45 protein-coding genes and 6 pseudogenes (1 of these 51 only partly in view) are annotated in these 57,671 nt (G+C 59.3%); 14 read left to right on the forward strand and 37 right to left on the reverse strand.

The genetic code is table 11. The features are described 5' to 3' along the window. Positions 1 to 232 precede the first annotated feature (232 nt). From AAFG07_RS31210 to AAFG07_RS31240, 7 genes are all read right to left on the reverse strand, one after another. The gene (locus tag AAFG07_RS31210) at positions 233 to 2,356 is read right to left on the reverse strand and encodes a prolyl oligopeptidase family serine peptidase (protein WP_342723581.1); all 2,124 of its coding nucleotides are present in this window, start codon (positions 2,354 to 2,356) and stop codon (positions 233 to 235) included. 628 nt (positions 2,357 to 2,984) lie between these two features. Continuing rightward, positions 2,985 to 4,850: a trehalose-6-phosphate synthase gene (locus tag AAFG07_RS31215; protein WP_342723582.1), complete on the reverse strand. Its 1,866-nt coding sequence runs from the start codon at positions 4,848 to 4,850 to the stop codon at positions 2,985 to 2,987. Between the two features lie 151 nt (positions 4,851 to 5,001). Continuing rightward, entirely contained in the window at positions 5,002 to 6,360 is a 1,359-nt protein-coding gene (locus tag AAFG07_RS31220; protein WP_342723583.1) for a type II toxin-antitoxin system HipA family toxin, read from the reverse strand. Then, complete coding sequence (locus AAFG07_RS31225; RefSeq protein WP_342723584.1) at positions 6,357 to 6,647, reverse strand: helix-turn-helix transcriptional regulator; 291 nt, start codon at positions 6,645 to 6,647, stop codon at positions 6,357 to 6,359. Before AAFG07_RS31225 ends, AAFG07_RS31220 begins: the two co-directional genes overlap by 4 nt. A gap of 556 nt (positions 6,648 to 7,203) precedes the next feature. Next, positions 7,204 to 7,728: a DUF6527 family protein gene (locus AAFG07_RS31230; protein ID WP_342723585.1), complete on the reverse strand. Its 525-nt coding sequence runs from the start codon at positions 7,726 to 7,728 to the stop codon at positions 7,204 to 7,206. Next, entirely contained in the window at positions 7,725 to 9,200 is a 1,476-nt protein-coding gene (locus AAFG07_RS31235) for a hypothetical protein (RefSeq protein ID WP_342723586.1), read from the reverse strand. Before AAFG07_RS31235 ends, AAFG07_RS31230 begins: the two co-directional genes overlap by 4 nt. After that, on the reverse strand, positions 9,193 to 10,209 hold the full coding sequence (locus tag AAFG07_RS31240) for a ThiF family adenylyltransferase (protein WP_342723587.1): 1,017 nt from the start codon (positions 10,207 to 10,209) through the stop codon (positions 9,193 to 9,195). The genes AAFG07_RS31235 and AAFG07_RS31240 overlap by 8 nt, the downstream gene beginning before the upstream one ends. Before the next feature lie 644 nt (positions 10,210 to 10,853). Here AAFG07_RS31240 and AAFG07_RS31245 point away from each other — a divergent pair. The 3 genes from AAFG07_RS31245 to AAFG07_RS31255 all read left to right on the forward strand — a co-directional run bounded on the left by AAFG07_RS31245 (position 10,854) and on the right by AAFG07_RS31255 (position 14,234). Beyond that, positions 10,854 to 11,108 (forward strand): ImmA/IrrE family metallo-endopeptidase, encoded by a 255-nt coding sequence (locus AAFG07_RS31245; RefSeq protein ID WP_342723588.1) that lies wholly within the window; start codon positions 10,854 to 10,856, stop codon positions 11,106 to 11,108. 812 nt (positions 11,109 to 11,920) lie between these two features. Beyond that, the gene (gene uppS, locus AAFG07_RS31250; protein WP_342723589.1) at positions 11,921 to 12,790 is read left to right on the forward strand and encodes a polyprenyl diphosphate synthase; all 870 of its coding nucleotides are present in this window, start codon (positions 11,921 to 11,923) and stop codon (positions 12,788 to 12,790) included. Between the two features lie 343 nt (positions 12,791 to 13,133). Beyond that, a complete protein-coding gene (locus tag AAFG07_RS31255) occupies positions 13,134 to 14,234 on the forward strand; it encodes a hypothetical protein (protein ID WP_342723590.1) in 1,101 nt (366 codons plus the stop codon). Positions 14,235 to 15,849: 1,615 nt separating this feature from the next. On the opposite strand, the pseudogene AAFG07_RS31260 reads toward AAFG07_RS31255, so the two are convergent. The 6 genes and pseudogenes from AAFG07_RS31260 to AAFG07_RS31285 form a co-directional block, all read right to left on the reverse strand. Beyond that, a pseudogene (locus tag AAFG07_RS31260) lies at positions 15,850 to 16,279 on the reverse strand (type II toxin-antitoxin system VapC family toxin). Positions 16,280 to 16,381: 102 nt separating this feature from the next. Then, positions 16,382 to 16,672, reverse strand: a pseudogene (locus AAFG07_RS31265) (IS3 family transposase); the annotation flags it as partial. Further along, positions 16,653 to 16,943, reverse strand: a complete 291-nt coding sequence (locus AAFG07_RS31270; protein ID WP_342723591.1) for a transposase — start codon at positions 16,941 to 16,943, stop codon at positions 16,653 to 16,655. The pseudogene AAFG07_RS31265 and the gene AAFG07_RS31270, both read right to left, overlap by 20 nt. Before the next feature lie 188 nt (positions 16,944 to 17,131). After that, the gene (locus AAFG07_RS31275; protein ID WP_342723592.1) at positions 17,132 to 19,675 is read right to left on the reverse strand and encodes a LuxR C-terminal-related transcriptional regulator; all 2,544 of its coding nucleotides are present in this window, start codon (positions 19,673 to 19,675) and stop codon (positions 17,132 to 17,134) included. Between the two features lie 431 nt (positions 19,676 to 20,106). Continuing rightward, positions 20,107 to 21,114, reverse strand: a complete 1,008-nt coding sequence (locus AAFG07_RS31280; protein ID WP_342723593.1) for a 2OG-Fe(II) oxygenase — start codon at positions 21,112 to 21,114, stop codon at positions 20,107 to 20,109. Between the two features lie 328 nt (positions 21,115 to 21,442). Beyond that, a complete protein-coding gene (locus AAFG07_RS31285) occupies positions 21,443 to 23,140 on the reverse strand; it encodes a tannase/feruloyl esterase family alpha/beta hydrolase (protein ID WP_342723594.1) in 1,698 nt (565 codons plus the stop codon). Between the two features lie 73 nt (positions 23,141 to 23,213). Between AAFG07_RS31285 and AAFG07_RS31290 the strand changes: the two genes are divergently transcribed. Continuing rightward, positions 23,214 to 23,435 carry a hypothetical protein gene (locus tag AAFG07_RS31290; protein WP_342723595.1) on the forward strand — a complete coding sequence of 74 codons (222 nt, stop codon included), beginning with the start codon at positions 23,214 to 23,216 and terminating at the stop codon, positions 23,433 to 23,435. A 555-nt stretch (positions 23,436 to 23,990) separates the two neighbouring features. Here AAFG07_RS31290 and AAFG07_RS31295 read toward each other — a convergent pair. After that, a complete protein-coding gene (locus tag AAFG07_RS31295) occupies positions 23,991 to 24,500 on the reverse strand; it encodes a DUF6527 family protein (RefSeq protein ID WP_342723596.1) in 510 nt (169 codons plus the stop codon). A 50-nt stretch (positions 24,501 to 24,550) separates the two neighbouring features. On the opposite strand from AAFG07_RS31295, the gene AAFG07_RS31300 reads away from it, so the two are divergent. Beyond that, positions 24,551 to 24,775, forward strand: coding sequence for a hypothetical protein (locus AAFG07_RS31300; RefSeq protein ID WP_342723597.1), 225 nt, complete (start codon positions 24,551 to 24,553; stop codon positions 24,773 to 24,775). Between the two features lie 748 nt (positions 24,776 to 25,523). Then, positions 25,524 to 26,449 (forward strand): annotated as a pseudogene (locus AAFG07_RS31305) (TauD/TfdA family dioxygenase). A gap of 27 nt (positions 26,450 to 26,476) precedes the next feature. Here AAFG07_RS31305 and AAFG07_RS31310 read toward each other — a convergent pair. The 9 genes and pseudogenes from AAFG07_RS31310 to cysD form a co-directional block, all read right to left on the reverse strand. After that, positions 26,477 to 26,646, reverse strand: a pseudogene (locus tag AAFG07_RS31310) (TrbI/VirB10 family protein); the annotation flags it as partial. Positions 26,647 to 26,898: 252 nt separating this feature from the next. After that, positions 26,899 to 28,185, reverse strand: a complete 1,287-nt coding sequence (locus AAFG07_RS31315; protein WP_342723598.1) for an ATP-grasp domain-containing protein — start codon at positions 28,183 to 28,185, stop codon at positions 26,899 to 26,901. After that, positions 28,182 to 28,598, reverse strand: coding sequence for a hypothetical protein (locus AAFG07_RS31320; protein ID WP_342723599.1), 417 nt, complete (start codon positions 28,596 to 28,598; stop codon positions 28,182 to 28,184). The genes AAFG07_RS31315 and AAFG07_RS31320 overlap by 4 nt, the downstream gene beginning before the upstream one ends. After that, on the reverse strand, positions 28,586 to 29,056 hold the full coding sequence (locus AAFG07_RS31325) for a hypothetical protein (RefSeq protein WP_342723600.1): 471 nt from the start codon (positions 29,054 to 29,056) through the stop codon (positions 28,586 to 28,588). Before AAFG07_RS31325 ends, AAFG07_RS31320 begins: the two co-directional genes overlap by 13 nt. Positions 29,057 to 29,212: 156 nt before the next feature. Continuing rightward, the gene (locus AAFG07_RS31330) at positions 29,213 to 30,031 is read right to left on the reverse strand and encodes a gamma-glutamyl-gamma-aminobutyrate hydrolase family protein (protein WP_342723601.1); all 819 of its coding nucleotides are present in this window, start codon (positions 30,029 to 30,031) and stop codon (positions 29,213 to 29,215) included. After that, positions 30,028 to 30,618 (reverse strand): annotated as a pseudogene (gene rtxC / locus AAFG07_RS31335) (dhydrorhizobitoxine desaturase); the annotation flags it as partial. The pseudogene rtxC and the gene AAFG07_RS31330, both read right to left, overlap by 4 nt. Positions 30,619 to 30,756: 138 nt before the next feature. After that, positions 30,757 to 31,710 (reverse strand): annotated as a pseudogene (locus tag AAFG07_RS31340) (aminotransferase class V-fold PLP-dependent enzyme); the annotation flags it as partial. A gap of 1,854 nt (positions 31,711 to 33,564) precedes the next feature. Further along, on the reverse strand, positions 33,565 to 35,448 hold the full coding sequence (cysN, locus tag AAFG07_RS31345; protein WP_342723602.1) for a sulfate adenylyltransferase subunit CysN: 1,884 nt from the start codon (positions 35,446 to 35,448) through the stop codon (positions 33,565 to 33,567). Continuing rightward, positions 35,448 to 36,347 (reverse strand): sulfate adenylyltransferase subunit CysD, encoded by a 900-nt coding sequence (gene cysD, locus AAFG07_RS31350; protein ID WP_342723603.1) that lies wholly within the window; start codon positions 36,345 to 36,347, stop codon positions 35,448 to 35,450. The genes cysN and cysD overlap by 1 nt, the downstream gene beginning before the upstream one ends. Positions 36,348 to 36,603: 256 nt before the next feature. Between cysD and AAFG07_RS31355 the strand changes: the two genes are divergently transcribed. Together AAFG07_RS31355 and AAFG07_RS31360 are read left to right on the forward strand one after the other, a co-directional pair. Beyond that, on the forward strand, positions 36,604 to 36,972 hold the full coding sequence (locus AAFG07_RS31355; RefSeq protein ID WP_342723604.1) for a hypothetical protein: 369 nt from the start codon (positions 36,604 to 36,606) through the stop codon (positions 36,970 to 36,972). Positions 36,973 to 37,436: 464 nt separating this feature from the next. Next, positions 37,437 to 37,991 carry a MarR family transcriptional regulator gene (locus AAFG07_RS31360; RefSeq protein WP_342723605.1) on the forward strand — a complete coding sequence of 185 codons (555 nt, stop codon included), beginning with the start codon at positions 37,437 to 37,439 and terminating at the stop codon, positions 37,989 to 37,991. A gap of 583 nt (positions 37,992 to 38,574) precedes the next feature. Here the strand turns inward: AAFG07_RS31360 and AAFG07_RS31365 are convergent. The 13 genes from AAFG07_RS31365 to AAFG07_RS31425 all read right to left on the reverse strand — a co-directional run bounded on the left by AAFG07_RS31365 (position 38,575) and on the right by AAFG07_RS31425 (position 50,548). Continuing rightward, the gene (locus AAFG07_RS31365) at positions 38,575 to 38,838 is read right to left on the reverse strand and encodes a hypothetical protein (RefSeq protein ID WP_342723606.1); all 264 of its coding nucleotides are present in this window, start codon (positions 38,836 to 38,838) and stop codon (positions 38,575 to 38,577) included. 743 nt (positions 38,839 to 39,581) lie between these two features. After that, positions 39,582 to 39,776, reverse strand: a complete 195-nt coding sequence (gene ccoS / locus AAFG07_RS31370; protein WP_342723608.1) for a cbb3-type cytochrome oxidase assembly protein CcoS — start codon at positions 39,774 to 39,776, stop codon at positions 39,582 to 39,584. Beyond that, complete coding sequence (locus AAFG07_RS31375; protein ID WP_342723609.1) at positions 39,776 to 41,962, reverse strand: heavy metal translocating P-type ATPase; 2,187 nt, start codon at positions 41,960 to 41,962, stop codon at positions 39,776 to 39,778. Before AAFG07_RS31375 ends, ccoS begins: the two co-directional genes overlap by 1 nt. 12 nt (positions 41,963 to 41,974) lie before the next feature. Next, positions 41,975 to 42,475 carry a FixH family protein gene (locus AAFG07_RS31380; protein ID WP_342729292.1) on the reverse strand — a complete coding sequence of 167 codons (501 nt, stop codon included), beginning with the start codon at positions 42,473 to 42,475 and terminating at the stop codon, positions 41,975 to 41,977. 25 nt (positions 42,476 to 42,500) lie between these two features. Then, positions 42,501 to 43,958 carry a cytochrome c oxidase accessory protein CcoG gene (gene ccoG / locus AAFG07_RS31385; RefSeq protein WP_342729293.1) on the reverse strand — a complete coding sequence of 486 codons (1,458 nt, stop codon included), beginning with the start codon at positions 43,956 to 43,958 and terminating at the stop codon, positions 42,501 to 42,503. An 89-nt stretch (positions 43,959 to 44,047) separates the two neighbouring features. Then, positions 44,048 to 44,920, reverse strand: a complete 873-nt coding sequence (ccoP, locus tag AAFG07_RS31390) for a cytochrome-c oxidase, cbb3-type subunit III (protein WP_342723610.1) — start codon at positions 44,918 to 44,920, stop codon at positions 44,048 to 44,050. A 6-nt stretch (positions 44,921 to 44,926) separates the two neighbouring features. Continuing rightward, positions 44,927 to 45,091, reverse strand: coding sequence for a cbb3-type cytochrome c oxidase subunit 3 (locus AAFG07_RS31395; protein WP_342723611.1), 165 nt, complete (start codon positions 45,089 to 45,091; stop codon positions 44,927 to 44,929). Positions 45,092 to 45,102: 11 nt separating this feature from the next. Continuing rightward, positions 45,103 to 45,837, reverse strand: a complete 735-nt coding sequence (gene ccoO / locus AAFG07_RS31400) for a cytochrome-c oxidase, cbb3-type subunit II (RefSeq protein WP_342723612.1) — start codon at positions 45,835 to 45,837, stop codon at positions 45,103 to 45,105. Between the two features lie 8 nt (positions 45,838 to 45,845). Continuing rightward, positions 45,846 to 47,498 carry a cytochrome-c oxidase, cbb3-type subunit I gene (gene ccoN / locus AAFG07_RS31405; RefSeq protein ID WP_342723613.1) on the reverse strand — a complete coding sequence of 551 codons (1,653 nt, stop codon included), beginning with the start codon at positions 47,496 to 47,498 and terminating at the stop codon, positions 45,846 to 45,848. Between the two features lie 69 nt (positions 47,499 to 47,567). Further along, positions 47,568 to 47,897, reverse strand: a complete 330-nt coding sequence (locus AAFG07_RS31410) for a hypothetical protein (protein ID WP_342723614.1) — start codon at positions 47,895 to 47,897, stop codon at positions 47,568 to 47,570. A gap of 452 nt (positions 47,898 to 48,349) precedes the next feature. Beyond that, a complete protein-coding gene (locus AAFG07_RS31415) occupies positions 48,350 to 48,565 on the reverse strand; it encodes a hypothetical protein (RefSeq protein ID WP_342723615.1) in 216 nt (71 codons plus the stop codon). A 1,024-nt stretch (positions 48,566 to 49,589) separates the two neighbouring features. Next, positions 49,590 to 50,000 carry a hypothetical protein gene (locus AAFG07_RS31420; RefSeq protein WP_342723616.1) on the reverse strand — a complete coding sequence of 137 codons (411 nt, stop codon included), beginning with the start codon at positions 49,998 to 50,000 and terminating at the stop codon, positions 49,590 to 49,592. A gap of 344 nt (positions 50,001 to 50,344) precedes the next feature. Then, positions 50,345 to 50,548 (reverse strand): hypothetical protein, encoded by a 204-nt coding sequence (locus AAFG07_RS31425; RefSeq protein WP_342723617.1) that lies wholly within the window; start codon positions 50,546 to 50,548, stop codon positions 50,345 to 50,347. A 123-nt stretch (positions 50,549 to 50,671) separates the two neighbouring features. Between AAFG07_RS31425 and AAFG07_RS31430 the strand changes: the two genes are divergently transcribed. Further along, the gene (locus tag AAFG07_RS31430) at positions 50,672 to 52,102 is read left to right on the forward strand and encodes a PAS domain S-box protein (protein WP_342723618.1); all 1,431 of its coding nucleotides are present in this window, start codon (positions 50,672 to 50,674) and stop codon (positions 52,100 to 52,102) included. Further along, complete coding sequence (fixJ, locus tag AAFG07_RS31435; protein WP_342723619.1) at positions 52,099 to 52,704, forward strand: response regulator FixJ; 606 nt, start codon at positions 52,099 to 52,101, stop codon at positions 52,702 to 52,704. The genes AAFG07_RS31430 and fixJ overlap by 4 nt, the downstream gene beginning before the upstream one ends. Before the next feature lie 398 nt (positions 52,705 to 53,102). Here the strand turns inward: fixJ and AAFG07_RS31440 are convergent, their stop codons facing one another. Next, complete coding sequence (locus AAFG07_RS31440) at positions 53,103 to 53,264, reverse strand: hypothetical protein (RefSeq protein WP_342723620.1); 162 nt, start codon at positions 53,262 to 53,264, stop codon at positions 53,103 to 53,105. Positions 53,265 to 53,670: 406 nt separating this feature from the next. Between AAFG07_RS31440 and AAFG07_RS31445 the strand changes: the two genes are divergently transcribed. From AAFG07_RS31445 to hemN, 4 genes are all read left to right on the forward strand, one after another. Next, entirely contained in the window at positions 53,671 to 54,504 is an 834-nt protein-coding gene (locus AAFG07_RS31445; RefSeq protein ID WP_342723621.1) for a universal stress protein, read from the forward strand. A 538-nt stretch (positions 54,505 to 55,042) separates the two neighbouring features. After that, a complete protein-coding gene (locus tag AAFG07_RS31450) occupies positions 55,043 to 55,771 on the forward strand; it encodes a helix-turn-helix domain-containing protein (RefSeq protein WP_342723622.1) in 729 nt (242 codons plus the stop codon). 162 nt (positions 55,772 to 55,933) lie between these two features. Next, the gene (locus tag AAFG07_RS31455; RefSeq protein ID WP_342723623.1) at positions 55,934 to 56,563 is read left to right on the forward strand and encodes a hemerythrin domain-containing protein; all 630 of its coding nucleotides are present in this window, start codon (positions 55,934 to 55,936) and stop codon (positions 56,561 to 56,563) included. Positions 56,564 to 57,036: 473 nt separating this feature from the next. Further along, a protein-coding gene (hemN, locus tag AAFG07_RS31460) for an oxygen-independent coproporphyrinogen III oxidase (RefSeq protein WP_342723625.1) crosses the window boundary here: on the forward strand, positions 57,037 to 57,671 show its start. The gene runs 718 nt beyond the window's last position; the window shows 635 of its 1,353 coding nt (coding positions 1-635); the start codon lies at positions 57,037 to 57,039; its stop codon lies beyond the right edge, outside the window.

Here is a 57,671-nt window from a genome sequence, read left to right on the forward strand (position 1 = left end):
GTTAGCAAGACTGGATGGCGAGCCGCAATTGGCGGCCCCGTGTTCGAACACCTCCCGTGCGCGACGCGAGTTGTCAAGGGCCGTCAAAGTCCGGCGCACCATCTTGCCCGCCGATCGTGTCGTTGGTGGTATCGCCTTGCGGCCGGCTCGATGAGCTCCGCTGACCAACGTGGCGATGCCGAGACGACCAATGGTCTGACTTTATCGGCTTCGATCACCCCGTCCGTCGAGCTTACTCAAGACAAAGCCGCCTGAATGCGTAGGTGTATTCGAGGGCTAGCTGACGCGCATATTCGATCAGATTGGCCGCGGCGCTATGTCCCCCATCGATGTTCTCGTAGTAGAAGTAAGGCTGGCCCAGCGCAGCGAGCCTCGCGGCGGCCTTGCGGCCGTGCGCTGGATGCACGCGATCATCCTTGGTGGAGGTGAGAATTAAAGGGACGGGGTAAGGCTTGCCCGGCACCAGCTTCTGGTAGGGCGAGTAGGCTTCGATCCACGCGCGCTGCTCGGGAATGGCCGGATCACCATACTCGGCGATCCAGGAGGCGCCCGCCCCCAGTTTGGTGAATCGAAGCATGTCAAATAGCGGAACCTGGATGATCGCGGCGTTGAAGAGCTCGGGACGCTGGGTGATTGCGGCACCAACAAGCAGACCGCCCTGGCTACCGCCAACCACGCCCAGTCGGCGGGGACTTGTGACCTTGCGCCGAATCAGGTCCTCGGCAACGGCAATGAAATCATCCCATGTCCTCTGCTTGGTCGCCGCTTGGGCGGCTTCATGCCATCTTGGACCAAACTCGCCGCCCCCGCGCAGGTTCGCAATGACATAGGCATTGCCCTGTTCGAGCCAGAGCCGCCCCGCAGGTCCCAGATAGGACGGGAGCAGCGGAACCTGGAATCCGCCATAACCATTGAGCAGCGTCGGGATCGCGCCGTCAAACCTTGTGTTCTTCGGACGCACGAGAAAATACGGAATCGGAGTGCCATCACGCGAAGGCGCTTCGAGCTGCTCGACGACATGGTGGGACGCATCAAACTGCGCAGGTGTCGTCTTCAGCGCCTCGAGGCTGTTGCTTTGGGCATCGAAATACCAAAGTGACGTTGGCGTAAGATAGTTGGAGACGGTGAACATCACTTGATCCGCCTGCTCGGAAGCGGCTGACAGGCTGACGTTCGCATTGTCGGGGAGCGGGATTGCCGTCGCCGACCAAGTACCCTGGTCGTACTTGTAGACGAACGCTTTGCTCTGAACATTGTCGAGGACCGTCAGGATCAACAGGTTTTTTGTGCGATGCACCCCGCTCAGTGCCTGCCGGGGCCCAGGCTGAAAGACAAGCGACGGTCTGGCGCGCAGGGGATCGTGCTTCCAGTCGGCCAAATCGTACGAGATCATCGAGCCTGCCGAAAAGCTGGTGTTTCCGGGCAGCGCCCATTCTTCGTCAAGCTTCACAAGCAGGCGGCCACTCGCGACCCCAACGATCGCCGCCTTCTTGGGCAGATTGAGCTTGATAGGTCCGTTGCGGTCGAAGAGCACGTACTCATGCTCGAAGGAACTGATCGCGCGGATGGCGCCGACGGCATGCAGCTGGCTTTCAGTGTCGCGAAGCACGAAGGGAATCGTCTGGACATCGGTCGGTTGGCCTCGAAAGATCTCGCGTGCCTCGGTGAGCGGCTGAGCGCGTTTAAGCTCCTTCACCACGAACGGGTAGCCGGCTTGCGTCAGGGTCCCTTCGCCCCAGTCCCGTGCAACAAGGACAGTGTCGCCATCGACCCAGCTGATACTCTGCTTAGCCTCGGGAAAATCAAAGCCGCCCGCAACGAAGGCCTTGGCGTCCCGGTCGAACTCGCGGATGGACGCGGCATCCTTACCGCCGTCGGAAAGAGAAAGCAGGCAGAGCCGCTCTTCCGGCGGAAGACAGCGGCCACCCTTGAAAACCCAATTCCTGTTCTCGGCGACAGCGAGCTGGTCGATGTCGAGGATGGTCTCCCATCGCGGGTCTTGACTGCGATAGCTCTCAAGCGTGGTGCGCCGCCAGACGCCGCGCACGTGCGTGTCGTCCTGCCAAAAATTCTCCAGGCCGCGCCGCCCCAACGAAACGTACGGAATCCGGTCCTTGGCCTGCAGGATGGTGAGCGCCTCTTCGTAAGAGCGCCGATAGCGGTGATCTGACTGGAGCACGCCGAGCGTCTTGTCGTTCTCGGCGCGTGCCCAAGCCAATGCGCGCGGCGCTTCGATCTCCTCGAGCCAAAGGAATGGGTCGTCAGCCGGCCCCGCATCCGTCCGCTCTTGCGACAGCGCCGCGGAGGTGTGACAGGCAATCGAGAGCAACGCGGCGCAGAGCAGTGACGTGTTCATGGGCTTGTCCCGGATGATGTCGAACGGCCATGCTTGCAGTTCTCGCGTTAAGAGCAGCCAACAATGCGCATCCGATCTCGTCAGGGTGCATTGGCAGGCATGTGCCAGCTGGCAGCTCGAACACTGCAAGCCGCGTGCCGACCGAAAAGTCGCGAGTTTCAGCCGCTCCCGGCCGCATGGCGATGTCAGCTTGCCGACATTGGTTCAGAAGCTGACATTAACGAAGTGCCGGGCGGATATCCGAGCATGCTGACGAGAAACGCATCGTCCCAGCCGCAGCGCTTGAATTTGCGTCTGATCGAGGCGCTGTCCGGATGAGATCGCAGGATGTTGAGGGCAACCGTCGCTCAGGCGCGCAACGATCAACGAGCAGCAGCGCCGCAATTGGGGCAGCCGCCACTCGCATCGGGGTCGTTTGCTGGCACGGAACAAGAAGTTGGCTGTTTCGCTCCCATTCTCGGTCGTGGGCCACTCGCATGACGGCTTCATGCAGGTCATTAACGTTCTCGGTCATCATCTTGGCTTGCGCGGCCCGCAAGAACCGCGACCGCGCATCAGTTTCAGAATTGTTCCTCTGCAAATCCTGCTACAGGAGCGTGTAGTGCGCAGTGCTATGCGCCTCGCCCAGTCAGTCCTCCTCGGCCAGCTCTTGTCCGCGGCGGCCATTGAACGAAGCTGTCGCCGTCGGCAGGTCCCAGAGTCTATCCTGTGTATGCTCCAGTGGGGCCGCTAACGCCTCAAAGGCCGATTTCACGTCTGCATAGGCAGCCTCCCTCAACCCGGCATTCGCGGGTTCGATCTCATTGTAGGCGGTCACCGCCTCGGCATAGTTCTGGTACATGGGCATCTGAGCCTCGTTGGTCCAGCCGAGACCGAGATAGTGGAACTGATCAGCCGGAACGGTGATCCGGCTTTTGTCCAGCTCTCGAACGTAGTCCGCCGACCAATCGTGGATGGTATAGGATTCAAGTTTGTCCATCATCGACCGCCAGCGCTTGACACGCTCCTCAAGCGGCATGTTGGCCGCCTTCGAAATTGCGCCTGCGATCTCTTCAGGGCGGGTTGGATCCACCAGCAGCGCCCCGTTCTCGTTGAAGTCTTCAGCCGCCCCCGCAAACTTGGATAATACCAGAACGCCGGGATCCTCCGGATCTTGTGTAACAACATATTCTTTCGCCACCAGATTCATGCCGTCGCGCAGCGGTGTCACGATGCCGACATGCGCAGCACGGTAAAGACGCGCGAGTGCAGCCTGGCTGAACGCGTCATTCTCGTAGTGGATCGGACTCCAATCCTGCGTGCCATGCTCGGCATTGACGTGGTTGATCGCGTTCTTCACCTCATCTTTATATTTCTGATACTCTTCGACGTCGGCGCGTGAGGGCGGCGCGATCTGCAACAGCGAGATACTGCGCGGCTCGGCCGCTAAAAGCTGATTGAATGCTTCGACCCGTTTGTCGATACCCTTCGTGTAGTCGAGCCGGTCTACGCCGATCGCAAGCTTGGCGCCCTCGACGTTTTTCAATAACGACGAGATTTTTTCTTGCTCTGCGGGCGACAGGTCTGCTGCGAGATACTCTGCGAACTGCTTCGGATCGATACCGATTGGGAACTTCTGAAGTCGCGTCTGGCCCCGCTCCGAGGTCACGACGCCATCCTTGCTCTTCAACCCGAAATGGGAATGGAGACACGCCAGGAAATTGTTCAGATCCCGGGTCGTCTGAAAGCCGAGCAGATCGTATTCCAGCATCGACTTCATCAGTTCGCGATGATTGGGTACGCGCTCTATCATGTCAGGCGTCGGCCATGGCGTATGCAGGAAAAAGCCGGTCGGCCGCTCGATGCCGAGCCTATGCAGATCGGCCCCGAGCGGAAGCAAATGATAATCATGCACCCAGAATGCGTCCCGATCCCGTAGGCCGAATGCCGCACGCGCCATAAAGTCGTTGATCTTTCGATAGCTGCCATAATCCTCTTCCGAAGCCGACATTCGCTCGGGCAGGGAGTGCAATGCCGGCCACAACGTCGAATTCGAAAAACCTCGATAATAGCCAGGATAGTCCGCGGCCGGCAGATCGAGCCTGGCCACATGGCCTGCACCAGTCTTCACGAGCGGCAGGGGCTGCTCGGTTCCGCCGCCGCGCTTCTCCAAGGAGCCCATCCAGACCGCGCCGGAACGCTCCACGACAGGCTCGAGGGCCGCGGCGAGACCGCCGGTCTGGGGTATATTGGGGTCAAACTGCGCAACGCGGTTCGAAATGACAACAAGTTTCATGTCCGGTAGCTGGTCTGCCGTATCAATGCGATTCTCCACATCGCCCGAAACAACAGCACGGGAAGGACCTGCGCCGGCTTGTTGCTCCAGCTCCAGCGGCCTCTCGTCCAGGTACCGGTCAAAGGCCGCTTGGTTTGTCGTTTCATCTTGCTGAGCGTCGTGCGATGTACTGCCGAGGCCCGATGTTGCCGCGTCGAGAGTGTCATGAATTCGAACCATTGCGTAGCTCCGTTTGACGATGTCTTGCGTTTGATACAGTTCGCAGATCAGCCCCGAGTTATCTCCACTTCGCCCAGCATGGCAGGTCACACACCGCGAACGCCTCAGCTAACGCTCGGCGCCGGATGCGCTCCTGCGCCCAGAAAGATAATCACGAGAATCCGGGAGCTTGAGCCCCCTTCTCGTCGTTCTCCGGTTCGTCTTTGGGATCATTCTTGAGGTTCGACAGCATGCTGCGGCAGGTGCTGGCGATGTATCCTTCGATCTGCTGGTACGCCGGGGACTTCTTGGCCGCGTTCATTTCGACGGCCACGCCGGGCAACGCTTCTAGAACCGCTTGAGACAGCGCCGCGACTCTGCGCTTCACCTGGGTGGCTGAAAGGGCATTTTCCTTGGCGAAGCGATCCCAGTGTCTCGCGCCGATGTAGCGACCGCGATTCTTCCCGGCGATCTTCATTGCGAGATTCCTCGTCACGCCCTCGTAGATCTCCCCGTTCATCACATCGTAAAGCGGAGCCATCGTCACGGCACCGCCTTGCTCGATCAGCAAGGAGTAGTTCTTTGCGTGCGCGTCGACGTTTCCTGCAAGGACGTTGAACACCATGTAGTCCACGAAACGAACTTTGTTAGCAGCCGCGTTGCCGGTCGGGGTCAACACGTCCAGGCAAGCTTTCAATCCCGGGCCGGGCTGCTTGGTTTGCGGATTCCATTCGTATTTCAGATGCGGAATGTATCCGGTCGCTTGGCAGAAGTCCTCCTGATGGATCCGGCGAACCCGTCCGCTTCGGACCTGTCGGTCGTAGCGTTTCACCAACAGGTATTCGATATCCTCCGCCTTTCCTATCGAATAGCCCGCGACGGGCAGCTTCACCGCGGCGGCCAGGCGAAGGCAGAAAGCCTCATTCTCGACAGCGGAGTGGAATCTCTTGTTGGCCGGTTTGAGGATGTGGGTCGTCGGCATACCATCCAGCGCTAGCCCTATTGCGCCATCCGGATATTGGGCCACAGGCAACTTGTCCTGAGCGCCTGCCAAGGACATGTGGATCCCCTCGTCTCCGACGAGAAACGGCCTCTCCGGAAGCCTTCGAAGAGTCTCCGCCAGCTCGGCTTCGGTCAGCTTCCGGTATCTCGGATTGCGCTGCGGCCTCTCGTCTGCGGAACGGGATATCTCGAGCGCCCCCGGAAGGTCTTGGCCCATCTCTTCCAGAAGAGCGAAAACATCGGTTTCTGCGATCCGAAGGATCGCACCGATCGTCTGGAGCGTGCGGCCCTCCGGAAGCAGGTTGAGGAACCAAGTATAGACGACGTCCGGGTCGTGCACGTGACGAGCCAGCGGCATGCGTGTTGAAACCGGAAAGCTAACGGGGTCCGACATCCACACTTCGTCGTAGACGAATTCGATATCCTGGACGGCCTCAGTTCGCCGACGGATTCGACCAACCAGCTTGTCCTCGTACCGGACCTCGAGACTATCGCCGGCCACTGCCGGAGCGTTTTCCTGCATTCTCATTGGGATGGTGTCGGGTTATCGGGATCGAAAATGCCGCTATCGTCGTTCGCCGTTCGGGAAGGCAACGCGGGCGCTGGCGCCATGTTGGCTTGGAGCGATATGCCGAGCGACTTGAGCAGCCTGAGTACCAGTCCGATTTGGCTGGTTTCCTTTCCGCTCTCGATATCGACTATGAAACGCACGCCGACATTGGCGGCCAATGCAAGGTCCTGCTGACGCAATCCCAATGAGTTCCGCCGCTGGCGAACCAAGGTTCCAAGAGTGGTCGTGTCTGGAATATCGGTCACGATGATTTTCCCGATCGGGAATTTAGATCTGAACTCAGCCAGCGTCAAACAAAACTTTCCCGGTCGGGAAAATGGCAGGTCTAACCGAAACCAAATCACCTCGGATTTACCGATCGGGAAACTTTGCCAGGAAGTATCGATCTGACCGCATATTTTACCGAGCGGGAAACTGAACGAGCGTGGTCTCGATCGTGCGAGCAGCGCGCCAGCTGCAGTCGGCTAATCCGATGAAAGTTTATGCGGCCATTAATGAGCGCGGGAAGTCGTCCATTTGGAATGGTTGGCCACGACGGGGCAACGCCTGGCGAGTACTCCCCGGCTCGGAGTTCTGGTTGAGCATGAACATGCGAGCGATTGCGCTCGCCGATCCGTCACAGTGTCGGGCCTTGTCGCAGCAGACCCACTCTGTCGATCCTGTAAAGCTCACCCGGCTTCATCGAGAGCGCACAGATCCATATGTCCACCCACACCACTCTAAAGGCCAGAGTCGAGGTTTTGAGCTTCAACGAGCCCAGCTGCGCGACGCGAGCTCGGATCATGGCGGCGCTTATGTAGCTTACGCCAGAGCGAACCAATCCCTTTGTCTACCCGACCCACAGATGGCTAGTTTTTGTCGCACGAGCATCTGTCCTGCCCTTGAGGCTTCCCACGGGATCTCGTCGAGGTCAGTGGCGATCTCCTCCGCGCTACGCAGTTCGCGCCTTCGCAGCGACGCGAGCATGCGCTGCTCGAGCGTGACGAGATCGAACGTCGGTTCGACGTTTCCTTCTTCGAAACGGTCGCACCAGAGGAGGTAACCGCGCCAGACAATGAAATGGCTGCCGCATCCTCCGTCCCGCCAGACCGATGGATAAAGGGTCGGCCTGCCGGTCCTCATATCAAGGCTCCAGGCCTTTCCCGCGCGCGGATCGAGATTGACGACGAGCGTTTCACCGCATCCATCCGGGCAGCGTATGAGGAGCGACCGCAACGTGCCTCGCTGGATCACCACCGCGTCCCCTGGAGCCGCGAGCATCTTCCGTCCGTCCTCGCGGTATTCCGCCGCGCCGAGCAGGTTCACTTTTCTCGCAACCATGCTCATGTCTCCCTGTCCGTCAGTGCGCGCGCCAGGCCGGCCGCAACGGCGTATCCTTTCGCGCGTCTGAAGCGGTCCGCCGCAGGACCATCATCCCATTGACAACGCCTGAGGAGTTGAACGGCGACGGCGGCTTGGTATTCGGTGGAACAGCACTGTATCGCGATTCCCATACGCCTCAGCTGCCGGACCACGGTGGACATCCAGCAGAACTTGCTGGTCGGATCGCAAGGACCGGGCGGATGCAGGAAGGATGTCGGGGCGTATAGGCGATCGATTTCCGCCGCCCAAATGGCATCTTCGTATTTCTGAGCGTCGCACTCGGGTGGCAAATGAAAGGCAAGCCATGTCTCGAGAGCGGCCAGATCCGCCGTCAGAGGAGCAGAGCGGACGACGGACGCAAGATCTATCACGATCGCATGGTCGTTGCGCACGCGCACGTTTTCACCGTGGAGATCGCCATGCGCCGGCGCGGCACGATAGCGCTGGCTCAGTTTGCACAACTGACCGAGGATGATCTCCGGCTCTGCAGTGATCCCAAGGCGGGAAGCATCTTCGGTGTAGCGCGACTTCAGCTCACCAGGACGCAGGATCCCGGCGTCAATCATCGCTTGGGCTACCGAGCCTTCGACCGAGTCTTTCCCGTACGCCTGATCTCGCCAGCCTCCGAGTGTTTCTTCGATCAGCGACGTCACAGCCCGCGCCGCAAGATTGTGGCGCGCCAAGCTCCACAAGGATTCAGATCGGTCGACGAAGTTTCCGACCAAAAGACCACGCTCCGCGCCGAATACCGGGTCGTGAATGTTCGGTCTCAGGCCAAAAGGAATATATCGATCCGCGTAGTCCCGGTAGTTCCGGTATTCCTTCTCGATCTTATCGCGTCGATCAAGTTTCGCAAAATCCGGCTGCGGCCATGCTCCGGCATTGGACGTATGGACGGTCATGTGAATGGCGAACACCCGAGCTTCCGACAGCCCGCCCGTAAGTTCCTCCAGCACGATGCGGCTGCAGTGCGCGAATGCGCGTTTGAAGAGTATCTTGTCGACCTCCCGTACCGGCTCGCGCTCGCCGGCGACCTCGATCTGGAGGCCCGCGCGAGGTCTTTTTCCGGCGTCGTGTCGTGCGATCTTCTCGGCCAGGGCATGCGCCGCTAGATCGGTGCGCGCCGCCACTCCGGGCATGTTAAGAACGGATTTCGAGAAGGCCTGCACGCGCCCCATCGTTTCGTCGTCATCCGCGACGATATCTATCCTCAGCCCGCTGTCGATCAGCGTTCTCGCGTGGGTATTGGCAGCGCGCAGCACATCCTGGGGCAGATCGGACCCGAACTGAAACACGGCGGCACAGGCGTTCGCTGCGTCGACGCTCGCCCCGCAGGCGCAGTATCGCAGGCTGAGGTCCCGCTGCAGGAATTCGCACTCGGTCTCTGCCGTGGGCGGCGGCCCGAACCACAATACTTCGGGTCGCGCCTCAGCCATTCTTCGTCCTCGTCCGGACCGGTAGCCCCCATGAGGGGCCCTTCGCGAGCGCGCCTCGTCGCGAACAAACGATGCAATCCTCGACTCTTCTCGCCTGCGTCGGCCGTACCCTGCCTCTGAATCCGTCGTAAAGCTGGAAGCGCGCCTGGCCCGGCATCGAGGTCACGGCGGCCATGAACATGGTGGCCGCCAGCGGCGCCGCGGTCGAATTGATCGACATAACGGCTGGTTGCGGCTGGTAGGCGCCCACGAGGTAGGGATCCGACGCTCGCTGCTCCGGGCTCATCATCTCGCGTCGGATCTCATTTGCATCGAGCGCGGCCGTGCACGTCAGACAGGGCAACTCGGGAGCCAGCATTTGCACGCGCCCGGTGATGTGGGTGACCGAGCCGTCCCGGACGGTAATGCTGGTCCCCATGTCGATCGTGGGCACCAGGTATTGGTAGGCGATGTGGCAGACCACTGCCCTGCTCGCATGGGAGTCCGTGCAGAGGAAGACGAAGTCGAGGCCGACAAGCTCCGCCGCGACGTTCGCATCGACCACGTCGGCTCTCAGTCCCCGCACTCGCGTGGTCGGCGAGCACAGGAGTATCTCCCTTTCCGCGACGGCGATCTTGGTCATGCCCACGTCAGCCGGGCCGGCTGCGGCCAAGCGATTGAGGTTCGTGGTTTCGACCACGTCCGGATCGATCAGCACGAAATCGCGAACGCCGAGGCGAGTAAGCTGTTGGACCAGCACCGACCCTGTGCCACCCAACCCGACCACACCCACCTTCAGCGACGAGATTGCGCGCTGACCATCGGCACCGAAGGCGCGCACCTGTCGATCGTACTGGACTTCGCTGCCCTCGGTGGATCCGTTGGACGACAGCAGGACCAGTCGCTCGCCGACCTCCCAGACTGGCACCTCTTGGCTCGTACCGATCCGCCGCGACCGGCAGCCGGCCCGCCCCAACACGAGCGCCAAGTGTTCGCCTGCAGGAGCGCGGCGACGCAGGTAGCCGGCCAACGCGACCTCCCCCCATCGTCGACTGCGGAAAATCGCGGATGGCCCTGTTCGAACGGATGCGTATGCACCAGCACGACGCTTCGTCCTTGGGCGCGCGCGCGGTTGGCGACCTCTACGATGAATGCGGGTCGGAGCGTGGCTGACACCTCGTCGCGATGCTCGTAGGCCGAGGCAGCCACCGCCTCTACCTCGTCCACCAACCAAGTACCGGTCTGCGGATCGTGCACCGAATAGGCCAATTCTCCGGGCCGCCGAACTCATTCGAAAGCACACTGGCGTATCGGGAGAGGCGGCTTCGGCTCCAGCCCAAGCTGGTGAGGCGGTAGCCGCGTCCAAAGAAGAGTTGGAAAAGACCGCCGAGCGATTCCGAGAGGAATTGGGATTGTCGGCGGACGAGCCGCTCGATTCGCTGCGCGTCGAAGTCGAGGGAACGCGGCTCTTTAAGTTGACGGAGACGGAGTTTTTCGGTCGAGCACTCGTTGACCGCCTTTCGCTTGTCGCTTGCGACGAATGGTCCGCGATGAGCGTTCCGCTCAACTATACCGATGACCTGTGGGCAGTGCTCCTTAACGATTGCCACACCGTTGAGCGACAGCGGGTAACGGTGATGGAGGAATATTGGCTCATTCTGCTCGGGCACAAAATTGACCAAGATCGCGCGGGTGGCCGACGGTTACGGCCGCACTTACGACCAGGCCGAGGAGCACGATGCTTTCTACCTTGCTTCTGCCACGCTGCTTCCGCGGGCGGCCATCCTTGACGCAGTCTCCCGTCGGATGACTTCGGCAGACATCGGGCTGACGTTTGGCACCTCTAGCGAACTCGCCGACTACCGCATCAAGAGATTGGGACTTTGGCGCGAGCACATAGGCAAGAGGGTTGGACTGTGTTCTGACTAGACACCGCGGCAGCGCGGCGCCGGGTCGCGCTGGCCGCGCTGCCGCTGTTTGCCACTCAGCCATTGCTTGCGATAATCGGGCCGTCGCTTGGAATCGCATCCGACAACATCGGCATCGTCGCGTCGTTGCCGATGTTGGATGCGCCGCCGGATCGTTCTTCCTCGCTCCGCTGACCGATCTAGACTGGTCGACCTTCGCCGACTGGTGTTGGTTACACTGGGCGTGGGAGCTCAGCGCTCGTGGGGGTCGGCCGCTCTTCTTCTTGTCGGCGTTCGTTGTTGGCGTTGCGACAACCGCAACCCAAATGCTGATCCCGCTTGGCGAGCCTGGCCCGAGACAGTTCGCGGAAGATCGATCGGACGCCTAATGAGCGGCCTCTGTCTCCCCTACGGCAAGCCTTGCCGCCGATGCGCTCGGCTGGCGCGGCGCCTTTCTGATCGACGCCGCCGGCCCGGCGATCGTGCTTCTGGTCCTGATCCGGTTTCTGCCGAAGACGCCGTCCACCCGTCGAACGACGCTGCCCTGCTACGCTCTCTAGGGATATTGCTGTTGAAGGGAACCGGTTCTCCACCGACGCGCACTCGACCAAGGGGTGTGCATGGGCGCGTTCGGCGCGTTCTGGACTGCAGTCACTCTGAGGTTGGCAATGCCGCCATTCGGATTTTGGTTCTGTGGGCATCGCAGTATTCGCGTTGGCCGGCGTCGGCGGAGCAATCCGCAACCTCCCATAACTGGTAGTTTGCAACTGCTGCTGAATAGTTAAGACATTAGGAAGACCGTTCACTGATCAAGCGTTCACTGATCAAGCGATCGTGTCGCCGAGCTTTCCCGCCGCCGGAGCGCGCTACACGTTCGCGAAACACGTCTCTTATATCTTCGTGATCAACCAGCGCCAAACTGAAGGAGCGGTGATGATGCAAGTCACGGCTTTGTCCACTCCCGACGCATGCGCGACGAACCGGGTCGATGCGCCATGGTCCGATCAACCCTTGGCGATTCGCCATCTTGCCGTCATCCCCGACGGCAACCGGCGTTGGGCGGAACGATTCGGCCTGCAGTCGATCGACGGCTACCGGGCAGGGGGACGCAACGTTCATGCCCTGTTGTCGTGGTGCAGCGAGGCTGGCATTCCGATGGTCACGCTGTGGCCGTTGTCTGCAGAAAACCTGAGTCGCGATGCGGAAGAACTGCACGCATTGCTGAGCGTCATCGCCGATGTTTTTGAAGAACTTGCATGCAGCGGCCTCTGGCACCTGCGCGTAATCGGCGACCTGTCCCGTCTTCCGCCCGATGCCGAGCGCCGCATTCGCAACGCCGAGTGCCATACCGCAGGCATCGCCGGGCTCGACGTGAACATCGCCGTCGGATACAGCGGCCGCCTCGAATTGCTGCATGCCATCAGGACGCTGATCGCGGACCACCTCACGGCCGGCACCGTGGACACGCTGCAGACTGACCTGGGTCCTGAGTCGATCGCGAGTCGGCTCTATACGGCAGGGCAATCCGATCCGGATCTCGTTATCCGGACTTCCGGAGAGCAGCGGCTGTCGAACTTTATGCTTTGGCAGTGTGCGTTCTCCGAATTTCATTTCACGCCCGTTTGCTGGCCTGATTTCAGCCGCGCGGATTTTGAGGAGGCGCTCAGGGTGTATCGGTCGCGGCATCGCAGATTCGGGCAATGAAGTCTCCCTGAACCGTCGACCGGAAACGCTCGTCATGAATGCGCCATGCAACACCGACCCCGCACGCGCGCCGGCCACCTATCCTAAAGGGTGGTTCGCGATCCTGGCCAGCGACGAGATCCGGCCGGGCGAAGTCGCCGCCGCGCGTCTGCTGGACAAGGACGTCATACAGGCGCATGCGCGTGCACGGGGAGCGCCGACTGGCCGCCGCGCGTGTCGCTCAGGTACCGCTGGCCCGCGCACGAAGTTAACGGCCTGCAGCACAGGTGGCATCGCCATGCGCGCTCACCACCAACGCAGAAGCGACAGTATCGAAAGCAATGATACTTCCCGGAGATCGCACATGAATCAATCGGCACATTCGAGCAATCCCGAAAGCAGGCTCCAGCCCAACAGCGCACTGCTCGCGAGCAAGCTACGTCTTCCAGCGTTTTACTATCCGTTCCCCGAGGGGCGCGATCCGAACACCGACGCCGTGGAAACGGAAGTAGTGGAATGGGCGGTCCGCCATGCCCTTGTCGGGCGCGGCGACAAGGGTGAAACCATGCTGCGCAGCCTCGGCCCGGCCGACGTACTCGGTCGGATGTATCACCGGATGGACCGCGAAGCGTTCCTGGCTGCATCGATCTGGAGCGCGTGGATGTTCCTGGTGGACGAGCACTTTTGCGAGGTAGGCGCGTATCATGGATCGCCGGTGGGACTTGCACAATTCCATCTCTGGCTAAGGGCGATCTTGGCCGATCCGCGCGGATACGACTGGCGGTCGATGTGCCGGGAGATTGTCCGCTGCCTTCCGGCCGAATATGCCGAACTCTGCATCAGGACAGGGGAGGCGACCACCGACATGGCGCAACGCATCGAGAAGGTCAGCAGCCCGACGCAATACGTGCGATGGACGGAAGGCATGACCTGTTATTTTCTCGGCACCATCTGGCAGGTGGGACTCGACATGAGCGGTCCGCCGCCAAGTGTGAAGGAGTATTTGCTCGGCCGGGCCAGCTTTGCCGGCGCGCCACCTACCTGCGCGCTGGCCGATATCGTCGCCGGATACGAGGTGCCGGCGAACGAGTACCAGCGCGTCGAGGTCAGACGGCTACAGACCTTGGTGGGTACCGTCCTCAGTCTGTGCAACGACGTCGTGTCGTTCCCGCGCGAAATCGGTGTAATCTGGAATCTGCCGAACATCCTGACCGCACAGGGCATGTCGCAACAGGAAGCCATCACGAATACGGTGCGCATCCACAATGATGTGGTGCGCGAGTATCTCGACCTGGAGGCGCGAATCACATCTTGGGCGGGCACCGAGCTTCAGCGTTTCCTCCACGATATGGGCACGCTGATGCGCGGTCACTACGACTGGGCACGGCAGCAGAAACGCTATGCGGCGACTGACAACTATTTCTTCGATGCACCGGTTGAGCCAGAAGATTTTCGAGCCGCCTGAACAGCCAGCGCACCGACGGTCGGACGTCATGGATGATTGGCAGGGAAGGCATGGTCGAGTTATCGGGTGCGAAACGGCACCACGGCAGGTGTAACGACAACCAGAAAGCGGGCGAGATCGGTTCGTGGACATTTCCGTCTCCTTACACAGAGTTGGAAATCCCATGTCAGTTGGACGGACCTTTCTCGGGTAGTCCCACATAGCATCGTTTTTTTGCACGCCTTCCCGCGTGAGCGCTCGGACTCACCATCGGCGCAAGCGGCTGGGCGACAAGCCGCCAAGCATAGTGCCCGGCACACGGCCCCTCGACCACTTGCAGCCGACTCGAAGTGCGGCTTCGGCTCAGCTTGCCGCAATCATCCGTGCGACCGACCTCACATGGTGACGGCCCCTCCCGAGGCGCAGCAAAATGGATGGTTGGATAGTGACGGTCGCCATCTTCAAGGAAGACAGCGACGACGAGTTCAGGCATGTAACTTACGCGGTTGCGGTCACCGACCCGGCGCAAGCCGTGAAGCTGCCCCTGAAAGACTGCGGCGCAAAGGCCCGCAATGCTAAACTGCCCGATCGAAACGGAGCAGTTGCAAAGGCTCGGCGTGGAGCCCGGCGAGTTGATCGCTATACACGATGACGAGATCGATCCAATCATCTCGCGACCCCGACGTCACTAAAGCGCTGCACGTCTGATCTCGTTCAGCGGCGTCCGATTCGTGACATGTATGTCCGGAAGCCGCCACCACAGTACAGGTAGTCAGCCCGCACGAGGCGTGAAAGCGCACCGTTTTACTTCTGCAGTGTGACCGTCTGGCACGCGGGTTGCTGAGCCATGTATGGCTTGGTTGCTTGCCGATGACCCTCGTGAAACGGCCAACTCTCCACCAGCAACTGGTGCGGGCGGCTCCTCCCGCCGTCCGCACGCTTTCATTGAGCTGGCCTTAGCGGCGTGCTTCGTGTGGATCAGGACCGTGAAAAGGCTGCGCACCGTCTCGCCCCTCTAGCATCGTGACTTGTCTTGGCACGCGAGTTGCTGAGAGACGTTTGGACTTGACTTCTCATACTTCGCGAAACCTCCATGAGTTGGCCACTGGGCTCCTTGGTTGCTTGGCCCCGATGTCGCGGGACACCAAGTCGTCAAAGTCAGAACTAGCGCGGGCGGTCCGCTCCCCGCCCGCGTATCGTGTTGCCAGCGACCCATCATAGGATTCTCTCGGCAGAGATCGCTTGGTCTACGGTACAAATCCGGGGAGAAACTATGTGATCAAATACCGAATGCTTTTCAAACAAGCAAAGCCCCTTACTGACCGTCTATTGGAAGAGGCGGCGCGCTTAAGGAGCTGCGCTGGCCAAATGCCGGCATGCGCAAAGCGCGACGCGATATTGCGCAAAGCGCGCGAGCATCAAGTGACCGCCCACCTGGAAGATTGGATTAGATCGTCCGGGCTTAGGCCCCCGACTTAGCTGGTGACCCTCATCTTACCCGTGGAAGCTTCAATCCGAAACGCTTGAACACCTGAGCGCTGATCTTCTCTTGCGCCTCGCGTAGCTCAGCCTCGGTGCCGCTGAAATCCTCGAAGTGAACCGGCCGGACCGTTCGAGCTATTGTCAGCCCCACTTCCTAACTCCCAGAGCTTCGGAGCGGGTTGATGATCTGAACACCCTCGAAGTCCTTTTCATTGCCTGTCACGACGACGCAGTGGTTGGCCTCGGCGATCGCAGCGATGATAGTATCGAGCGCGCTTCTGGGGCGTTGCCTTCCCACCAGCCATAAGACTGGCCCAGACGAGGCCAGCTTTCTCGTCAAACGGCAGGATGCGGCCAGGGAACAGCGCCTGCGGACCATCAGGGCCCGCAAACCAAGTTTCAAGGCTGCTGCGCTTCTTGCCCTTCGGTTTTTCTAAGATGCCTCGACGGATTTCGGCAACGGTAAGCGAAGCAAGGAAGAGGTCGTCGTCCTTCTGAACGCCCATCCAGGCCAGCAGCGAGCCCGACGGCTCCGGCCTTATGACGTTGCTGATGATATTGGTATCAAGGAGGTAGCGCGTCACAGATCGACCTTACGTCCCTCTTCTCGCGGCCGGCTGAGGTCGAGATCGGCGCCAACCAGCGGTGACCCCGTGACGATGCATCAGTCGCTCGACGCGACCGCGGCTCGCCCCGTGGCCCTGGGCCCTCAGCTCGGCATGGATGCGCGGGCTGCCATAGCGCCCGCAGGCCTCGCGGTGGACCCGTTTGATGTCGTCGACGAGCGCACGATTGGCGGCGGATCGCCGGCTCTCCGGGCGCGCGCGCCAGGCACAATAACCGGCCGGCGAGACGCCGAGCACGTCGCACATCAGTGACACCGGGTAGTCGGCGCGGCGATCTTCGATGAAACGGAATCTCATGTCCGCGTCCCAGCAAAGATCGCGATCGACTTTTTTAAAAATGTCGCGCTCCATGCGCAGCGCGCAGCCGCTCGTTTTCTCGCTGCAGGCGAGCGATCTCCGCCGCGTGGTCCGCCGACGGCACCGTCGCTTGCGTTGTGGAGCGCCGCGCCGTTGCCGTCGGCTCCCGCCCAGACCCACGTTGCTCCACCCAGCGTCGCAACACCGAATTGCGCAGGCCAAGTTCCTTGGCCACCGATCCGATCGGGCGTCCGCTCGAAGCAACCAGATCGACTGCTTGCCGCTTGTAGTCGTCTGTAAACGACCGGCGTTGACGTGCTTCCATCCGACACCTCCTGGCTCCTCGAGCCTAATACAGGTGTCCATCAATTCGGAGGAGGTTCAGGCGAGGAGCCGTAGCCGGTGATGCACGGACACGAGAAGTCAGACCCCGCCATACTAGCAACGAAGCTGACGAACAAAGCAAACGTCGTCCAAGCAGACAAGTTCACCGGAAAATTCAGCCATCACGCCTTAGCGAATGACGTCCAAGCGACGAGATATCGCGACCGCCTCAGCACGGCTGCGGGCCCCCAACTTCCGATTGATGTTTCGAAGATGCGTGCGGACCGTAGTTTCTGACGAGCCAACCTTTATCGCGATATGCGTGTTGGAACACCCTTCGGCGACGCGCTCCAGAATCTCGATTTCCTTTGGCGTCAATGGCTCTGCGAATTCGTCCACGCAATCGAGGCCGTCGGATCCGACGTAACTCGTACCTGAGGCCTGCACCAAGTTCTTCAGGTATCCAAGCAGAACCGGATCTGGATTCTTCTTTGATCCCGTTTGTTGCAACGTTTGAAAGCGCCTGACGAGGCGCAAGATCGGCTCACCCTGATCTAGCACGAGACGCATGAACCCTTCTCGGCTGGCCTGCCGAAGGACGCCTGCGAGGACGTCCATTGCAGCTGCTGGCTTTCCACTTCGCTGCAACAACAAGCTCTTGAACATGCGCAAAACTAAGGTACGTCGATGTCGTCCTTGTTTCGAACACTGGGAAATCTCCTCGTCAATTGCACAAACGCTCGGTCCAGTTCGCCCGGTCCATATTTGCATCCGAAGATGTCCAATCAGAGTATCTTCAGTCTCATGCGCGAGCAGGCGCTCGCCCCGAACACGTGACCATATCTCGGAATCGCTTGCGCGATCCAGCTCCGTTCGCGCTGCCTCAAGATTGTCCTGAAGCAGGAATAGTCGCGCCCGCTCTAGCTTCGCGCTCGCTACGAGGCGGGGCAGATTGCGGGCATAGCCCACGTTTTCCAAGCTAACGAGGATTCCAAAAGCCTGGTCGATGTCACCGTTCAAGTAAGCTGATCTGCTACGGATCGCGTGCCCCAAGATAACATGATCGGGAAGTCCGACCTCCAGCGCCACAGGCATGTACACGTCGAGCAACCGCTTGGCGCCTTCCAAATCGTTGCGTTCATAGAGCGCTACGGCATAGAGGATACCTGCCCATGCGTTGCCGCTTAGATCGTTGGGCGAGTTGTCGATGGCCGCCAGCGCGGACTTGAACCAGCCGATTGCTTCGCTAAGCCGCCCAGCTTGAAAGGCCAAAAGCCCGCTCAGCGATTCGCTGTACATGTGTACGAATGCGCTCTCTGCACCTGAGCACCTCGCCGCCTCCAGCAGGCGTCGGGCCTCCGCCTCTTCTCCAGCAACCGAAAAGAGGTAGGCGGCCGCGTTACACAACACGCCATCGGCAAACGAATTCGCGGTAGGAAGCCGTGCCAAGGCCGCCTTGGCGGCTGGAACAGCCTCCTCGTAGCGATCCTCAATTCCCAACAACAGTGGCGTTAAGGTATTTATATATCCGGTAAGGCCAGGAGCATGATTGTCTTCCCCTTGCCGGATTAAAGCTAGTCGTTTTGCCGCCTTATGTGCGCCACGGGTGAAAAGCGTTGCCCAGACCGAGATGGCGGCTAGAACACGGTGATTGTGCAATTTCTCAAAAGAGAGAGTATCGAACCACCTGCCGAGAGTCCGAAATCTCCCCTGCTCAAGGAGGCGAGGCGCGTGACGGTCAAGCAACGACAGCGCCCGTGCATCGTCGCCTGCTTCAAGAGCGTGATCAATAGCCGGAACCGGTCGACCGTGGCTGTCATACCAGGTCGAAGCAGCGAGGTGGAGAAGCAGCACATCATGCGGATGATCTCGTTTCAACCTTTCACGCAGGAAGTCCACGAACAGATGGTGAAACCTATACGAACGTGGTTCTGTTCCGGCCGCAACTATGAACAAGTTACGCTTCTTGACGGTCTCAAGAAGCTCGTCCGCATTCATCCCGGGCAGAAGCGCTTGGCATACTGGCAGTTCTATGCGCCTGAGAATGCTGGTTCGAAGCAAGAACTGTCGAATGGCTTCCGGTTGACTTGCAACAACATCCTCCGCCAGAAATTCGGCAATAACCTCGGTGAACCCTGACAATCGTTCGAGATAAGGTCCTACATCCTGCTGCTGAGCCAGCGAGAGAGAGGCAAGCCAAATGGCAGCGATCCAGCCTTCGCACTTGTGGTGTAAGAAGCTGATTTGGTCCGTCGAAAGATCCAGCCGCCGAGCCTGAAGCAGATACTCCTCCGTTTCGCTCAAATGAAACCTTAGGCTCTCCGCCGATATCTCGAGGAGACGTCCTCTTGCGCGCTGCCTAGCCAACTCGAATCGAGGGAAGCTACGGGAGGCCATAAAGATCCGAGCAGATCCGCTCAGGCGATCAATAAGCTCCCGAACAATCGATAATGCAGCGGGATCATGTAGCGCTTCGCAATCATCCAAAAACAGAGCGACGGAAGCTCCGCGAGACGCGGCCTCGCCAAGCGGCAACGCAGAGTCAGCCCCGATGATCCCTTTGCCGATGCATTCTAGCGAAACGCGGAGCGATGCAAGAAGGCGCGGAACTTCATTATCGGCCGGATCAAGTGTCAACCAGGCAACTTTGGCGCCATCGCTTTCCAGGCGTTCACGAAGCTGCGCCATTGTCGTTGTTTTGCCGAAGCCTGCCGGCGCTTGCAGCAGAACCAACTCTGCGCAGCTGCTATCACAAACTGCGCTTAAGATGCCCCTTCGCAAAACCTGAGCACTTTTTCCGACTCTTGGGCAAGCCCTCCACGCGGAAGCTACTGATGCCTGCGGGAAGAAGCTTGACAGAGCACCGGATGATAAGATCGCCTTCGCTTCAACCTGGGTGTCCGGCTTCCTGTTTGCTCTAGTCATTGACGCACCGCGAAATGGACTAAATGTTAGCTGTGCGGTTGATCAAATCATGAGCGGTTCGGCTCAACAAGGCCGCTCTGTTTCTGCAAGGCCCCGCTTGGGGCCCCAAGCATTGCCTCGCGAGACCCAAAGACAACTGCGGCAAAGCGTACCATGACTGTTTCGTGACAACCATGTGACGTCCGAGCTGTGCGACCTCCCCCGAACGAGTATTCCGCACACGGCTCCGAGGTCGCCCGTCAACTATCTCCGAACAGAAAGCCCAGCAAGACGTATCTATGCCCTTCGGTTACATCCAAGGCTTCGTGTAGAAGGGAGGAGGAGAATATGATGGCCGTACCGGGGTCTGGCCGATACCGCTGATCTCCAAATTCTGGAAACCGCAGCTCCCCACCGGCGAACTCTGCTGTGTTCAGATTTATTGACAACGCGAATCGTCTATAGGTCGTCGGCGGATTGTTATCGCGATGTCCGTGAGTGGATCCTCCGCGCCGTCCTTGGTATCGCGCCAATCGAAGCGTTTCGCATTTGGTTATCCGATAGTGGAAGGCCTTAAATATCTCCGGCCATACTCGATCCAATCGACGATTCAAGAAGGCAACAGTGGTGCTTTCAAAGAAGAAATGATCAATTCGATCTTCTCTCCCATTTTCCGGAATACGAATCTTAAAATCGGAGCCGTTTAGGAAGTCTTGGACGGGCTGCGGTTCAAAATATGTCTGCCCTCGCTTTTCAAAGGCTTGAATAAGGCGAGCGCAATCATCGTGACTAAGGACTTCAGGAACGAGCAGGACCGGCGGATGCATCTGCATACTCACAGTTTCTCGTTCCCAGGCTGTAGTCTGAAGCACTGACAAAGCTGCAGGCAGCAGTGTCTCTTGCCTTCCGGTGAAGATCGCGGCCACATGGTAGTTGCGTCGTAGAATCACAATTGAAGGACGATCGCGCGGTGCCGAAAAGTCGAGGAAGACTTGCCCAGACAAATCCAGGAGGATCGGGAATTTGACGTCTAGCGAGCTGTCCCACTCCGGGCTGATCGCATATACGTGCGCCGCCTGGGCCGTCAGCTGGCCCAGATTGCGGGAAAACGACCTCAACACTTCTCTGCCGCTTGCCGACGGTTGAGGACAAAAAATGAGTACGAGCGGGCGCCCGGAAACTGAGTCGGCGCGCAGGTGGATAACTCTGCCTTCGGTGTCAGGAAGTTTGCAATCGGGAGCAATGTCGCCCGGCTCAAGACGTTGCAAGGATCGCTCAGGGAAACCCGGGCTCGGAGATCTTTTCACAATTTCAAACCTGATCTTGGGAGTCGCGTCCCAACGCGAGCCTTATGACACGTATTTGAGAGCGGAGTTCCGGAAGGCCCACTCCAACCACACTTCTTCCGTGCGACCAACTTGCGCGGCGCACATCGTGCTCAGCCGCATCACCGCTCTAGTAGCGTCGCCTCCGTTGGAACGAAACTCATAGGCCGGAATGTCGAGAGAACTAAGGAACCGGGGGCCTGATATCTGGAGGGCCCCGCTTCTGCTTGATGGCGTTAGGAATTTATGACCTCTCTTGTCTCATTGCCCTTTAGTGGTGGTGGCTGTCTGAATCCGGTCGACAGGCAAAATTGGCCGCATTGTTGGTGTCGCCGCCGGTATAGACTGCCGCTTGCGGATAGGGGCAGAGTGGTCGCGTAAACGGTACGCTCGGACTGAACGCATTGTTCATTCCTGAGGCCACAATTGCTTGGGGCGGGACCGCTTTCTCGACCCAACGTTCGAGCGCAGCAAAAATGTCGTTGCTTGGGTTGCCCTCCGGTAGTCCGCCATCGAAGGCGCCGAAATAGTTTGGTCCCTCTCCGCCAAAGCAGTGGCCCATGCCGGGAACGAGGTACAAGCGGTAGAATTCCTGCGTCTCGGCCAGCGGGTTGGAGCTCTGATCAGTTCTATCGTTGCGATCGTGATCACCATTTTCACCACGATCATCCTTACTCTTGCGGTTGAAGTCGACGACAGAGTTGTAATAGTCGATCGCGAGCTTCGGCGTCACTTGCGGGTCCGCAAGACCTGCGTACTGAATCATTTTACCGCCGCGCGCCTTGAATTTCCTGAGATCGGGGTCGACAGCATCCACGATCTTCCCGAGATCGTTCACGAATCTCTGCCAATCCGTGTCGAGGCTGAAGCTGGCCAAGGTAGCGGGCGGCCTCAACCAATAAGTGAAGACGGCGGTATCTAAAAAGGCTTGGGATGTAGTGGGCGTTGCCGGCGGTGTCTGGGCGTCGTTGATAATGGTGCCCACCCACCCAGCGAAATCGGGCTCGTAGCCAGGCGCGATTTGACGGCCAAAACTGGTGCGCGGTCCCGCAAGCACCGCCCTAAGACCGTTGATCTGCGGATAGGTGAGGCAACTGCTGTTGGGGGCGCCACTACAGACCAGCTTGCTGAAGTCGATATGGCATTTATCGGGATAGGTGAGGAAGCGGTCCGTAGCTACCGCCTTGGCATGCTTGCATTGTTGGTTCATGGCCGGAATTAGCGTACCCGCAACGTTAGCCGCCGGCACGAAGCCCGGATTATTGAGCTGCACCGCTTGAATGTTCAAAGCCCAACCGGTGATCAGGCCGGTCGAATTGTTGGTGGCTGCGCCGCCCAAGATTCCATCGAAATCGTCGGGATGGCGCTGTGCGGAAAAGTGCGACTCGCCTCCCCCCTTCGAGCAGCCTGCGAAGTACGAGTATTTGGGTCCCTTACCATAAAAGGCTTGGATGAGCGCTTTTGCATTGACGTTGGTCATGTGCACCGCGCGCGATTCATAATCCTCAAGCCTGTCACGAGATTGACCGAACAAGCCCGCCGGCTGCCCTGGCGGTTGACTGCTTCCGTCGTCGGTCCCAGCGACGACATTGTTCTTGCCTGCGCCAAAGGACATAATGGACATAGGGACCGCCCCGGCCAAGCCGCCGTTGCCGATCTGCTCGTATCGACCACTCCAGTTCGAGTTCGGTAGCCAGACCTCAAAATTGATGTTTGATGCGGGCGTCGGCGTAGCTTTGCCAACCACACGGCACAGATCAACTGGCGCAGTGACTCCTTCCGCAAGGGTTTGGCCGGCGACATAGGGCTGTGCCGAGGACAGAGTTGTATTGGGCAGCGTCAGAAGCACCAAGTTTGAGCAGTTTGGCGCAGCTTCCGCGGCAGCAATGCCCATTGTGAGCACAACCAACGAAACGCTCGAATACATCCGCCTAGCCAGGACTGAGCTTGAATTTTTCGTCGAACGCATTGATCCCTCCCAATGTTGTAATTTTTAGCGTCATATACGGATCTGAAAAAACTTCCTATCGTCGGATTGGACGATGGCGACCCAGCAATCAGGGGAGACCGACGTCGACAGGGATCCAACGATCGTTGCTGGCCAAAGTGGCGCAGTAGGCTTCGCTGGATTGGTAACAGGTGATCCGGCGCCTCGTGCGGAGATCGGCGGCGGCTCAGATGAGAGGGTCTTGCTGGTCAATACCGACGGCGCATCTGATCCGCCGTTCGACAACAGGCCGGTCGTCGTTCGCCCCGAAATGTGACGGCACGAGTGCTGAGCAAGCGGACAGAATATTTCGTCCTTCGAAGTCGAGGCAGAGGTTTGTGCCTTTCCGGCCGTCCGTGAGGCCGCAGCCGTCGCGTTGCAGAGCGATATATCTCAGGACGAGGTTCTAATTGCCGTCTGCCCGGCACCAGGGCGGTCAATCGATCCGGTGCAACTGATTTCGTTCGCTCGTCTGCGCATGGCGCATTTACGGTCCCGCGCTTCGCTCGTATCGTCGACCAGGTACCCAAAACTCCAACACCGCATGCAAAGCATGTTCTTCGTAACGAAGACATCACGCCGGAGACCTGGGATCGGGAAAGGGCCGGGATTCACATCAAGAGCGAGAGAATCTTTGAGAGCTGACCTATTCACTTTCACGCCGGACAAGGTTCAGTTCACGCCCTTCACGATGGTCTAGATCCTGCCGGTGAGCTAAGTTCTCCTCAGATATGCGGACCGCCCCCTGCTCAACACCAACCCGCGATTTCTGATCCATATCAATTCCCTACCCTCGGTAACGCGCCGGATATTGCGAACACAACAAGATGTCTCAACACCGCGGCCATGCAACGGGCAGTCCGGCCATCCGACGGCGCGATCCATCTACGACGAAGAGCAACCTGGGCGTGCAGCACATCAATCTACCGACCGCGCAAATGACGGGCTCAACGCGAGAACCTTCCGCCGGAGGATACGCAAGGATGTGTGGGAACTGACGCCTGTCCCTCCGATGCGTTCGCACCGGGCCAGGCTTGCAAGATTCGGAACTGGACCTCGAGATGATGCCTTGCAGCGCGTCGTAGTACTCGCGGCGACGCTCTTCTTCGCGGCACCGGCCCGCCACGATCTGTACAGGCGCCCACCGCGTGGCCCATTCAACGCCGCCGCGGGAAATGATGTCGTGGGATTGACACGGTTTCTGCCAGTTGCCGACCGACGGCCACAGGCTGGGGCCGGTGCGGGTGGCTGTCACGGACCACTCCGCTGGCCCCCGCGGGGTTCTTGGCGCCGCAGCTCCAAGCGCAAAGATGTGCAACGGCACCGAATTCTCCCGAAACATAGAGGATGCCGGGCTCGAGCTTGACCGGCATATAGTGGACACGTTCAAGCTTGAAACGTTCAGTCTTCATCGAGGTTGTCGCTCCGCACGAGCTTGAGGTCAGCGACTTCGAAAACTATGCCGTCGAGGGTGACTGTGCTCGAAATAAGAAGCCCCGCACCTGCTTGAACCGGATGACGGCGAAGCTGGTTGGACGCGGTGGTGCCGATCGAGATCGCGCAACCAAGGCTTGCGCCGACTTCACCTGCAGCCGTGATGGTTCTCCTGTTGGATGACCAAGGAAAACCCCAGCTGGCCGGATGGAACGTCGCGCGTGCCCGGGGCGCTCGGCTCGGCCACCCCTGCCGTGTTAACTCTTGTCAATGTTCTGACAGCGACACGACGTCGTGTCGGGTCCGGCACACCGCGCGCAAGCACGATTTCGGCCGCTCGAAATCCCAGTCAGCTGTTATTGCGTACCAGCGACTGCGCAGGTTCTCGCATGAAATTCGCCACTGCATTCAGTTGGAATGGCGCACGTTTCGAGAGGAATTCGAGCGCCCTTTCTCTGCCCTTTCCGGCTCTGGACATGTCGAGAGATGAAATCGAAGGCGTACATAACAATGATAGCGCCATCTTTCACGACACCTACGAACCCTCGAACAACGCCGTCTTATCGAAAAGGGCCCACGAAATGTCTTGCTAGCCGCTCGTCGGCGGCTCATCCAAACTGTAACCACGTTGTTGAACCGATTCGCACACAAGTGCGAAGACTTGGAATCAAGACTCTTGCTGAGATTTTGGCTTTTGAGAGCCGCGCGACTTAGTACGGGAGCATCAGTCACGGGCACCGATCAGGCCCGAATAAGCGGGAGCTCAGTCGGTGGCCGGCTCGCGCCATGTATCCCGGTCTTTAGTGCTCATATTGTGCATCGCCGCTTGGGACGCCGTCTTTCGCGCCTGGCACGATGCTTGCTGGAGATCACTGGAGATCATTCGCAGCGAAAGTTCGGGAAGCAACCGCAAAGCTTGGAACATACCACCATGAGTGTAACAGCTTTGATCGATGATATCATTCCGCTTACCGATGTCGTGAAACGCGCAGCCCGCATAGGTGCCGAAGTCAAGGGTATCAAGCTCTCGGGCGATTTGCAGAGCCATACTATTGCCGCGATCAACAGGTTGCTGCTCGAGCACAAGGTGATCTTCTTCCGTAACCAGGGCCATCTCGATGACGCCGAGCAGGAACGTTTTGCGGCTCGCTTCGGAAAGCTAGTGCCGCATCCGATGCTCGGTGGTACCAAGGGAACGCTCCTCGAGCTGGACTCCACTCGCGGCGGTGGCCGCGCCGATGTGTGGCATGCGGACGGGACCTTCGCCGAAGCTTATCCGAAGATTTTGGTCCTGCGGGCAGTTGTAATGCCACCGTTCGGCGGCGATACGGTGTGGGCGAACACAGCGGCCGCCTATCTCGATCTGCCGCCACCGCTACAACGGCTTGCCGACGAGCTTTGGACCGTTCACAGCAACGTCTTCGACTACGCGGGAGTGGCCCGTGTTCGCGAGGTGGACAAGAAACACTTTGACGAGGTCTTCACCCGAACGATTTTCGAGGCCGAGCATCCCGTCGTGCGTGTCCACCCCGAGACGGGTGAGCGGACGCTCGTGCTCGGCGCGTTGGTACAGCGTTTTGTTGGCGTTCCCCAATACGACGGCCAGAAGCTGTTCGATCTCTTCCAGTCTCACATCACCGCGCCCGAAAACACCGTGCGCTGGAATTGGATGGAGGGCGATATCGCGATATGGGACAACCGCGCAACACACAACATTATGCGGTCAACGACTACGGCGACCAGCACCGCGTCGTGCGTCGGGCTACAATCGATGGCGACGTGCCCGTAAGCGTCGACGGCCGGAGCAGTGTTACGCGCCTCAGGGCTGCCAAACAGCCGCCCATCGAGGTTGGCTAGCGCGCTCGAACCTGAAACATACAGAGCCGCGTAGCCCGCGGTGTCTGCACAAGGCTGCCGTTCGAGGACGATGGAACGTCCGTCCGGCATGATCAGCCGGGTCCAAACGAGCAGCACTCGGGACTGGCCGAATGCGCGCTGATGTCGTAGGTGCCGATCAAGCGGGCCCGCTGGGGAAACAACGATGCCAGCCATCTCACTTCCCCTTCGCGACCACCACGGCCTCAATGAATCAACAGGCCGATAGCGGCTTTCGGGTGAAACAAGCCGGTATTACTCGGTCCGAACAATCCCAGGCCAGCATGGCCTCACGAACTTGATAGCTCTATCTCCATCCGTGACATCAGCAGCTAAGCTGCGTTTGCCTCTAAGGACGCCATCAAAGTCGCACACGCCAATCATCGCCCCGTGGGCATTATTGGCGCCAGTCGGCTGGGTTTCAGTTGCCACTAGCTGGGATCCTGCGTCACCAAATCGAAGACTTGGTCCATCCGCATTGCTCGCAACTTGCGATAGTCATCCTCCAGCTGTCTCAATTCGTTGCCCACGAGATACACGATTCCAGGTGTCGATGCTAAGTCGATCGTCGGAACCAGCTTTTGACCTATCGGAACGAATGCAATGGCATCCGCAAAGCTCGGGAGCTTACGGATTGCTTCGAGTCCCGGATAACCGGCAACAACACCGCCCGTGTCGGAAATCAGCGAGACGCACAGCGCAAGAGCCTGCCGCTTGTAAGCTCCGCGTCTCCTCATATACCCAGCGAAGCTTTTTGGATCTGCGTAGCGCCACGCCGTCAGCGTCATATGGTTGTGACCCAACGCCATTGTTCGGGCCTTTGCCGACATGGTACCTTGAAGCCTCGCTCCGAAGTCCACCAGAACCGGCCCCCGATGATCGACAATGATCTCGGCATGAGCCGGTCCGTCGACGATCTGAAGCGCCTGCAACGCGCGCACCAAGTAGTCGGATAACTCGTGAACGATCGGCTCCATGCCCCCCAACAATCGCTCAAGTGAGCAGACCGGCGACGCCCCCTCAATGGGAATGGTGTCACAGGTCCAGACCTCCGTAACGAAGGCTTCCCGGTCGATCGAGACGGCATTTACAGTGTATTTCTGTCCGCTTATTTTTTCCTGCCCAAGTGCAAAACGATTCGACGCTCCGACGCGGTTCGTCTTTCCGACAATGGCGCCTACAGCTCTCTGAACGTCGACGTCAGTCGAGCAAAGGAACACATCCTCGGTATCTGTGCTGTTCAGAGGCTTGATCACGATTTCGTCGAAGCCCGCCTGATGCTTCCACTTTGCGATCTCTCCAGCGTTATCGGACACGACTTGTGCAATTGATCGCACGCCTGCAGAGGCCAGCGCGTCGGACAAACGCGCTTTGTCGCGCCGAGCGCCTGACAGAGCGGTCCGATTTGAAGCTAACCCGAGCCGCTCCGACAGGGAGTCGGCGAGCTGAACACCGGTCTCGCACCCTGCTATAACAAACTCCAGCTTCCTGCCACGGAGAGCCTCAAGGTGAAATTCAACGACCTCCTCATCAGTCATGCGCTCGCGCGGGCGAATGGTTTCGCCATACAGATCCGCACTGAAATGCGATTGAAAGATGGCTGGAATCTGCGCGGCAGACATCACGTGCACCGTTCCAATTCCATAACGCTTAAACTCGTCCGGCAAGTATCGGCCGGTGGAGTATGCATCCACGATTACACAATTCCGTCCGTTCATGCGGATCTCCGATACTGCAGGTAGATATTGCCCACGGCGAGTGCCGTAATGAGAACATTTCCAACGAACGTATGTGACGAAGGCGCGATACGAGAATCGAAGAACTGGAACAGGAACGCGATGATCGGAGCCATGGACAGGACCATATTGACCGTGACGGGCTCTATGCAGCGAATGCCCTCCTGTATCAGGCGCAGCGGGACGATGATCGTCGATAGCCCGGTCGTTGCGATCGCAAACCAATGCTGTGAGATCTCACGCAAGACAGAGAAATGCTCGACGAGCCCGAGCAGCAAAAGGACTATTCCGTACAAGCGATGCGCAAGCACCTGTCGGCCGGAAAATCCACGCTCGAACGGCAATTTGATGAGTATATTTGTAAGGGCGAACGATAGGCCGGTCACGATTGCCAAGAAAAGACCAAAGGACGATCGAGCGATCGAGCCCCCCACTCCACGCCCGCGTTGCCGCGTGCCGAGATCCAAACCATGTAACTGCCCGTCGCTGCGATCAGAACGCTCACGACAACGACTGATCCTGGGGGATACCCCGCCTTCTGATCAGTGCGTTCAACCACTGTTGCGGCGGGTCCTAGCGCCACCATGAATGCGACAACGATCGCAGGTTCGACGTATTGCAGTCCGATGAACAGTCCGATCCAGCTTATCGCGATCACGAGATTGAGCGACACAATAATCAGGAGCGATGACTTCGTTACTCTTGCGTTACCTCCCTCCTGACCAGCCAGGAGATTGAATGTCAGACACACCGCAGCAAAGCACAGCAGGAGAGCAACGAATACATCTGCCTGCTGAAAATACGATGCCGCATAGACCTCACCTGCGGCACTCACAACGACATAAAGCGCCACAAAGAGAACTCCTAGAGCGAAGCGATTTGTCAATCGCCCGCCCTTGCTCTGCCCTTGGCGCGATGCCGGGCGCTCGCAAAACCGTGCATCAGTTCCGAGGGACTCTGTTTTCGACCTGGGCGGGCCGCGTTTGGATTGAAATGTCAAAATCCGCCTCTAGTTTGTCTTTGATTGGCAGTAGGCGACACACGCCCCTCCGAATGCCGTGAACAGTTGCTTGCTGAGAAGATCGGTTGAGACGTGCCATTCGGGATGCCATTGCACACCGATTTGCAGCGTCGGCGCGCCAATGACCGAAACTGCTTCGATCAGACCGTCAGGCGACCATGCCTCCCGCCTCAGCCCGGTGGCAAGCGCGTCTATGCCTTGATTGTGCAGGGAGTTCACTTGCGCTTCGATTGTCCGCGCGATCGGAAAGAGTGCACCATCGGGACATATTCTCACGCTGTGCGCGACATCGTACTGGCGATCTCTTGGACGATCTGGTTTCTCGGCATGCATCTGGCCACTTCCCAGGCTCCACTCCGTGAGCGATCGGCGAAGTGTGCCCCCGAAATACACGTTGAGCTCCTGAAGCCCACGGCAGATGGCCAAAATCGGCATTCCGAGCGCGATGGCCCTACCAATGACGACCGCAGAGAGCCTGTCCCGTGGGCGGTCACGGATCCCACCCACAACGTCTTGCTGGTCTGTCCCTGTCCAGGACGCAGGCGCTCTCAAGGCCGCAGGATCGATATTCGGTTCGTCTCCAGTCAACACCAGGCCGTCCAGCCCCCGCATGATCGCCAGGCCAGCCTCAATCCTCGCATCTTCAGCGTCGATCGTCGGTAATATGACGCACGCAACCCCCGCGTGATGGCGAAGGGCCTCTACGTGCTTGCGCCGCACCCCGTCGCAGTGCACACCATCGACCAAAAGACGGTTCGACGTGACGCCGACCACGGCTTGAGCCTTGACTGGCCGTTGCAATGTCACGCCACTTGCCCTCTCGTATGGGCATCGGCCAAAGACTGCTCATACAGGCGTCGATTTCGCTCCTTCAACTGAGCGATAACGCTAGGTTGACCTTGAGGTCCCTTGACGAAGAGCCCTCCCCAGCTTGCGGCGACCTTTGCGTAATTCGGATCCTGCATCCGGATTTTCTGAGCTTTGCACAACAGCCAGAATGGAATACCTGGTTGCGACAGGTGATGCTCAAGGTGGTACTCATCCAGATTTTGCCCAAGGATGGCCCGCTCGAGCAAATTCCCTTTCCGATTCCTGGTTAGATAGACGTTCTTCGTCTCGGTCTCGCACATTGGTGAGTGCTCGGCGCGCTCGACAAACCAACAAAGAAGCTGAAGCGTTGTGAGATAGGGCACGATCCAAAACAGGATGACGATGTGGAGCAGCCCAAGAGCATATGATCCGGCCAGTATGCCGAACCAGAAGAGATAGAAGCCATGCTTGTCGACAAGTATGTTTGACCGGCTCTGGTTCTCGGCATCCGTTATCGAGAACCGATTGGTCCAAGGATACTTCAGGTACGCCATTGTCGCGCCGCCAAATATCGGCTTCCAGACTGGAGGTGACATCTCTACGCGAGGCCCGCATGTCGTCTGGGTTGACATCGGTCCCGCTGACGAAGCCTGACCGGACCGGAAATATGACCGAAAGGCGGACCCCAACTGCTCGATCCAACTGGATGGGATTTCGCCAATGCAACCGACCCGAAAACTCCGCGTCGCAAGGTGCAGCTTCGAGTAGAGGTAAAGGTTGTGGGCCGCCAAGTGACGATATAGCCCATCGAACCCTGCCTGATTCGCGATTCCGGATGGCGCACCGAACGCGACACAGACTGGCGAATGCAAGTCCGCGGGCAGCAGAGGAGACACCACTCCTTCGAGCTCTTTGATGAGATCGTCCCTGACTTTCTCATACCTGTGGCGCCTGGCATCAATGCCTTCACCGTTCAAAATCTCCAACGCCTTTGTAGCTGCCTGGACGATGTGGGTGGGCGGGGTCGACCGCCACTCGCCTGTACGCTCGAGCGAGAGCCATTGATCTCTCACGTCGAGCACAAATGACCTTGGTTCTTGAACCGCATTCTCGAGCAGCTTGCGAGACGCACCGACAAAAGCGACGCCCGGCGGCCCTTCCACGCACTTGTTGCTCGACGTGACCAGGACGTCCGCTCCACCCCGGCTCAAGTCAATATCAATGGTGCCAAAAGAACTCATCGTATCGACGATAGTCTTGATGCCACGTCGCCTCGCATCCTGTACGATCGGGTCGAGCGGATTGACGATTCCGGTTGTGGTCTCGCAATGCACAAAGCATAGATGCGTAACGTCGGGATTTCGGCTCGGATGCTCGGCAACTTCCTGAGGGTCCAAGGGCTCGGTGGCTCGCTTGACAAGGTTCAGTGCCTCGACGCCCCACAGCCGCAGAATTGTAAGAATGCGTTCGCCATAGATGCCGTTGATGCAAACGAGTGGCTTGTCGGCCTGGGACACAAATGAAGACAGAGCGGCTTCCATTGCAAAGGAGCCGCCTCCCTGAATAGGGACCACCGAGTAGTCCTCAGCATTTCCCGGCAGATTGAGCATCAACCGCCTCATGCGGGCGGTCACCTCCTTGAGCTCGCAATCGCGCGACGCAAGGTCACGCTGCATCTGGCTCTTAACCGCTGCCGACAGCGACAATGGAACAAGCGTCAGCAGAGAGCGCTGTGTTGTCACACAATTCCCCTTAAGTTGTGTTCTTCAACGGATCTGGAGCATGGTGGCGCGGCCGAGGAGCCCCTATGACGAGCGCCGACGTCCTCGGTTCAACGGGCTTGAGAGAAACGCCACAGTCCCGGACGCGCTCGCGTGTCGGCGCACTGAAAAACCGACGACGACATCCGTATCTGGCCACAGATGGAGCGTGATGTTCGCAAGGCCGCTCACCGATATCATTTGTCTCTCCTGGGAATTCGCGTTGCGACCGCGTCCTCGTACGCAGTCGGTGCGACGCGCCACTCTCAGCCAGCCATCACGCATGCGCCGATTTGAGCGCAGTCGCCATCTTGCGTCGCAAACCGGGCAGGTCGGCCGATCGGCTTACGTGCGAGTTGTGCCACTCAGGCGAACGTTGAAGTTCTGACAAAGCTACACGTCGCGCCATCGCGCGCGGACACAGCTGTGCGCATGGCGCACTTCATAGGTGTCGCAGGTAACGGGACTCATCCTGCGTGAGCTTGAGACTTCAGACATTCGGACACTGTCGCTTTTTGGAGAATTTGACGCCGCCTATTTCGAGATCGTACAACTTGACGTTAGGTGCGTTTCAACCCTCTCCGAGATTTTTCGCGTGAGTTTTTCCTGACGCGCGCCTCCGCCAGGAGCGACAAGCCGAAGTCCGGCGGCTAAAGCGTGGTGATCGGCAGCAAGCTCGCTGAGAATTTTCGTATCTCAACGTTAGGATCTGGGACATTCTTGCTGCGGGATGCACGCAGGCCGGTGAGGTTGGCCTGCCCCTCTCGCTTCACGCGCGATCCTTGCCAAACCTTCCAACCGGGATACCGAGTTTCTTCACCTCGTCGGCGCGATTTTCCTGGATACCGAAGCCTAGGAAGAGCATGCCCCCGATCGGCAGGCCGGCAGCATGGCTACAGCGCAGCAAGATGGTTTGCGCAATGCGCCGCAGCGATTGGCATCTTCGGAGCTGCGGATCGGAACGAGAGCGCGGTCTCGATACCCTCGCCCGCCGTATTGCCGGCTCGAAGCCGGCGGGATCCAGCCATGTGCGATACGCGCCAGTGATGCGCCCCTCTATATCCACTACACGGGCGATCAATACCGGCCAGATCTGGCTGGGCGCGTTATCGCGTGGACGGTAGTAGCAGCGGGGACGGACGCGGTGCGCCTTCTCGCAAGACAGCGATGCCGCGATTGCACAAATAGTGTGCAGCGAGTGTCCCGCAAATCGGCAGCGACATCGCAAAGCGCCTCTGAGTCCGGCTTCGTTGAGCCCGGCCCGATCTGTCGCTGGTCGGCATTGCGCACCACTACCGGCATGCGACCAGGCCGGAGGAATGAGGGACACCCCTCATTGTGCGCGAGAGATCGAAGCCGGATGGCGGAGACGCCGAGCGGCTCGGTTTCACGAGAGATCGGAGTGGCGCTAGCCGCGCATGCAGTAAACGCGCTAGCGAGAACTTAAACTACCGGAAGTTGGACTTCCTCTCTGGCCTTTGTCATAGCGTCGTAGACTCTGACCTGGAGCATGGGGCGCCGCTTCTTGAGTTCCTCCGCTCCTGCCCAAGCTCCATCTCTGGTCGCAAATTCGGTTTTGAATTGACCGTCGACTTCGAGCACGTAGCCAGAGGCGGGCAATCGACGAGTGGGGGCGACCATCTTGTTCCCTTGGAGCGATGATTCCGATTGATGCCCCTGCTTAACCCGAGTCGCCTTGGTCGGGCCAGCAGGCTGGAGGGTCTCTCCTGCAAATCGATGCCGCGACGCGAAGTGACAGGTTCGATGCTCCTAACCGTCAAGGATTGCGCGCCCCATCAAGACATCGATCACGGCTTCCGCCAATCGCTCAGGCGTCTGCTCCATGGTCCTGAGATGAATTTCGGGTCTTATCGGTGCTTCGTAGGACGCATCGATGCCGGTGAAGTTCTTGATCTGACCGGACTTCACCTTTGAATAGAGACCCTTTGGATCGCGCCGCGCGCATTCTTCGATCGGCGTGTCGACAAAGACTTCAATGAACTCCTCCTTGCCAACGATGCCGCGCACCATGTCTCGTTCGGCCTCATACGGCGAGATGAATGAGCAGATCACGATCAAGCCGCCGTCCGCCATCAACTTGGCAACTTCCCCGACGCGCCGAATGTTTTCCGCGCGGTCGGCCTCGGAGAAGCCGAGGTCCGCGTTTAACCCGTGCCGGAGGTTGTCTCCATCCAGCAGCATGGCATGCCGTGACATTGCAAACAGCTTTTGATCGACGATGTTGGCAATCGTCGACTTTCCCGCGCCGGACAGGCCGGTGAACCAGATGATGCAAGGCTTCTGGCTCTTGAGGGCGGCCCGCTCCTTCCTTCCCACCGCAACGGGTTGCCAAGCGATGTTGGCAGCCCGCCGTAGTGGACATGCGATCATGCCGGCCGCAACCGTACCGTTGGTATAACGGTCGATGACGATAAAAGATCCGGTCTTGCGATTGACCTCGTAAGGATCGAACGCCGCGGGCAGCGCGGTTGAGACATTGCAGAAGCCGATCTCGTTGAGGCTAAGCGTCCTGGCCGTCAGATGCTTACGTGTGTTGACGTCGATCCGATGTTTGATTGCAGTAATGCTGCCGGCTGTGGTCTGCGACCCAATGCGCAGAATGTAATTGCGTCCGACAACGAGCGGATCGTCATCCATCCAGATCAGATGAGCGGCGAACTGGTTGGCGAGCTCCGGCCGCTCGGTCGGACGTGCCAGGAGATCGCCACGGCCGATATCGATCTCGTCTTCAAGAGTAATCGTGATGGCATCACCGGCCTCAGCACAGGGTAGATCGCCGCCCTGAGTCACGATCCGCCTGATGCGCGCGGTCCGTCCAGACGCTGCGACAACGATGTCGTCTCCCGCCGAGATGCTCCCCGAAACCACGGACCCGGCATAACCGCGGAAATCCAGGTTCGGCCGGTTCACCCACTGGACCGGAAAGCGGAACGCCTGGCTCGCACTGTCGGACCGGATATCAATACTCTCCAGGTGGCCGAGCAGGCAGGGACCATCATACCACTGAGTGTTGCCGGAACAATTGACGACATTGTCGCCATGTCGGGCAGAGATCGGGATCGGAACGATCGAGGCGAAGCCGAGACCGGCAGCAAAGGCCACATAGTCAGCGAAGATTCGATCAAAGATCTCTTTGTTATACTTGACGAGGTCGATCTTGTTCACTGCCAGGACGAGGTGGCGAATACCAAGTAGCGAACAGATGAACGAGTGGCGCTTGGTTTGGACCAGCACGCCCTTGCGGGCGTCGATCAGGATGATGGCAAGCTGGGCGTTCGAAGCGCCGGTTGCCATGTTGCGGGTGTACTGCTCGTGGCCGGGCGTATCGGCCACCATGAACGAGCGCCGTTCCGTCGCAAAGAAGCGGTAGGCCACATCGATCGTGATGCCTTGCTCCCGTTCGGCTTCAAGCCCGTCGACGAGCAGCGCGAAATCGATCTCACGACCGGTGGTACCGTGCTTGGCACTGTCGCGTTCCAGCGCCGTAAGCTGATCCTTGTAAATCATCTTGCTGTCGTGCAGCAGCCGGCCGATCAGCGTCGATTTCCCGTCGTCCACCGAACCGCATGTGATGAATCGCAGCTGATCTTTTGGCTTGGCCTGGACAGATTCCGTTGTCGGCTTGGAAGGCATCAAAAGTAGCCTTCCCGCTTCTTCTTCTCCATGGAAGCGGCTTCATCGCTATCAATCAAACGCCCCTGGCGCTCAGACACCGTCGCGGTCTGCATTTCTGCGACGATGTCTTCGATCGTCGTCGCAGCGGACTCAATAGCCCCGCTCAAAGGATAACATCCCAACGTGCGGAAACGGATCATCCGCATGTCCGGCGTCTCGCCGGAGTTGAGCCGCAATCGCATGTCGTCGATCATGATCGTCGCGCCATTTCGACGCACTATCGGTCTTTGCTTTGCGAAGTAGAGCGGGACGACCGGGATCTTCTCGAGCATGATGTATTCCCACACGTCGAGCTCAGTCCAGTTCGACATTGCAAACACGCGCATGGTTTCACCCTGGCGGATCCGCGTGTTGAACAGGTTCCAGAGCTCCGGCCGCTGGTTACGGGGGTCCCATGCGTGCCCGGCCGAACGGAAGGAGAGTATCCGTTCTTTTGCGCGGCTCTTTTCCTCATCACGTCGGGCTCCGCCAAAGGCGGCATCAAATTCGTAGAGGTCGAGCGCCTGCTTCAGGGCGTCGGTCTTCATCACCTGGGTATGAAGCGCAGAGCCTGAGTCGATCGGGTTGATCCCGCGCTCGATGCCCTCCTTGTTTACATGGACGATCAGGTCGAGGCCGAGCCGCTTGGCCGTCGCGTCCCGGAAGCTGATCATCTCGCGAAACTTCCAGGTCGTGTCGACGTGAAGCAGGGGAAACGGCAACTTTGCGGGATAGAAGGCCTTGATCGCAATGTGCAGCATCACGCTCGAGTCTTTTCCGATCGAGTAGAGCATGACCGGCCTTTTGAACTCGGCGATCACATCACGCATGATTTCAATCGATTCAGCTTCGAGACGGCGCAGATGTTTTGGCAACATATGTTCTTTTCGATGCAAGATCTCTGTTCGTCGCCGTTCTACGGCTCAGGCCCAGATGAGAAATTCTCGCGGCGGAAGCGGCTCGCCAGCCGCACGGCTGGTCCATCAGGTCAAGTGCCCGTTGGGCGGCAGACATGCACACTCGACAGCCGATCGCATTCCACCGCCGGTGCAGGCCGAAGCCTGCGCCACGTTATCGGCGCGCAGATCAGCTCGTCGCGCTCTCAAGGATGTTGGCTAAATCAGCCAGCGTGTTTTGCTCGCAAGCATCCAGATCATCCTAAGACAAATTGAGGATCTGCTCAAGCCGCCAGACCTCGCCTCACAATATCGCGACCACCGCGTCGCGATTCCGAATGGCATCAAGCCCGCAGCCCGATCAGCTTCTGACGCCAACGGCGACTGTTGCAACGGAGCTGCCATTGAATTCGTCGGCCGCAAATTCTCCTCAAGCTTGGTGCCCGATAGATTTTGCGCCTGCCGCAGCACCATGGAGATGTCAGACGCCGAGCGGAAGTTCTCTGAAACCTGCCGGTCAGTGTGGACTGGCTCACCGGCAGGAGATGAGCCGGACAATGCTCTTGCCTTGCTACTGCGCAAATCCGACCGGGCTCGGAATATCTGACGATAGAGTTCGGTTACCTCCGATCCCCTAATTGCGCACGGCGCATGGGACGTTGTTATGTCGAGCCGGCACGACGCCGTTTGCTGCGCACTGAAAACGACAAATGCGACATGCACCCGCCTGATGCTCGGCATACACGAGAGAAATTCGGCAAAAGAGCGGACCGGTCGACGAGCGGACCAAGGAAGCAGACCAATGTCGCGGACATCTCACCTTGGTCAGGGCGCATCGATCTGACCTGCGCGCAGGTTCGATCCCGACGCATGCTGCTGCCCGTGAACGGCGCCGCTGGTCCGTCAAGACAATGAGCGCCGTACGTCCAGAGCAGCTCCGGCGCCGGTGTTATTCGCAAGCTCCACTTCCGTCCGAATCGTACCAAGTATTTGATTTGCTTGCTCTTGCAGCGTTGTCCCTACCTCCAATTCGCGCTAAGGGAAGCCGATAAAGGATGGAACCCGACCTAGATGCCGCCGGATTTACCTGGTGCAGCAAGCGCGCTTGGCAGTATCTCTACTGACGGACAGGAGATGGTCCGGCCGTTCATGTGGGAGATCAGATCGATCAGCGCCTGTCTCGAAGAGCTTGCCAAATTCCGAGCCGATATGCTTGGCATCACTGGGCCACAGTGGATGATCCTGATGGCAGTGGCCTATTTGGACAGGAAAAGCGGTGTCCCTGTCAACGAAGTGTCAAAGTTGATGCACGTTGATTCTTCCTTCGTCACGACCCAGTCAAAGCTGCTAGAGAAAAATGGGTTCCTACGCCGCAAGTCTTCCGCAAGCGATGCGCGGGTCGTGCAGATGTCGCTGACGGCAAAAACCCGCAAACGTCTCTCAACTTTGGCGCCACGACAGGAAGCACTCGATGAGCCGGTTTTTGATGAATTCGGGGTTAACGGATCAAGCGAGTTCACTACCAAGCTAGCAGCAGTGAGGCATCGTCTGGAGAAGGCCCGCCATGAGAGCCGTTCTGGCGTTCCGAGCAGCAAACGCAAGACCGTCAGAAATGACGCTGGCTAGCCATGTCGAGACTTCCAGCCTTCGACTTTATCTTGAAGCAGCGCGGGCGAAGATGGTTGTGGTCCATTCACACCGCCGAAGGCACGCAGCTGATGACGGGTTCAGGGCGTAGCCGCTCCGCCGCCAGGTATCAAGCCAACAGAGCGCTTTTTCTATTGTTGCTGAGCGCGCCGTATCATTGCGGAGCTCGAGCTAACCAACAGGCCCGGCGGCGCCCGCTTAACCCCTAAACTTTAGCCTACCCTGATCTTGGGGATGTGACTCACTGAGTTCACAAGATTCGACGCCCGACATTTTATCGCGCCGACCATGCTGAGTTCGCGGTATTTGCATGAGCAGAATGACGGCGATGAAATCGATCGGAAATCAGCTTGGGCGGTCGTAGTTGATTGCCTCAACAGTGGACCGAGTGATCGCGATCGGAAATCATTGCGCTCCAACAGCAGCCTAGGCAGGGCCAGGCATCGGATCCGCAGGCCATCTACCGCAATTCCCAAGACGAATTTACGATACAATACCAAGGCGCATAAAGGGCGGCCCGCGAGCCGCCCTACTGTACCAGTTACCAGTACTGCTTAGTAGGCTACCGCTGATGTCCGAGTCCGATTCCGAGATGCAGGGCCTTCTGGCGTAGCGCACCGACAGTACGCTTGGTCATTTTTGCTATTTTTATGACCGGGGTCCGAGCCTTCGAATGGACCTTGAGATCTTTGATATCTGCCTTGGTCCACTCGCGCCGCTTAACGCGTTTCTTGGTTGCTTTTTTCACAATGAATGCTCCTTTTGAGAGGAGCGGCTTGTAACATAGTTTTTTCGCAGCGACGACCGCAAAAAAGGAGGCAATCATAGGAACTCGCGCAACCTGCAAGCTCAGCCATGCGTTCGGAAGACGAGAGCTTGGGTACTAATGGCGGCTGCGGGATCGCAAATTTCGTGCGGGTGCCGTGTCGAGTGGCTTCGCCATGAATTGGCGAATGGAGCCCCTAATCGAGACCTGCTTATTCGAAGCTAATCACTAGGTTATAACATATCTCTGAAAAGAGATGAGCAATCGAACTGTGATTGGCTGAACAACTCCAAGTCGGGCAGGCTCGTGATGTGGGTAAAGCTTGGAGGGATCAGCCATCGAATCCCTGTGAGACGTCGTGGCGATCTCTCGCCCGGTCTCAATGTATCGGGGCGGGAGCGTGTGGTCGTACGACAGTTTTCACGTCTTTCGACGGAGGGCTGAGAACGGCAAAACATTGTGGTTTTCAGAGAGAGAGGCTTCGGCCGACGTCAACGCTTCAGACTTGATGGCGCGCTCTTGGTCCAAATCGCCTCCTATGTGATCTATGCATGTTCGCCCAGACGGCAGACGCTGAAGCTTGGTAGTCCGGAGCTGTCGCGCCGCGATGGATTTCTCACTGAGCCATATCATTCCCATCATACGATTCTCAGCCGTACCGATCCGAAGCGACCTGCGGTATGCATCGAGCCCCCTCACCGCTCGCCCGGCTCAACCTTGATTTTGCGTTTCGCGTGTCCCGCAATTGCGGCGCTGCCGGACGCCCAAGCTAGCGCTCGCCTGCACAGCGTTGACCACCGCTTCTACAATCGCGCCGGTCCATTTGCACTAGTTGGACCAGGCGTCGACGGCCCGTTGGGCTCATCATCGGCGACGGCCCGCCAGGCCGCGCCATCGAGATCGTCATACTGGCCACTCTTGAGCGACCACAGAAAGCCGAGCAGGCCGACGAAGCCTAGCGCAAGGGCGAGCGGAACCAGATAGACCAGGACTTCCATCAGACTGCCTCCCTCGTTCGCGCCCGCAGCGCATTGAGCATGACCAGCACCGACGAAGCCGACATCGCCGCGGCGGCAATCAGCGGCGTCACCAGGCCGGCGATCGCGACGGGCACGGCCAGGACGTTATAGACGACAGCGAGCCAGAGATTCTGCCGCATCAGAAGCAGCGCCCTGCGCGAGCCGCTGACGGCCGTCATCACGGGCCCGAGACGCTCACCGAGGAAGACCGCATCGGCGACCGCCTGGCTCATATGGGTCGCAGTGACAGGCGACATCGAGGCATGGGCCGCTGCGAGCGCGGGCGCGTCGTTCAAGCCGTCGCCGACCATCAACACCTTGTAGCTCCGGCTCGTCAGACTTTCGATCCGGGCGACCTTGTCCACCGGCGAGACGTTGGCGCGCCACTTATGAATGCCGAGCGTCTCGGCCGCCCGCCGAACTGCTGGCTCGCGATCCCCCGAAACGATCTCCACCATGATGCCAAGGCGTGCGAGGCCTGCGACGACCTCGGCTGCGTCTGGCCGCATCCGTTGCCGGACAGCAAAGACATGCTTGGCGCCACCGTGGCTGAACGCGACCACGGAGGCCTCAGGATCGCGGCACAGGACCTCGTCGGCGAGGATGTCAGCACCGCAGAACGAGGGGCGGCCAAGCCGGATCGGCGCCCCCTCATAGTAACCTTGGACGCCTCGCCCCGGCTCCTCTTCGATATCGGCCAGCGGCTCGCTTGCGCCGGCAGCTCGCGCCACGGCGGCGGCGACCGGATGGCGGCTCGACAGCGCCAGCCGGCCCGCCAATTTGACGACATCGTCGGGAATGCTGGCGAGATTGGCGACATCGAGCTCAGGCAGCGTCAGCGTGCCGGTTTTGTCGAAGATCACCCGGTTCACCCCGGCAATACGCTCGATCGCATCCCCGGCATTGAGCAGCACGCCGGAACGGAACAGTGCGCCGGAGGCCACGGTCTGCACCGCCGGGATAGCCAGACCCAGCGCGCAAGGGCAGGTGATGATCAGGACCGCAATCGCCGTGACGACCGAATCGTGGAACGTGGCGCCAGAGGCAAGCCAGCCCAGCATCGTCAGGAAGGCAGTTGCGTGAACGATCGGTGCATAGAGCCGCGACGCGCGCTCGGCGAGGCGCAGATAGCGCGAGCGCGCTTGTAGGGCATGATCAAGCAGCCTGGAAACCTCGGCAAGCAGTGTGTCGCCCGAAGCCGCCGTCGCGCGGACCCGCAGGGTGCCGGATCGTACCAATGTGCCGGCGAACACCGCGCTGCCAGGCGTCGCGATCGCCGGCAAGGTCTCGCCGGTAATGAGGCTTTGATCGACCTCGGAACGTCCCTCGATCACGTTGCCGTCGACGGTACAGCATTCGCCGGGCCGCAGCAGCACGATGTCCCCCGGTTTGATCGCTGCGGCCGGAACGGTTCTGATCTCGGTCGGGCTTATGAACTTCGCGGCCGTCTCCGCCTTGAGTGCGGCAAGGTTGCTGGCGAAGGCGCGGGTGCGTCGCCTCATGTTCTGGTCGAGATAGCGGCCTGCGAGCAGGAAGGCGATCAACATGATCGCCGCATCGAAATAGGTGTGCTCGGCGTGACCGATTGTCTCGATCAGCGAAGTCGCCAACGCCAGCAAGATGCCGATGCTGATCGGCACGTCCATATTGGCTCTGCGCGCCCGCAGCGCGGCAAAAGCGGAAGAGAGGAACGGTTGCGCGGAGTAAGCCGCGGCCGGCAATACGATCAGCGCGGAGAGCCAGTGAAAGAAGTCGCGCTGCTCCGGCAGCATGTCCGAGACATTGCCGGACCATACCGGGATCGACAGCATCATCACATTCATCGCGGCAAACGCGGCAACGCTCAGCCGCCGCAGCAAGCTCCGCGCCCGCTCCGTCTCCAGCGTCTCCGCATTATTCCGCTGGAAGGGATATGCCCTATAGCCCAATTCGGCGAGCCGCTTGACAAATAGGGCTGGATCGAGCGCTCCTGCCTTCCATTCGAGCGCCAGCCGGTGATCGGTGAGGTTCACGCGTGCCGAGGTCACGTCCGGAATGCTCGACAGATTGCGCTCGATCTTGCCCATGCAGCTCGCGCAATTGATGCCCTCCACCGCGAGGTCGAGTTGGAGGAGGCCCGCGCCTGTCCTCTTCAGATAGTGAGAAAAATCGATGTCCGCCTGCATGTGCACGTACCCTCAGTTCAGGACGATGCGGTTTTTCGAAAGAAACATGCGGTGGCCATCGGCGTCGCCCTCGATCACGAGATCCCACTGCCCGACAGCGACGCCCTCGGCGCTGCCGCGGTAGGTTCCAGCATGAGCCTCCGAGACATCAATCGTCCGATCGGCTCGACGGTCTACCGGTCGCTCGAGCCGGGCCATGAAACCCGTTCCGGCGAGAGGCGCGCCGGCGCGGTCGTGCGCCTCGATCGCAAGCACAGCCCGGCCATCGGAGTGCCGGTCGATATGTACCTGCACCTGCCAGTTTCGCTCATTCTGCTGCCGTGCCGCGATGATCTCACGCTGATAGGCGAGGCTCGCGCTATAGGCGCTGTCGACCTCTGTCCCGGGCAACGTGGTGATGGCAAAGCGCATCATTGCAAGATTGGCGCCAATCACGACCGAAAAGAAGACGACAATGACGATCAGGACGTAGCGTCCGGTGATGGGCCGCGCGACTGGCACTGATCCGGTCATGATGAGGTCCCGTCTGTGGGCGTTATTAGGGGAGAACGAAATGATCTGTAGCGGAAGCGACCTCGCCGAGGCCAATGTCGGTGACCCGAAACCTCACCGGCATCGACCGTTCCGACTTGTTGTCGACCGGCGCCGTCACCAGCACACGCAGTTCTGTCGTGGTATCGCGAGCCAAGACGATCATCGGTCGATCCACCGTCACCGAATCGACGCCGACGACGTGGACGGACGCCTCAGGCGGCCCATCGATGTCGATCGCAACCACGCGATCGAAGCCGCGCTTGTTGAGCAAGCGCACGGTGTAACCGTTGCGAATCGAGCCATCGCTGAGCTTGACCGCCACGGGATTGCGATCGTGCAGGACGCTGAGATCGAGCAGCGTTCTCGACAACAGCGCATAAAGCATCACCGCGCAGACGACCGCGATCAAGGAAGCATAGACGATCGTGCGCGGGCGTACCGGTTTGAAGAGCTCCGACTTGCCGTCCATCCGCCGCCGGATATTGATGTCGTTGTCGTAACCGATCAGGCGGGTTTTGCGCCCTACCTTCTTCATGACGGCATCGCAGGCGTCGATGCACAGCCCGCACTGGATGCAACCGAGCTGGGCGCCATTGCGGATATCGATCCCGGCCGGGCAGACAGCCGCGCATTGATTGCAATCGATGCAGTCTCCGACCCTCTCGCCGCGCGCGCGCAGATCGACTGATTTCTTCAATGAGCAGCGCTGCTCGCCGCGATCGTATTTATAGGTGACATTGAGCGCCCACTCGTCGGTGAGCGCGGCCTGGATGCGCGGCCACGGGCACATATAAACGCAAACCTGCTCGCGCATGTAGCCGGCCAGCAGATAGGTCGAAGCCGTCAGGATCCCAATCCAGATATAGGCGATTGCGGGCGCCTGGAAGGTCGCCAGATCGCGCACCAATGTCTGCGCGTCGGCGAAATAGAGCACCCAGGCGCCACCGGTCCACCAAGCGACCGTCAACCAGATCGCGTGCTTCAGCACGCGCTTTGCCGCCCGTCCCATTGTGATTGGGCGTGCAGCCGCCCTCAGCCGCTCGCGACGGTCGCCCTCAACCCAACGCTCTACCGCATAGAACAGGTCGGTCCAGGCCGTCTGCGGACACAGATATCCGCACCAAATTCGCCCGCCCAGCGCGTTCATCAGGAACAGTGCCATGGCAGCAAGCACGAGCAACCCGGTGAAATAATAAAGCTCTTGCGGCCACAGCTCGATGAAGAAGAAGTAGAACCGCCGGTTCGGCAAATCGAGCAACACCGCCTGGTCCGGCGCGCCCAGGCCACGATGCCAACGCACGAACGGCAGCAGATAGTAGATGCCCAGACACACCGCCATCAGCCGCCATTTGATCGTCCGGAAAGTGCCGCGGACACTCTGCGGATAGACCGTCCTATGGGCTACATAGAGGGGTCTATCCTCCTCGATCAGCAGGTCATCCTGCGAAACGGTCTTGTTCATGGCGGACTTCATGGCCGACCTTGCATCTGGCGCAGATGACTGACGTTGACCCACGTCGACGGCGCCGTGGGCTTGGCGACACTTCTCGCCTATTGTCCGCCACCGAGCGAGTGCACGTAGACGGCCAGTGCCTTGACTGTGATGGGATCGAGGCGCCCGCTCCAAGCCGGCATGACGCCGGTGCGGCCATAGCTGATGGTCTCGACCAGCGTCGCCTCGTCCGAGCCGTACAGCCAAATTCCGTCAGTCAGGTTCGGCGCGCCGAGTGCCTGATTGCCTTTGGCATTCTCGCCGTGGCAGACCGCGCAATTCTCGGCAAAGATCCTGGTGGCGGCCGCAGCATCGAAATTGGCTGCCGTTGTCAAGCCTGACAGCGACCGCACGTAATTCGCCACCGTGACGATCTCACCGATCTTGAGGATGCCGTCGCGGCCGAAGGCCAGCATTTGTCCTTCATGCGCCTCGGCATGCCCGGAACGCGCGCCGAACTGGATGGTCTGCAGGATCTGGTCAAGCGATCCGCCCCACAACCAGTCATCGTCGTTGAGATTCGGATAGCCCTTAGCACCCGCGGCGCCACTCCCATGGCATGGCGCGCAATTGTCCGCGAACACCGTCTTGCCACGAGCGCGGGCCAGTGCCAGCAGGGCAGGATCGTTCTCGATTTCGGTCAAAGACGCCTTGCCAAGCACAGCCATCTTCTCGCCGCGCAGCTTCTCGAGACCGGCAAGGTCGCTAACGACGCTGGCGCGGGTCGAATAATGCAACGCGCCGGTTGTGTAGTTTGAGAGGAGCGGCCAGGCCGGATAAACGACCCAGTAGCCTATCGCCCAAAGGATCGTGGCGTAGAAGGCCAGAATCCACCAGCGCGGCAGCGGCGTGTTGAGCTCCCTTATACCATCCCATTCGTGCCCCGTCGTGGAACGGCCGGGGATGCGATCGATGTCGTTGTGCTCGATCATGATCTGTCAATCCCGCCGCAACGGCACGCGCGCCGCAGCGTCAAAACGCCTCTTGTTGCGGGGCCACAGCGCATAAACGACGATGGCTATGAAGATGCCGACGAACAACGGTGTCCAGAGGGTCACGACGAAGCTTGACGCCAGGTTCTCGATCGAAATGACGGCTTTCATCACAGACTCCTTCAGCGCAGATTGGCTTTTTCGTCGTAGAGCTTGAAATCGATCAGCGTGCCCAGCATCTGCAGATAGGCGATGAGCGCATCGAGTTCGGTCGGATTGCCAGCCTGCCCGTCGAAATTGCGGACAGCCGCCTTCGGATAGCGATTCTGGAACGACGCGACGTTCGCACTGTCAGGATCGACCTGCGCCTTCAAGTCGGCGACGGCGTTCTTGATCTGGTCCTCGGTATAGGGGACGCCGACCTCCCGATTGGTGCGCAGATGTGCGGCCATGTCAGTCGGGTCAATCTCCGTGTGCGCCAGCGACGGATAGCCGGGCATCACCGATTGCGGAACGATGGCGCGCGGATTGATCAGATGCGTGACGTGCCATTGATCGGAATATTTCGCACCAACACGAGCAAGGTCCGGGCCGGTACGCTTCGACCCCCATTGAAAAGGGTGATCGTACATGCTTTCAGCGGCTAGCGAGTAATGTCCGTAGCGCTCAACCTCATCGCGCAACGGCCGGATCATCTGCGAGTGACAGAGATAGCACCCCTCGCGTACGTAGATGTTGCGGCCCGCAAGCTCGAGCGGCGTATACGGCCGCACGCCGTCCACCGCCTCGATCGTGCTCTTGAGGTAGAACAACGGCGTGATCTCGACCAGGCCACCGACCGCTATCACGACAAGGATGCCAGCGATCAAGATGATCGAGTTCTTCTCAAAGATCTTGTGTCGGTTCCAGAGAGACATGCGATAACCTATTCCGCGACTTGGAGCGTTCCAGCGTCCTGGATTTGATCGGTTTGCTTTGCATTCACCGTCATCCAGAGATTGGCGGCCATGATCAGCGCGCCGATCAGGAACATTGCGCCCCCCGCGGCACGGATGATGTAGAAGGGATGCATGGCCTCGACCGACTCGATGAACGAGTACTCGAGGAAACCGAGGGACGTGTAGGCGCGCCACATCAGCCCCTGCAGGATGCCAGACACCCACATCGCGGAGATGTAGAGCACGATCCCGATCGTGGCGATCCAGAAGTGCCAGTTGACGAGCTTGAGGCTGTACAGCTGGCAATTCCAAAGCCAGGGAATCAGACAATAGAGCGCGCCGAATGATACGAAGCCGACCCAGCCCAGCGCGCCGGAATGCACGTGGCCGACCGTCCAATCGGTGTAATGACTGAGTGAATTGACGACCCTGATTGCCATCGTGGGGCCCTCAAATGTCGCCATGCCGTAAAAGGCAACCGAGACCACCAGCATACGGAGCACCGGGTCTGTGCGCAGCTTGTCCCACGCACCCGAGAGCGTCATCAGGCCGTTGATCATGCCGCCCCATGAGGGCATCCACAGCATGATCGAGAACGTCATGCCCAGCGTTTGTGTCCAGTCCGGGAGCGCCGTGTAGTGTAAATGGTGCGGTCCAGCCCAGATGTAGAGGAAGATCAGCGCCCAGAAGTGGATAATCGAGAGGCGGTAAGAATAGACGGGGCGTTCGGCTCTCTTCGGAATGAAGTAGTACATGATCGCCAGGAAGCCGGCGGTCAGGAAGAAGCCGACCGCATTGTGGCCGTACCACCACTGAAACATGGCATCCTGCACACCGCCCCAGGCGATGTAGGATTTCGAGCCGAATACCGAGACCGGCAATGCGGGATTGTTGCCAACGTGGAGCACCGCAATGGTGACGATAAAGGCGAGATAGAACCAGTTGGCGACGAAGATATGCGGCTCCTTCCTTTTCATCAGCGTCGTCAGAAACACAATGAGATAAGTGATCCAGACGATGGTGAGCCAGAGATCGGCGTACCACTCCGGCTCGGCGTATTCCTTGGACTGGGTGGCGCCGAAAAGGTAACCGGTGCCCGCGATCAGAATAAAAAAGTTGTAGCCAACCACCACAAACCACGGCGCAAGGTCGCCAGCGAGGCGAGTCCGGCAGGTCCTCTGCACCACGTAGAACGAGGTCGCGATAAGCACGTTTCCGCCGAACGCAAAGATCACAGCCGACGTGTGCAGCGGGCGGAGCCGGCCGAAGCTTGTCCAGGGCAGATCGAAATTCAGTGCAGGCCAAGCAAGCTGTGACGCGATGAGAAGACCGATGGAAAAGCCCGCGATGCCCCAGAACATCGCCAGCACCGAGGCGAATTTGATCGGACCGAGATTGTAGTTCGGCCGGCCATTGATCTCCGCCGGCGGCAATAGCGCCGGCCGTTCATAGTAGCGATTGAGGATGACGGATGCGGCGGCTAGACTGGCGGCGGAAGCCAGCAATGCGTGGAAGGTAAACGCAGAATCGTGCCCCATCGCCCCGGCGAAAAAGCAAACATAGGCAGAAACAGCGAATACCGACATCAGGCCTGCTTCACCCATCGTCGTGGATTTCGAGGCAGTGGATGGGCTTGTCATGTCTTGGCCTTCTTTGAAAGCGGGATGGATCGGGACCCACATTTCCGGTGCGGGAACAATTGAGCGCAATCAGTCGCGAAAGCGCTGCGGGAGCCCGTCGATCTCGCGGCCGAGCGCGAGCAAGGTTTGTTCATTGGGGCAGTCTTTCAGGGGACTTGCAAACTTTTCTCTTTTGACGGCGGCGGCGCAGCGGGCCTTGGCCTGACACAGGCCGCACACCCGCTGCAGATCGCGCAATACGTCACCATGGCGGGCGGCAAGCGCATTCTCGGAAAAACCCGCAAGTGCGAGGCGCTTGCTCAAGAGGTCAGGAGAGCCTGGACTTTGCACCATCGTTCGAAAAGCGGATGTGGACAGATTAAGCTCACGCGCGATCGCATCGACGTCTTGCGGGCTCAAGTAAGCCAGTTCGGATGTCCGAGACAGGCTCGCTCGCAACCGGCCAAGCAGATTCCTAAACCGCCAAGGAAACCACCAAGGACCCCCGATATGTGCAGATTGGCTAACCATGTGTCATATCCCTCGAGGCAGCCTTAGCTGCCGGAGCCAGATTTGTTTTTGACATGCATCAAACAAGACCGGTTTGTGAGATCAAATCGTTTGATCCGGATCCGTCTTCCGGACCGCCGCTCGGCGGAGCGCCGCAGCGAGCCAGCTGAGCGACCGGCCGGCAAAAGTCCGGCAAGGCCTGCTTGGTGCCGCGGACAACAGGGCGCCTGCTGAATTGGCGACGGCATCGCAATGCTCCTCTCTCGAATCAACGCTCGCAACAATGTCTTTTGCGATCGCATTTGAACTTGCAGATTGACTGCGTCATGAAATCCGCGGACCTCTGGCTAGCCGAACTCAGGCTAGCCACCCCATGCCGGCGGGGTTCGAAGCTCCATCGCATCGGCGAAGATGGTCCAATCGCGGACACCTCCTTGCTCGCAGAAGTCGGTCTCCGCCTGCTGTGCAGCAGCACTCAGCGAGGCGGCATCGACCTTGAACGCTGCCTGGCAGGCACGATGCTCGTGGCCGGTATCGTCGCAAACGGTCTTAATGAACCGAACGTTAAATGAAGGCATGACACCCTCTTCCTGTGGGTTGGCTTAGCCATGCCTATTCTGCCATTTGCGTCAGGAGAGTATTTGATTTGCCTCAAGCCGCATCGCAAAGAGGTTGTCTGTTCCGGTTCGTCGAGATCACGTCGAAGCTTGGGCAGCGCGACGAAGCGCTCTTATTCTCCTACAGGATCCGCAATCGCTAGCTGTCGTCTCGACGGAGTGCGACCAGGCTGGCGGATCACGCTCTATTTTGACGTAACTCCGCGGCAGCGACTTCTGGTCTGCTCATCCGTTCGACCGATTGAGTTGACACGATGATCCAGGAATTTCTCGTCGATGCGGTTGAGAGCGGCATGGACCGTCAAGTGCGAGAAACCGATTGTTGATCTCCATCGACCCCGTATTCAATCGCCGGCAATATAGCACCTCATGGCGACGCGACTCTTGCAAGGCAATGCTTGGCATTCTCGGGAGGCATTCCCGCAAACTCCGACTAACTGGCCAAATCACCGGGCAGAGCCTCTTCTGGCGAGAGCCGGGCGGCCGGGGGCACTATCGGCGGCGAGACCTGCGCGCCCGTGATCGTGAGCAAATGAGGCGAGCCGACCCCATCCCACTTCTGACGGTCCACCCTGCCGCCGCGACCGCAAAGCCGATGATCAGGCTGGTCGCGGCCAGGGTTTCGATGAGCCCAAGGTTCAGCGCTTCAGCGCCGAGGCCTATGGCCACGATCAACGCCGACAAGGCCACCGACAATCCGAGGCGAGTGATCAATTTACCATCTCCTTCGTGGCTCTCGCAGCATGATTGTCACATGTTGTTATGGCCCGATGCGCGTACGGCGCCCTTCAACATTGACACAAGGGTGCGTCCAGCATTTTGATTTCCATCAATTCGGCTGCTCGCCGGCTTGTTGCGGACCAAGGCGCGGCCCCAGCGAATCACCCGCGCTCGAACACGTTGCCCGCAAGCCCCCCCCCTGTCCCGCTCGCAGCGGCCGCTCGCTACCCGGCGCTCTCGACGCGCATCTGCTCCTTGACCTGCATCAATACGTCAGCGGCTCACTACCGATAGAAACGGCCTTCCAATCAAGGTCAGACACATGGCAGACCGAAAGACTTGGCATCCCATCATCTTTTCGTGTCCAAATACCGGCGACCGGGTTCAAGGACTGCTGCCGGACGACGCACCCAAGCTGAGCGCCGACGACCTGCACCCGATAACTTGCGCCGCTTGTGATGGCGTCCACTTTATCGACCTGCGGACCGGCGCGATGCTCGGGGCCGAGCGTAGTTAGGCCGATCCGAATGACATCAAGCGAATGCGGGATCGTCCCGTTCTCGCTTGAAGACGCTTCTGGGCTCGCAAGGGCGTGGTCGCCCCCATCAACACTCGACGCCTCACGATGACGCCGTGGGACAAGGAGACTTTCCCAACGACGAAGGATGTTCGACATGACAAGCCATGGCGACACTTACCCCGCGGCGGGCACCGTTGCGGGAGCCGCAGTCCAGTCTAAATGCTTTAGGAAGCCGATTAAGATAAACCGGCCCTCGCTTGAGCAGGTCCGGATCGATCCGACCGAAGCCCGGGAGTTGCTTTGCAGTGTCAGTCCTCATATTTCGGTTGGCGATCGGATCATATCGCAGGCGATGGCTGCGACGGCGCCACGGCCGAGGGAACCGCGGCGGCGACTGACGCGATCGAGACCACGCGCCCCTTGGGCAATATTGCGCTGCCCCTGTTTGCGCAACGGACAAGTGATGTGGTCGGTATTGTTCGGAAGGTTGCTTGAATATGTCAGTCCGCGGCGATGAACACCGTCCAGGATCTGTTGGCAACGTGACCTGGGAACGGGTCGAAACGGCGCCCTTTGATTGGGACCTGGAGATTGCCGTAATCGAAGGTAATACCATTCACCGGCTCGTCTTCCCTTGCCGCCGAATCTTCGGCGGCTGGATCAAGGCCAAGACCGGAGAACACGTTGCTGTCCAGCCCACGCACTGGCGCATCTGGCCCAAATAGCGGCGACCATACATTGACGTAAATTGATACGCGTCTGCCTCCCGTAGCCCCCTGCGGCCCAACGATGTAAAGTCGATCGAATGAGAGGGCCTGCCCGGAAATATGTTCGATCGCAACTGGTACCGCTATGGCACTGCCGCGGCAGCCGCCGCGCTGGCCCTCGTGCTGCGCGCAGCGCTAGATTCGTATCTTGAGGGCCGCACGTTCACGATCATCTACCTTCCAGCCGTCGTTTTTGCCGCTTTCGCCGGCGGCCGCGGACCGGCGAGTTTCACTACCCTGCTCTGCCTGGTCATCAGCGCAGCCTTTCTTGGGAAAGGCCTCATCATCGATTGCGCAAACATGATCGATATCACCGGATTCGCGGTCCTTGGTCCCATGCTTGGCTTCATGGGCGATCGGCTGCGGCGGGAATCGGAGCAGGCGCGGTATCGGCAAGCCCATTTGCAGTCGATCCTGGACACCGTTCCGGAAGCGATGATCGTGATTGACGAGAAGGGCATCATTCGCTCGTTCAGCGCCGCGGCAGTGCGTTTGTTTGGCTGGTCACCGGACCAAGTGGTCGGAAAGAATGTCTCCAAGTTGATGCCGCAGCCCTACCGCACCGAGCACGACCGCTACATGGATCGATATCTGACCACTGACGAGCGGCGCATCATCGGCATCGGCCGCATCGTGGTCGGCGAGCGGAGCGACGGCTCGACCTTTCCGATGGAGCTTGCCGTAGGTGAGGCCAAAGTGCGCCACGAACGCTTCTTCACCGGCTTTATCCGAGACCTCACCGAACGGCGGGCGCAGGAACGGCGGCTGCAAGAGCTGCAATCTGAACTCGTGCACGTGTCGCGGCTGACCGCCATGGGTGAGATGGCATCGTCTATCGCCCATGAAATCAACCAGCCGCTCTCCGCCATTACAAACTACATGCGGGGCGCAAAGGCTGTGTTGGCGTCAGACAAGCCGGACGCCAATCGCATTGGTGATGCACTGGAACACGCCGCCCAACAGGCTCTGCGCGCGGGCGATATCGTCAAACGCCTGCGGGAATTCGTTGCCAAAGGCGAGACGCAGCATTCTGTGGAGAATCCGATCACGCTTCTTGAAGAGGCTGTTGCGCTGGCACTTCTCGGCGCCAAGGAACAAGGCGTGCGCGTGGCGATCCGCAGCGACCCCGATCTGCCATCAATGATCGTCGACAAGATCCAGATCCAGCAAGTCGCGCTGAACCTGATACGCAACGCGATCGAGGCGATGGCGTCCTGCCCGCGCCGCGAATTGACCGTCGGAGTTACCAAGGCCGATGGCCTCGCCAGGTTTACCGTTGCCGATACGGGCCCCGGCATCAGCCCTGATATCGCCGACCGCCTGTTCCAGCCCTTTGTCACGACGAAAGAGCATGGCATGGGTGTGGGACTGTCAATCTGCCGGACAATCATCGAATCCCACGGCGGCCACATCGTCGCGGAAGCGAAGCCGGGCGGCGGCACGATTTTTCAGTTCACCGTGCCGTTTGCAGAGATTGGTGAAGAAGCATGACTGGGCGGCGCATTCTTGTGATCGACGATGACGCCGCAATGCGGGACTCGCTCGCGTTTTTGCTTGATGTCAACGGTTTCTGCGTAGCGACGTATGAGACGGCGATTGAGTTCCTGGGTGAGGTCGCGAGCGGTCCGGCCGACTGCATTGTATCAGACATCCGCATGCCGGGCATGAGCGGCCTCGAACTGCTCCGCAGGCTGAAGGCCGACCGCGTCGGCTGTCCCGTCGTCCTGATAACTGGCCATGGCGACGTATCGCTCGCAGTTGAAGCGATGAAAGCGGGTGCGGTCGATTTCATCGAGAAGCCGTTCCAGGACGAGGGTCTATTGCGTGCCATCAATAGTGCCTTGGAAGCGCAGCCAGCGAAACCAGCCGATGACGTAGCGAAACGGCAGGCGGAAGCCCGCCTCGCGGACCTCTCGTCGCGCGAGCGTGACGTTCTGCAGGGACTATTAGCCGGCAAGATCAACAAGGTGATCGCCCATGATCTTGGCATCAGCCCCCGGACGGTCGATGTTTACCGCGCGAACCTCATGGCCAAGACCAATGTCCGCAGCATGTCCGAGTTGATGCGGATCGCCATCACTGCGGGGCTCTAGCAGCATTGCAAGCGGCACGATATGGCCTATTCAAGGTATGTGGATGAGGCGATGAACGATGGTTTCGGGAGCAACGCTCCGCACCGGGGTGATGTTGTTGGTGGCGGCCGCTTGGACGAATTCGTCCATGGATGATCCCCAATCGCGGGGACGTGAGACATCATGGGCACATCGTGGCGGAGCCTTCCGCACGAGGTGGAACCAGCAAACCGGCATTGATCAAGATCAAGACGGGCGCCCGGTGCGGCAGATCCGCGCGCACGGCCGTCGCGCTGACGCCTATCTGCCCGATCTGCGCGACGACGTCGTCGAGCGCATCGATACCGATGGCAGCAAGAGCGGCCCTCAGGAGCACCTACTCGAAGCGATGGGCGCGTTCGAGCGCAGGACTGCTCTCATCAATTCCGGGAAGCGCCGATCTCGGACGCCAGGGCTGATATACCTAATGGTGAGGACATCATGATCCGAAACGATGCCGACCCGACTGCTTTTTGTCGTCTATCGCCGCCGGCGAGCCGCGCTGATTGAATTTCCAGCAGCAGTTCGAGAAGTTCGAGCACTGGCGCATCCCGCTTGACCGCGGCGAACGAGCCGTTCGTCACCTCGGTTGCTGGCTTGTCGTTCCTCGCGTTCAGCAAACACCTGTTTGCCACCAGATGAATGTCGACCGGCGATGGCGAGGAATGGACGGCATCCAGGATTTCTTCGCGGCCCCGATCGCCGCACTGATATCTGCGACGGAATGGTTATACCGAATCCTGCAGTACTACGGCTGGCATTACCGATGCAACACATGTCATGCTGGTTCCTCGCCGCTTGACTTGGCATCGCACCGTCACGCAAACTCCTCCGTGGCCGGTTTGATCGTACTCAAACAAGATCAACGACGGCATTTGAAGCAGATCAATTGCCCAGCCCAGATTTGTGCTCCGGTGGGCACCAGGCCTTGATGCCCGGAGAACGGCAATGTTTGGGACCATATTGGTCCATCTTCCCACGGAGCTTCCGGTCCGGGCTACGGTGAACGGTGCGATTTCCTTCGCACTGAGCACGGGCGCGCATCTTGACGTGGTGGCGATCGGCTATGAGAGGACCATTCTTCCGCTCGTTGGGCTCAGCGGGACGGCAGTCACCTCGGTCTTCGAAGTCGAGCAGGCGCGCGCGTTCGAGCGAGCCGAAGCGGTACTTCATGTCTTTGATCTGCAAGCAAGGAACGCAGGTATTTCCTACACGAGCCGCGCGCTGAGTGCGGTTCCAGCCGAGGCGCGCCGGATCATCTGCGCGAGCGCGCGGGTCCACGACATGACCATCGTCACACAGCCTCAGAGCGGCTATGATAGCTATGATAACCTTATTCCCAGGAAGATCCTTTTCCAGGCCGGCGGGCCCGTCCTGTATCTGCCACACACCTTCCACGGGGCTTTTTCGACCAGGCGAATCGGGATTTGTTGGGACGGCAGCCGCGGTGCGGCCCGTGCATTGCACGACGCGATGCCGCTGCTGCGCAAAGCCGACGCGCTCACCATCATCGCGATCACCGCTCCCGACAGGATGCGGGCGGAAAGTTCCACCGACCCTTTGGGACAGTACCTTGCAAGGTCAGCGCTTCCTGCAAAGGTCGCGGCGCTCCCAGCATCCCGGTCCACGCAGCGCGCCCTCCTGTCGCTTGCGGCGGAGGAAAGCCTCAACCTGCTGGTGATGGGTGGATACGGCCACTGTCGGCTGCAGGAAAGGTTGCTCGGCCGCGTCTCGGGGGACATGCTTCGTGCAATCACCATCCCGGTCCTGATGTCGCATTGAGAGCAAGAATTGTACGGACGACATGCCGCCAGATACTAGATGCAGTCTGAACGCGGTCGCGATCGGCGCATTGGCGACGCCAGCGGCCCCGATCAGCAACAGGACCACCGCCTCGCGGAACAGTCTCTTTACCGGCCATCCGACGATGCCCGAGCTCAGCTTCAGGCCAGGTCAGGTCACGATTTCCTTCGGTTTCCGAAATCCTGGAGCGCAAGGCCGGCTGTTGAGCCAGGTCAACATGTCACGCAAGCCGAGCTCTATGATCCACTCTCCCAATCAGGATCCCACAAGCGCCGATCAGATCATGACAAAGCATGTCGTCCGAATCGCCCCGCGCAAATCGATCCGGGATGCCGCAATGTCTGCTGCCACCAGCATGCAGCCTCCGATCCGAAGCGGCCTAGCTGGTTTTAAGCGTGTTTGAGCAAACAAGGGGCCGTGCCCGCACTCATTCAAGACGCCTCCTCACAGAACTTACGTGTAAATACTTAGTGGTTTTTACTTAGGGGAAACATCCAAATATCCCAGTTCGTTACGAGTGGCCAATCTGCGTACCATCGACGTTCGCAGGATTGAGTTCGCCATGTGCGCCCAGGCCGCCAGTTTTCACGAGATCAGCCGTCATCCGACTAACGTCATGCGTGGGAAAGCGGGTAGCCACGGACCGTTTGGTATGGTTGCCACACCGATGCGCTTCACTCGCAATAGCGAGATCTACGGCGAGAACGAGGCAGCGGAATACCTATATCAGGTGGTGTCGGGTGCGGTACGGACCTACAAGATTCTGCACGATGGACGTCGTCAGATCGGTGCGTTCTACCTGCCCGGTGACATCTTCGGCTTCGAGGCCGGAGAAGGCCATATCTCTTCGGCCGAGGCGATCGGTGAGACGCACCTGCTGATGGTGAAGCGCACCGCCCTCATTGTTCGCGCCAGTCACGAGAGGGAACTCACACGACAGCTGTGGGAGGCGATGGCGCTCGAGCTCCACCGCTTTCAGGAACATCTGATGCTCTTAATCAGCAGCGCTGAAGAGCGGGTCGTGACTTTCCTGCTCGATATGTCTCGTCGCGCTACGAACAACGCTGCCATCGAACTCCCGATGTCACGGCGGGATGTTGCCGATTACCTTGGTTTGACGATCGAAACGGTGTCGCGCACCTTTAAACAGCTTGAGCAGAATGGCGTGATCGCCCTGCCGGCCTCGCGCCGAGTCGAGTTGCGTCACGACAGGTTGCCCAGCCGTTTTTTGCAGAACCTGGGTTAAATTGGGTTTGCGCCAGTGCAAGCACCGCGGTGAAATACGCTACTTCTGTACGCCGAACAGCGCGGACAGATTGCTGCGAGTGAAAGACACCAAAACTCGGCGATCTAGCACGAATGGAAGAATCGCATCTAGAATTCGATTGTTCCTCCATGGAGCACCGCAATGATCATCGATTCTTTGCTTCGAGAGCATCGCAACATTGATCTGCTTCTGGTCGCCCTCCAACATGAGATGGAGATCTTTGAGCACGGGACCCGCCCTGACTACGAGGTCATTCGCGCGATCATCAGCTACTTCGAGGTTTACCCGGAGGTGTACCATCATCCCCAGGAAGACTTGATTTTTTCCAAGCTGAAGACTCGCGACCCGGACGCGGCCGCAATCGTCGGCGATCTCGCGCATGAACACCAGGAAGTCGTTGACCGTTTGCACCGCTTTGCTCACGCTATTGATGGCGTCCTCGCGGATCGTGAAATCTTTCGGCAAGACGTCGGCAACATTGTACGCGACTTTATAGTACGCGAGCGGCACCACATGATGTGGGAAGAACGAGATTTCTTCCCCGCCGCCCTTAAGGCTCTATCGGCTCAGGATTGGACCGAAATCGCTTCCGCCGTCACCGATCATGGGGATCCGCTCTTCAGTGAGACAGCGGAAGCGACTTCCGATGCGCTAAGAGCGCACATTCTAGAATTGGAGCAAGAAGTTGAAGCCGAACGGAGCGCGGTCGCATTATTGTCCACAATGGCCGGCAACCCGCTAAATGGCGCCGAGACGGATGGTCCGTATTGATCGCCGGCGTTCCATGAGAAGAAACCGCTTATGCTCATCTTGTTGAAATGAAGGTGGCGATGCTCGCCGGCGCACGCTGCCTGCACGGCTTCTGCGCTCGATGATCGCCTCCTTCAGCCACCGGTCGCACACGACATAGAACCTCTCCACAGCTCCGGGGCCGGCAGGTTCTATAATGTGACCGTCCGCACGGCAGTTGGCAGTATGGCTTGGCCTACGCCGCATTGATATCGCGCGAAACCGGCGCCTCGCAAGTCCGCCGACCGATAGGGACGGACAATTGCGGCCGCGCGGAGCCCGGCGCGTGACCGCTTCACCGCGATCCAAAGTGCGATGTATACGCCGCGGGCATGCTCTACCAGTTTCGGTTTCAGGGCCGCCATGACCATCAGCAACCAGGGTATTTTGAGCCAGCGCAAAGCTTATGTGCCGCGTGTCCGGTAATCGGCCTAGCGAGGAAGAAAGGCATCCGAATGCGACCGGACTTGGCACAATCCTACGGGCGGCACCGGCTGCCGCGCTACACCAGCTATCCGACGGCCCCGCATTTCTCAGCGTCAGTTTGCGAATCCGACTACCAAATGTGGCTCAGGTCGTTGGGCGCCCGGCAATCCGCCTCAATCTACGTGCACGTGCCATTTTGTCGAAACATGTGCTGGTGTTGTGGCTGCCACACATCTATCACGAAACGCCACGAGCCGATCGCGATCTATGTAGCGGGACTGCGTACTGAAGCCTACCTTGTCGCAGAAATTATCGGTCAACGACAGCCGATCTCTCATATCCACTTCGGGGGCGGCACCCCGACGATCATGGCACCCGAAACGTTCGCGGATCTGGTCGGTTCGTTGCGCCATTGGTTTGCTGTCCTGCCTGATGCCGAGATCGCCGTAGAGATCGATCCACGCATGTTGAGCGAGCCGATGGCCGAGGCGCTAGGCTATTGCGGGGTTAATCGGGCGAGCCTTGGTGTCCAGAGCTTCGATCCAGTTGTTCAGCGGGCCATCAATCGTGTGCAGAGCTTCGCACAGACCGCGACTTCGGTCGATCGGTTGCGCCGCTCCGGCGTCGGCCGGATCAATTTCGACCTGCTCTATGGCCTGCCCCA

Source organism: Bradyrhizobium sp. B097 (genome assembly GCF_038957035.1).
GTDB lineage: Bacteria > Pseudomonadota > Alphaproteobacteria > Rhizobiales > Xanthobacteraceae > Bradyrhizobium.

What these genes read in the sequence shown, in the direction of transcription:
- AAFG07_RS31210 (WP_342723581.1), bottom strand. Translation starts at nt 2,356, where the DNA reads ATGAACACGTCACTGCTCTGCGCCGCGTTGCTCTCGATTGCCTGTCAC.
- AAFG07_RS31215 (WP_342723582.1), bottom strand. Translation starts at nt 4,850, where the DNA reads ATGGTTCGAATTCATGACACTCTCGACGCGGCAACATCGGGCCTCGGC.
- AAFG07_RS31220 (WP_342723583.1), bottom strand. Translation starts at nt 6,360, where the DNA reads ATGAGAATGCAGGAAAACGCTCCGGCAGTGGCCGGCGATAGTCTCGAG.
- AAFG07_RS31230 (WP_342723585.1), bottom strand. Translation starts at nt 7,728, where the DNA reads ATGAGCATGGTTGCGAGAAAAGTGAACCTGCTCGGCGCGGCGGAATAC.
- AAFG07_RS31235 (WP_342723586.1), bottom strand. Translation starts at nt 9,200, where the DNA reads ATGGCTGAGGCGCGACCCGAAGTATTGTGGTTCGGGCCGCCGCCCACG.
- AAFG07_RS31255 (WP_342723590.1), top strand. Translation starts at nt 13,134, where the DNA reads ATGAATCAATCGGCACATTCGAGCAATCCCGAAAGCAGGCTCCAGCCC.
- AAFG07_RS31270 (WP_342723591.1), bottom strand. Translation starts at nt 16,943, where the DNA reads ATGGAAGCACGTCAACGCCGGTCGTTTACAGACGACTACAAGCGGCAA.
- AAFG07_RS31285 (WP_342723594.1), bottom strand. Translation starts at nt 23,140, where the DNA reads ATGCGTTCGACGAAAAATTCAAGCTCAGTCCTGGCTAGGCGGATGTAT.
- AAFG07_RS31290 (WP_342723595.1), top strand. Translation starts at nt 23,214, where the DNA reads ATGGCGACCCAGCAATCAGGGGAGACCGACGTCGACAGGGATCCAACG.
- AAFG07_RS31295 (WP_342723596.1), bottom strand. Translation starts at nt 24,500, where the DNA reads ATGTTTCGGGAGAATTCGGTGCCGTTGCACATCTTTGCGCTTGGAGCT.
- AAFG07_RS31315 (WP_342723598.1), bottom strand. Translation starts at nt 28,185, where the DNA reads ATGAACGGACGGAATTGTGTAATCGTGGATGCATACTCCACCGGCCGA.
- cysN (WP_342723602.1), bottom strand. Translation starts at nt 35,448, where the DNA reads ATGCCTTCCAAGCCGACAACGGAATCTGTCCAGGCCAAGCCAAAAGAT.
- cysD (WP_342723603.1), bottom strand. Translation starts at nt 36,347, where the DNA reads ATGTTGCCAAAACATCTGCGCCGTCTCGAAGCTGAATCGATTGAAATC.
- AAFG07_RS31360 (WP_342723605.1), top strand. Translation starts at nt 37,437, where the DNA reads ATGCCGCCGGATTTACCTGGTGCAGCAAGCGCGCTTGGCAGTATCTCT.
- AAFG07_RS31365 (WP_342723606.1), bottom strand. Translation starts at nt 38,838, where the DNA reads ATGATTGCCTCCTTTTTTGCGGTCGTCGCTGCGAAAAAACTATGTTAC.
- ccoS (WP_342723608.1), bottom strand. Translation starts at nt 39,776, where the DNA reads ATGGAAGTCCTGGTCTATCTGGTTCCGCTCGCCCTTGCGCTAGGCTTC.
- AAFG07_RS31375 (WP_342723609.1), bottom strand. Translation starts at nt 41,962, where the DNA reads ATGCAGGCGGACATCGATTTTTCTCACTATCTGAAGAGGACAGGCGCG.
- AAFG07_RS31380 (WP_342729292.1), bottom strand. Translation starts at nt 42,475, where the DNA reads ATGACCGGATCAGTGCCAGTCGCGCGGCCCATCACCGGACGCTACGTC.
- ccoG (WP_342729293.1), bottom strand. Translation starts at nt 43,958, where the DNA reads ATGAACAAGACCGTTTCGCAGGATGACCTGCTGATCGAGGAGGATAGA.
- ccoP (WP_342723610.1), bottom strand. Translation starts at nt 44,920, where the DNA reads ATGATCGAGCACAACGACATCGATCGCATCCCCGGCCGTTCCACGACG.
- AAFG07_RS31395 (WP_342723611.1), bottom strand. Translation starts at nt 45,091, where the DNA reads ATGAAAGCCGTCATTTCGATCGAGAACCTGGCGTCAAGCTTCGTCGTG.
- ccoO (WP_342723612.1), bottom strand. Translation starts at nt 45,837, where the DNA reads ATGTCTCTCTGGAACCGACACAAGATCTTTGAGAAGAACTCGATCATC.
- ccoN (WP_342723613.1), bottom strand. Translation starts at nt 47,498, where the DNA reads ATGACAAGCCCATCCACTGCCTCGAAATCCACGACGATGGGTGAAGCA.
- AAFG07_RS31415 (WP_342723615.1), bottom strand. Translation starts at nt 48,565, where the DNA reads ATGCCTTCATTTAACGTTCGGTTCATTAAGACCGTTTGCGACGATACC.
- AAFG07_RS31420 (WP_342723616.1), bottom strand. Translation starts at nt 50,000, where the DNA reads ATGTCGAACATCCTTCGTCGTTGGGAAAGTCTCCTTGTCCCACGGCGT.
- AAFG07_RS31430 (WP_342723618.1), top strand. Translation starts at nt 50,672, where the DNA reads ATGTTCGATCGCAACTGGTACCGCTATGGCACTGCCGCGGCAGCCGCC.
- fixJ (WP_342723619.1), top strand. Translation starts at nt 52,099, where the DNA reads ATGACTGGGCGGCGCATTCTTGTGATCGACGATGACGCCGCAATGCGG.
- AAFG07_RS31445 (WP_342723621.1), top strand. Translation starts at nt 53,671, where the DNA reads ATGTTTGGGACCATATTGGTCCATCTTCCCACGGAGCTTCCGGTCCGG.
- AAFG07_RS31455 (WP_342723623.1), top strand. Translation starts at nt 55,934, where the DNA reads ATGATCATCGATTCTTTGCTTCGAGAGCATCGCAACATTGATCTGCTT.